This is a genomic window from Pseudomonas sp. R84, from assembly GCF_009834515.1.
Classification (GTDB): Bacteria; Pseudomonadota; Gammaproteobacteria; order Pseudomonadales; family Pseudomonadaceae; genus Aquipseudomonas.
The window spans coordinates 575209-632879 of record NZ_CP019426.1 but is presented as its reverse complement, the minus strand read 5'-3'; the positions used below and the strand labels follow the sequence as shown (position 1 = coordinate 632879).

The 57671-nt window shown below is 60.3% G+C and carries 50 protein-coding genes and 1 riboswitch (2 of these 51 only partly in view); of the genes, 13 read left to right on the top strand and 37 right to left on the bottom strand.

Translation table 11 applies throughout. The features are described 5' to 3' along the window. The 3 genes from PspR84_RS02825 to motA form a co-directional block, all read right to left on the bottom strand. A protein-coding gene (locus PspR84_RS02825; RefSeq protein WP_160055330.1) for a sterol desaturase family protein crosses the window boundary here: on the bottom strand, positions 1–280 show its 5' portion. The gene continues 884 nt to the left of window position 1, outside the view; 280 of the gene's 1164 nt are visible here — the first part of the coding sequence; its start codon is at positions 278–280; its stop codon lies beyond the left edge, outside the window. A gap of 91 nt (positions 281–371) precedes the next feature. Beyond that, positions 372–1448: a flagellar motor protein MotB gene (motB, locus tag PspR84_RS02820; protein ID WP_160055327.1), complete on the bottom strand. Its 1077-nt coding sequence runs from the start codon at positions 1446–1448 to the stop codon at positions 372–374. Positions 1449–1451: 3 nt separating this feature from the next. After that, positions 1452–2303, bottom strand: a complete 852-nt coding sequence (gene motA, locus PspR84_RS02815) for a flagellar motor stator protein MotA (RefSeq protein ID WP_007952169.1) — start codon at positions 2301–2303, stop codon at positions 1452–1454. Between the two features lie 166 nt (positions 2304–2469). On the opposite strand from motA, the gene PspR84_RS02810 reads away from it, so the two are divergent. Genes PspR84_RS02810 through asd form a run of 3 tightly spaced genes read left to right on the top strand, consistent with a single transcriptional unit; the run spans position 2470 to position 5746 of the window. Beyond that, positions 2470–4008 (top strand): HDOD domain-containing protein, encoded by a 1539-nt coding sequence (locus PspR84_RS02810; RefSeq protein ID WP_160055324.1) that lies wholly within the window; start codon positions 2470–2472, stop codon positions 4006–4008. Between the two features lie 42 nt (positions 4009–4050). Then, entirely contained in the window at positions 4051–4866 is an 816-nt protein-coding gene (gene rhdA / locus PspR84_RS02805) for a thiosulfate sulfurtransferase (RefSeq protein ID WP_160055321.1), read from the top strand. Between the two features lie 19 nt (positions 4867–4885). Next, entirely contained in the window at positions 4886–5746 is an 861-nt protein-coding gene (gene asd, locus PspR84_RS02800) for an archaetidylserine decarboxylase (RefSeq protein WP_077570589.1), read from the top strand. A 67-nt stretch (positions 5747–5813) separates the two neighbouring features. Here the strand turns inward: asd and PspR84_RS02795 are convergent, their stop codons facing one another. Next, the gene (locus PspR84_RS02795; RefSeq protein WP_016985694.1) at positions 5814–6215 is read right to left on the bottom strand and encodes a hypothetical protein; all 402 of its coding nucleotides are present in this window, start codon (positions 6213–6215) and stop codon (positions 5814–5816) included. A gap of 220 nt (positions 6216–6435) precedes the next feature. Between PspR84_RS02795 and PspR84_RS02790 the strand changes: the two genes are divergently transcribed. Next, positions 6436–8190, top strand: coding sequence for a molecular chaperone (locus PspR84_RS02790; RefSeq protein WP_160055318.1), 1755 nt, complete (start codon positions 6436–6438; stop codon positions 8188–8190). 90 nt (positions 8191–8280) lie between these two features. On the opposite strand, the gene serB is transcribed toward PspR84_RS02790, so the two are convergent. Next, entirely contained in the window at positions 8281–9495 is a 1215-nt protein-coding gene (gene serB / locus PspR84_RS02785) for a phosphoserine phosphatase SerB (RefSeq protein WP_008079219.1), read from the bottom strand. 134 nt (positions 9496–9629) lie between these two features. Between serB and PspR84_RS02780 the strand changes: the two genes are divergently transcribed. Continuing rightward, complete coding sequence (locus PspR84_RS02780; RefSeq protein ID WP_160055315.1) at positions 9630–11135, top strand: AhpA/YtjB family protein; 1506 nt, start codon at positions 9630–9632, stop codon at positions 11133–11135. A gap of 357 nt (positions 11136–11492) precedes the next feature. On the opposite strand, the gene PspR84_RS02775 is transcribed toward PspR84_RS02780, so the two are convergent. The 9 genes from PspR84_RS02775 to PspR84_RS02735 form a co-directional block, all read right to left on the bottom strand. After that, positions 11493–12203 (bottom strand): ABC-type transport auxiliary lipoprotein family protein, encoded by a 711-nt coding sequence (locus tag PspR84_RS02775; protein ID WP_007915780.1) that lies wholly within the window; start codon positions 12201–12203, stop codon positions 11493–11495. A 177-nt stretch (positions 12204–12380) separates the two neighbouring features. Then, positions 12381–14645 (bottom strand): DNA topoisomerase IV subunit A, encoded by a 2265-nt coding sequence (gene parC / locus PspR84_RS02770; protein WP_160055312.1) that lies wholly within the window; start codon positions 14643–14645, stop codon positions 12381–12383. A 7-nt stretch (positions 14646–14652) separates the two neighbouring features. Then, on the bottom strand, positions 14653–15177 hold the full coding sequence (locus tag PspR84_RS02765; protein ID WP_160055309.1) for a TIGR02281 family clan AA aspartic protease: 525 nt from the start codon (positions 15175–15177) through the stop codon (positions 14653–14655). Next, the gene (locus PspR84_RS02760; RefSeq protein ID WP_160055306.1) at positions 15174–16163 is read right to left on the bottom strand and encodes an esterase-like activity of phytase family protein; all 990 of its coding nucleotides are present in this window, start codon (positions 16161–16163) and stop codon (positions 15174–15176) included. The genes PspR84_RS02765 and PspR84_RS02760 overlap by 4 nt, the downstream gene beginning before the upstream one ends. After that, positions 16163–18070: a DNA topoisomerase IV subunit B gene (parE, locus tag PspR84_RS02755; protein ID WP_160055303.1), complete on the bottom strand. Its 1908-nt coding sequence runs from the start codon at positions 18068–18070 to the stop codon at positions 16163–16165. The genes PspR84_RS02760 and parE overlap by 1 nt, the downstream gene beginning before the upstream one ends. A gap of 41 nt (positions 18071–18111) precedes the next feature. Further along, on the bottom strand, positions 18112–18720 hold the full coding sequence (locus tag PspR84_RS02750; protein WP_077570573.1) for a YqiA/YcfP family alpha/beta fold hydrolase: 609 nt from the start codon (positions 18718–18720) through the stop codon (positions 18112–18114). A 287-nt stretch (positions 18721–19007) separates the two neighbouring features. After that, positions 19008–19823 (bottom strand): 3',5'-cyclic-AMP phosphodiesterase, encoded by an 816-nt coding sequence (gene cpdA, locus PspR84_RS02745; protein ID WP_160055300.1) that lies wholly within the window; start codon positions 19821–19823, stop codon positions 19008–19010. A gap of 99 nt (positions 19824–19922) precedes the next feature. Further along, entirely contained in the window at positions 19923–20375 is a 453-nt protein-coding gene (locus tag PspR84_RS02740; RefSeq protein WP_160055298.1) for a DUF1249 domain-containing protein, read from the bottom strand. Continuing rightward, positions 20366–20983, bottom strand: coding sequence for an NUDIX domain-containing protein (locus tag PspR84_RS02735; protein WP_077570568.1), 618 nt, complete (start codon positions 20981–20983; stop codon positions 20366–20368). Before PspR84_RS02735 ends, PspR84_RS02740 begins: the two co-directional genes overlap by 10 nt. A 228-nt stretch (positions 20984–21211) precedes the next feature. Here PspR84_RS02735 and PspR84_RS02730 point away from each other — a divergent pair, with 228 nt between their 5' ends. Continuing rightward, positions 21212–21958 (top strand): RsiV family protein, encoded by a 747-nt coding sequence (locus tag PspR84_RS02730; RefSeq protein WP_160055295.1) that lies wholly within the window; start codon positions 21212–21214, stop codon positions 21956–21958. Here PspR84_RS02730 and cytX read toward each other — a convergent pair. Next, positions 21927–23219: a putative hydroxymethylpyrimidine transporter CytX gene (cytX, locus tag PspR84_RS02725; RefSeq protein WP_160055292.1), complete on the bottom strand. Its 1293-nt coding sequence runs from the start codon at positions 23217–23219 to the stop codon at positions 21927–21929. The two genes, PspR84_RS02730 and cytX, sit on opposite strands and share 32 nt — an antisense overlap. A gap of 104 nt (positions 23220–23323) precedes the next feature. Then, on the bottom strand, positions 23324–25213 hold the full coding sequence (thiC, locus tag PspR84_RS02720; protein WP_160055289.1) for a phosphomethylpyrimidine synthase ThiC: 1890 nt from the start codon (positions 25211–25213) through the stop codon (positions 23324–23326). Between the two features lie 146 nt (positions 25214–25359). Then, a riboswitch (TPP riboswitch) is annotated at positions 25360–25465 on the bottom strand. Positions 25466–25671: 206 nt separating this feature from the next. Between thiC and PspR84_RS02715 the strand changes: the two genes are divergently transcribed. Further along, complete coding sequence (locus PspR84_RS02715) at positions 25672–27105, top strand: TolC family outer membrane protein (RefSeq protein ID WP_160055286.1); 1434 nt, start codon at positions 25672–25674, stop codon at positions 27103–27105. A gap of 91 nt (positions 27106–27196) precedes the next feature. Here the strand turns inward: PspR84_RS02715 and waaA are convergent, their stop codons facing one another. Continuing rightward, positions 27197–28471 (bottom strand): lipid IV(A) 3-deoxy-D-manno-octulosonic acid transferase, encoded by a 1275-nt coding sequence (gene waaA / locus PspR84_RS02710; protein WP_160055283.1) that lies wholly within the window; start codon positions 28469–28471, stop codon positions 27197–27199. An 11-nt stretch (positions 28472–28482) separates the two neighbouring features. Next, a complete protein-coding gene (locus PspR84_RS02705) occupies positions 28483–29379 on the bottom strand; it encodes a LysR family transcriptional regulator (protein ID WP_160055280.1) in 897 nt (298 codons plus the stop codon). Positions 29380–29488: 109 nt separating this feature from the next. Here PspR84_RS02705 and PspR84_RS02700 point away from each other — a divergent pair, with 109 nt between their 5' ends. The 4 genes from PspR84_RS02700 (at position 29489) to PspR84_RS02685 (ending at position 32997) form a co-directional block, all read left to right on the top strand. Beyond that, positions 29489–29821 (top strand): SMR family transporter, encoded by a 333-nt coding sequence (locus PspR84_RS02700; protein WP_099757821.1) that lies wholly within the window; start codon positions 29489–29491, stop codon positions 29819–29821. Between the two features lie 197 nt (positions 29822–30018). Continuing rightward, on the top strand, positions 30019–31194 hold the full coding sequence (locus tag PspR84_RS02695) for an FAD-dependent oxidoreductase (RefSeq protein WP_160055278.1): 1176 nt from the start codon (positions 30019–30021) through the stop codon (positions 31192–31194). Further along, entirely contained in the window at positions 31191–32003 is an 813-nt protein-coding gene (locus tag PspR84_RS02690) for an aldo/keto reductase (protein WP_160055275.1), read from the top strand. The genes PspR84_RS02695 and PspR84_RS02690 overlap by 4 nt, the downstream gene beginning before the upstream one ends. Before the next feature lie 31 nt (positions 32004–32034). After that, a complete protein-coding gene (locus PspR84_RS02685; protein WP_160055272.1) occupies positions 32035–32997 on the top strand; it encodes a metal ABC transporter ATPase in 963 nt (320 codons plus the stop codon). Between the two features lie 4 nt (positions 32998–33001). Here the strand turns inward: PspR84_RS02685 and PspR84_RS02680 are convergent, their stop codons facing one another. From PspR84_RS02680 to msbA, 7 genes are all read right to left on the bottom strand, one after another. After that, positions 33002–33802 carry a hypothetical protein gene (locus PspR84_RS02680; protein ID WP_160055269.1) on the bottom strand — a complete coding sequence of 267 codons (801 nt, stop codon included), beginning with the start codon at positions 33800–33802 and terminating at the stop codon, positions 33002–33004. 58 nt (positions 33803–33860) lie between these two features. Continuing rightward, positions 33861–34547 carry a hypothetical protein gene (locus tag PspR84_RS02675; RefSeq protein WP_160055266.1) on the bottom strand — a complete coding sequence of 229 codons (687 nt, stop codon included), beginning with the start codon at positions 34545–34547 and terminating at the stop codon, positions 33861–33863. After that, entirely contained in the window at positions 34548–35522 is a 975-nt protein-coding gene (locus tag PspR84_RS02670; RefSeq protein ID WP_160055264.1) for a glycosyltransferase, read from the bottom strand. Between the two features lie 130 nt (positions 35523–35652). Continuing rightward, the gene (gene hldE / locus PspR84_RS02665; RefSeq protein ID WP_160055261.1) at positions 35653–37074 is read right to left on the bottom strand and encodes a bifunctional D-glycero-beta-D-manno-heptose-7-phosphate kinase/D-glycero-beta-D-manno-heptose 1-phosphate adenylyltransferase HldE; all 1422 of its coding nucleotides are present in this window, start codon (positions 37072–37074) and stop codon (positions 35653–35655) included. Between the two features lie 64 nt (positions 37075–37138). Next, positions 37139–38539 (bottom strand): PIG-L family deacetylase, encoded by a 1401-nt coding sequence (locus PspR84_RS02660; protein WP_160055258.1) that lies wholly within the window; start codon positions 38537–38539, stop codon positions 37139–37141. Positions 38540–38543: 4 nt separating this feature from the next. Beyond that, the gene (locus tag PspR84_RS02655) at positions 38544–39440 is read right to left on the bottom strand and encodes a GNAT family N-acetyltransferase (protein ID WP_160055255.1); all 897 of its coding nucleotides are present in this window, start codon (positions 39438–39440) and stop codon (positions 38544–38546) included. Continuing rightward, entirely contained in the window at positions 39434–41260 is a 1827-nt protein-coding gene (gene msbA / locus PspR84_RS02650; protein WP_160055252.1) for a lipid A export permease/ATP-binding protein MsbA, read from the bottom strand. Before msbA ends, PspR84_RS02655 begins: the two co-directional genes overlap by 7 nt. A 125-nt stretch (positions 41261–41385) precedes the next feature. Here msbA and PspR84_RS02645 point away from each other — a divergent pair, with 125 nt between their 5' ends. After that, positions 41386–42039, top strand: coding sequence for a toluene tolerance protein (locus PspR84_RS02645; protein WP_160055249.1), 654 nt, complete (start codon positions 41386–41388; stop codon positions 42037–42039). 3 nt (positions 42040–42042) lie between these two features. Here the strand turns inward: PspR84_RS02645 and PspR84_RS02640 are convergent, their stop codons facing one another. The 12 genes from PspR84_RS02640 to glnE form a co-directional block, all read right to left on the bottom strand. After that, complete coding sequence (locus PspR84_RS02640; RefSeq protein WP_238785199.1) at positions 42043–43482, bottom strand: hypothetical protein; 1440 nt, start codon at positions 43480–43482, stop codon at positions 42043–42045. A gap of 74 nt (positions 43483–43556) precedes the next feature. After that, complete coding sequence (locus PspR84_RS02635) at positions 43557–44465, bottom strand: glycosyltransferase family A protein (protein WP_160055244.1); 909 nt, start codon at positions 44463–44465, stop codon at positions 43557–43559. Further along, positions 44458–46212, bottom strand: coding sequence for a carbamoyltransferase (locus PspR84_RS02630; RefSeq protein WP_123448351.1), 1755 nt, complete (start codon positions 46210–46212; stop codon positions 44458–44460). The genes PspR84_RS02635 and PspR84_RS02630 overlap by 8 nt, the downstream gene beginning before the upstream one ends. Before the next feature lie 171 nt (positions 46213–46383). Next, positions 46384–46716 (bottom strand): YceK/YidQ family lipoprotein, encoded by a 333-nt coding sequence (locus PspR84_RS02625; RefSeq protein ID WP_160055241.1) that lies wholly within the window; start codon positions 46714–46716, stop codon positions 46384–46386. A gap of 127 nt (positions 46717–46843) precedes the next feature. After that, positions 46844–48295: a lipopolysaccharide kinase InaA family protein gene (locus PspR84_RS02620; RefSeq protein WP_160055239.1), complete on the bottom strand. Its 1452-nt coding sequence runs from the start codon at positions 48293–48295 to the stop codon at positions 46844–46846. Next, positions 48295–49047: a lipopolysaccharide kinase InaA family protein gene (locus PspR84_RS02615; protein ID WP_160055237.1), complete on the bottom strand. Its 753-nt coding sequence runs from the start codon at positions 49045–49047 to the stop codon at positions 48295–48297. Before PspR84_RS02615 ends, PspR84_RS02620 begins: the two co-directional genes overlap by 1 nt. Beyond that, positions 49044–49778, bottom strand: a complete 735-nt coding sequence (locus PspR84_RS02610; protein WP_160055234.1) for a lipopolysaccharide kinase InaA family protein — start codon at positions 49776–49778, stop codon at positions 49044–49046. The genes PspR84_RS02615 and PspR84_RS02610 overlap by 4 nt, the downstream gene beginning before the upstream one ends. Continuing rightward, on the bottom strand, positions 49778–50584 hold the full coding sequence (gene rfaP / locus PspR84_RS02605; protein WP_160055231.1) for a lipopolysaccharide core heptose(I) kinase RfaP: 807 nt from the start codon (positions 50582–50584) through the stop codon (positions 49778–49780). The genes PspR84_RS02610 and rfaP overlap by 1 nt, the downstream gene beginning before the upstream one ends. After that, positions 50584–51705: a glycosyltransferase family 4 protein gene (locus PspR84_RS02600; RefSeq protein WP_160055228.1), complete on the bottom strand. Its 1122-nt coding sequence runs from the start codon at positions 51703–51705 to the stop codon at positions 50584–50586. Before PspR84_RS02600 ends, rfaP begins: the two co-directional genes overlap by 1 nt. Continuing rightward, complete coding sequence (gene waaC / locus PspR84_RS02595; RefSeq protein WP_016985658.1) at positions 51705–52766, bottom strand: lipopolysaccharide heptosyltransferase I; 1062 nt, start codon at positions 52764–52766, stop codon at positions 51705–51707. Before waaC ends, PspR84_RS02600 begins: the two co-directional genes overlap by 1 nt. A 1-nt stretch (position 52767) precedes the next feature. Continuing rightward, entirely contained in the window at positions 52768–53802 is a 1035-nt protein-coding gene (waaF, locus tag PspR84_RS02590; protein ID WP_160055225.1) for a lipopolysaccharide heptosyltransferase II, read from the bottom strand. Between the two features lie 177 nt (positions 53803–53979). Further along, on the bottom strand, positions 53980–56919 hold the full coding sequence (gene glnE / locus PspR84_RS02585; protein WP_160055223.1) for a bifunctional [glutamate--ammonia ligase]-adenylyl-L-tyrosine phosphorylase/[glutamate--ammonia-ligase] adenylyltransferase: 2940 nt from the start codon (positions 56917–56919) through the stop codon (positions 53980–53982). 384 nt (positions 56920–57303) lie between these two features. Between glnE and aceE the strand changes: the two genes are divergently transcribed. Then, on the top strand, positions 57304–57671 hold the beginning of the coding sequence (gene aceE / locus PspR84_RS02580; RefSeq protein WP_007915682.1) for a pyruvate dehydrogenase (acetyl-transferring), homodimeric type. 2278 nt of this gene lie beyond the right edge of the window; 368 of the gene's 2646 nt are visible here — the first part of the coding sequence; its start codon is at positions 57304–57306; the stop codon falls past the right edge of the window.

The following is a 57671-nucleotide window of genomic DNA, read 5'->3' as shown; positions in this document are numbered from 1 at the left end:
GACCGGTGATTCCTAGGCGTTTACGCTTGTTAAGGAGGATATTCAGGGTGCCGAGGCTGAATGACAGCACCAGACCAAGCAACAGCGTGGTGCGCGCAAACTGCTCGTCATAGACCTTGCGCAGTTCGGCCGTGGTCAGCCATTCCGGGAAGAGAAAACAAAACACCGCCAACAGGCTCAACAGCCCGAGGGTGGCTGATATATAGCCACTGACCCGCCCCTCGCCAAATTTGAAGGGTGCGTTGCCATGCCGTTGAAAATAGGCTTTGAGTCTTTCCATTTACTGATCTTCCGTGATTGCGAAAACTGCGACTGGTCATTGCGACGCAGGCAGATACAAAAAAGCCACGGTAACCGTGGCTTTTTGTCGGTCACTGTTTCGGCGTGGGGGCCGGCACAGTGGCTGGAGGGGCAGCAGGCGCGGGCGCCGCACTCCCCGGCTCAGGCGGTTTCGGCGCAGCGTCGTCGAACAGGTTCAAGCGTTCGCGCAGCTCGTGTGCAGGCACCGGTTGCTGATCCGCCGGCAGTGCATTCGGGTCAACCGGTGTTGCCGGAGCGGCGCCGTTCTGACCTTGATCTGCAGGTTTCGCTGGATCGGCACCTTGCGCACCTTCGATGGCCGCCTGGGCTTTCTTGGTCAGTACGACAATATCGATGCGGCGGTTGACCGGGTTGAACGGGTTTTCCTTGTCGAACAGCGCCGACGAGGCATAACCGACGACCCGCGCCACTTGCGCATCCGGATAGCTGCCGGCGATCAAGGCACGACGAGCGGCGTTGGCACGGTTGGCCGACAATTCCCAGTTACCGAAATCACCGGTGCCGGTGTACGGCTTGGCGTCGGTGTGGCCGCTGATGCTGATCTTGTTCGGCACCGCTTTGATGGTGTCGGCCATGGCCAGCAGGATGTCTTCGAAGTACGGCTTCAGGCGAGCAGAACCGGAGTCGAACATCGGCCGGTTCTCGGCGTCCATGATCTGGATGCGCAAGCCGTTCGGCGTGATCTCGAAGAGGATCTGGTCCTTGAACTTCTGCAGTTGCGGGTTCTCGTCGACCTTGTTCTGCAGTTCTTGCAGGAGCAGCTCCAGACGTTCCTTCTCGACCTGCTCGGCCATGCCTTCAACCTGTTCGGTGTCGACCGTGACCTTGTCGGGTTGCGGCTGCGATTTCACTTCCGGGTTAAGGGTGTTTTCCGGCGCCAGGGTCGGCGTGCCGCCCAGATCGATGATGTACGGCGTACCGCTTTCGGAGAAGCCGACCGGGTCTTTGAAGTAACCGGCGATGGCGATCTTCTGCTCCGGCGTTGCCGTGGACAACAGCCACAACACCAGGAAGAACGCCATCATCGCCGTGGCGAAGTCGGCGAAAGCGATTTTCCACGCCCCGCCGTGATGCCCGCCGGCTATGCGCTTGACGCGCTTGATGATAATCGGCTGATTATTTTCCATTTCTTAGCGACCGCGAACGGCTTGTTCCAGCTCGGCAAAGCTTGGACGGTGGGCCGGGTACAGCACCTTGCGACCGAACTCGACCGCCAGCGACGGCGGCATGCCGGAAGCAGAAGCCACCAGCGAGGCCTTGATGGCTTCGTAGACGTTCAGCTCTTCCTTGGCATCGTGGGCCAGCGAGTGCGCCAGCGGGCCGAAAAAACCGTACGCCGCGAGAATACCGAAGAAGGTACCGACCAGTGCCGCACCGACGTGCAGACCGATCGACTTCTGATCGCCCTCACCCAGCGAGGCCATGGTCACCACGATACCGAGTACCGCCGCGACGATACCGAAACCGGGCATGGCATCGGCGATGCCGTTCACCGCATGAGATGGATGCTCAAGGTCTTCTTTGAGGCTGTACAGTTCCATGTCGAACAAGCCTTCCAGCTCGTGCGGCGCCATGTTGCCGGACGACATGATGCGCAGGTAATCGCAGATGAACGCGGTCATGCGTTCGTCTTTGAGCACTGCCGGGTACTTGGCGAAGATCGGGCTCGCGGCGGCATCTTCGATGTCGCCTTCGATGGCCATCATGCCTTCGCGGCGGCTCTTGTTGAGGATCTCGTAGATCAGCCCGAGCACTTCCAGATAGAACGTGTGGCTGAAGCGTGAACTGAACATGCTCAGGGATTTCTTGAGCACGTGCATCGTCATGTAGCCGGGGTTGGCCTGCAGGAATGCACCGAGTGCAGCACCACCGATGATCATCACCTCGAAAGGCTGGATCAGGGCGGCAATCTTGCCGTGGGAGAGCACGTATCCGCCGAGCACGCTCGCGAATACGACGATGATGCCGATAATTTTAGCCATAGGTAGAAAGTACTTATTTAAGTCGGGTTCAAGGTCATATTCGGAAGTTAAAAAATCTCTTCTTCTACTTATCGGCAAAACTGCGCCAGACTATAGCCAGTTCAGGCGAAAAGCCAATTTAGCCCATGCCGGGCGCGTCTACAGTCAGTGAAGATCCCGTCCAGACATGGCTAATGAAACGAACGTCCCACACGCAAAACCGACCACCATTGACGGCTGGGTAAAGTTGCTCGACAGCGTCCGGCTGCCCGTACCGCAAGACGCTCACGACAAGGTCTGCCGAGCGATCCGTGACAATCGCAGTTCGTTGCGCGACATCGCCGACCTGATGCAGGACAGCCCGGCGCTGGCCTTGAGCATCATCCGTGAGGCGAATCGTCACACCCACGGGACCATGGCCACCCCAGCGGAAAACCTTGAGGTGGCGATCAATCGCCTTGGCCTCGCCCGCACCGAAGAATTGCTGGCGCGCCTGCCCGCCGAACCGCTGATGCAAATCCCCAAGGCGCTGCGCCAATTGCAGATGATCAGCCAGCACGCGACGCAACAGGCCAACGGTTTTTTCGCCAGTCGCCTGGCGCGGCTGTGGCAGGACATTCACTGGGGCAGCCTGCTGTTTCTGTCGCCGCTGTGGCCGATGGCGCTGACGTATCCGCAATTGCTCGAAGAGTGGGAACTGCGGGTTATTCACAAGGGCGAATCGGCCCGCGTAGTCGAAAAACAATTGTTTGGTGTACGCCTGCTGAAAATCGCAGAAGCGTTGGTGCAGGCCTGGCACCTGCCGATCTGGGTGCAGCAGGGTTATAAACTGCTGCTCAGTGAACAACGCGAGCTGGTGAAGGTGCTGCGCATTGCCCGCGACAGCGAACATCCGCTGCGCCAGCAAAATCGCCTTGACGATGACCCGACGTTGCGCCGCTGGCTCAACCAGCCAGCCAACACCGTGCTGCTTGCCAATGGTCTGGCGCTGTCGGCGCAACAAGCCTGGGACAGTCCGCACAGCGAACGCTGGCAGTACCTGACCAGCCTTTATCTGCAAATCTCGATGGACGAGGTGCAGCAGCAACTGCACCAGCAGGCTGCCAACAGTGCACGCCAGCATGCAATGCCCGATCTGTGGCACCCGGCGGTTTCGCTACTGTGGCCATGGGGCACGCACCGTTTGCCGGCAGGCATGTTGCCGGCTGCTGCGCCGAGCGCTGAAGACCTTGGCCAATGGCGCCGCCAATGCGCCGAACTGCTCGCCGAACCGAGCCGCTTCACCAATGCGATGAGCCTGACCGTCGCCGCTCGCGATGCGCTGGTCGCCAGCGGCATGCGCCGGGTGATGATCCTGATGGCCGATCGCACGCAGTCGAATCTGCGCGTGAATCAAACCGCCGGGCTACCGAAAGAAGCAGCGGCGCTGAATTTTGTCGTCAGCCAGAGCAGCGTGCTGCAACGGCTGCTGGCGCAACAGGCACAGGTGCGGATTACCCCGGACAACAACGCGCAGTTCTCCGCGCTGCTGCCGCCGGGCCTGCGCACACTGTTTCGCGGCGAGCATCTGTTCCTGCGCTCACTGGTGAATAACGGCCGGGTAATCATGATTGTGGTCGCCGATCAGGGCGGCGGGCCGTTTGCCGACATCACCGTGCAAGCTTTTGGCAAAACCGCGCAGTGCATCGAAAAAGCCCTGCACAGCTTTAGCAGCCGTGGCCGATGAGGCTGCGCTACAATTCCCCCCTTTGTGCCCTGGAGACCTCACATGTCTGACTTCTCTGGCTTGCCGCTCGTCATCGAGCCGAGCGACCTGCTCCCGCGCCTCGATTCCCCTGAACTGATTCTGGTGGATCTGACCAGCGCTGCCCGCTACACCGAAGGTCATCTGCCCGGCGCACGCTTTGTCGACCCGAAACGCACCCAGCTCGGTCAACCGCCGGCGCCGGGCCTGCTGCCGGCGAAAGCTGATCTGGAGGCGTTGTTCGGTGAACTGGGCCATCGCAAAGACGCGGTCTACGTGGTCTATGACGACGAAGGCGGCGGCTGGGCCGGGCGCTTCATCTGGCTGCTCGACGTCATCGGTCACGACAAGTACCACTATATAGACGGTGGTCTGCCGGCGTGGCTGGCGGATGGTATGCCGATGTCGATCCAGGTTCCGCCGATTGTCGGTGGGCCGCTGGCATTGACCCTGGACGAAGCACCGACTGCCACACGCGAATACCTGCAAAGCCGTCTCGGCGCTGCCGATCTGGCGATCTGGGATGCGCGCGGGCCGCTGGAGTATTCCGGCGAGAAAGTGCTGGCCGCCAAGGCCGGGCACATTCCCGGCGCGGTCAATTTCGAATGGACTGCCGGCATGGACAAGGCGCGTCAGCTGCGCATCCGTACGGACATGCCGCAGATTCTCGAAGACCTCGGGATCACCAAGGACAAAGAAATCATTACCCACTGCCAGACCCACCACCGGTCGGGCTTCACTTATCTGGTGGCCAAGTCCCTCGGTTATCCGCGGGTCAAGGGCTACGCCGGTTCCTGGGGCGAATGGGGCAACCACCCTGACACGCCAGTCGAGATTTAAGGTTTTTTAAGGACAACCAATGAAAGAGCGTCTGTTTATCCTCAGCCAGTACCTGCTGCCTCATCACCTGCTGTCCCGCCTGGCTGGCTGCATTGCCGAGTGCCGCGTGCGCTGGTTCAAGAATGCCTTTACCCAATGGTTCGCCAAGCGTTATCAGGTGGACATGTCGCAAGCGCTGGTCGAAGACCTGACCGCTTACGAGCACTTCAACGCCTTCTTCACCCGCGCCCTGAAAGACGGCGCGCGTCCACTGGACGAAACTCCGGGTGCGATCCTCAGCCCGGCCGACGGTGCGGTCAGCCAGCTCGGCCCGATCGAGCACGGTCGCGTGTTCCAGGCCAAGGGCCACAGCTTCAGCGTGCTGGAACTGCTCGGCGGAGATGCGGCCAACGCAGCGCCGTTCATGGGCGGCGACTTCGCCACCATCTACCTGTCGCCGAAAGACTACCACCGCGTGCACATGCCGCTGGCCGGCACCCTGCGCGAAATGGTCTACATCCCGGGCCGGATCTTCTCGGTGAATCAGACCACCGCTGAAAACGTACCGGAACTGTTCGCTCGCAACGAGCGCGTGGCGTGCATCTTCGACACCGAGCGCGGCCCGATGGCTGTAGTGCTGGTCGGCGCGATGATCGTCGCTTCGATCGAAACCGTATGGGCCGGTCTGGTCACGCCGCCGAAGCGTGAACTGAAAACCTTCCGCTACGACGAAGCCGCCCGTGCCCCGATCCATCTGGAAAAAGGTGCCGAACTGGGCCGCTTCAAACTGGGTTCGACCGCGATCGTGCTGTTCGGGCCGGATCAGGTCAAATGGGCTGAAGAACTGGTCGCCGGTTCGCCAGTGCAGATGGGCCAAGGCCTGGCGCTGCCAAACGCCTGAATGCTGTGAGCCACTGATCCGCCCGTTCGCACGTCTGCGAAAGGGCGGATACGACTCGGTGGTGCCGTTACTCTATCTGCCCACGGAAGCCGATCGGGCCTTCATTGACATAGGTATTGGTGCCACTGAGGTTTTTCCCACCGTCACTGGACGTGACGCTCAACGCGATAACGTTCTGATTGTCCCGGCCGCCAATTACCCACTTGCCGCCCGGATGCCATGGGGCATCATTGCCACCCCACTGATTCTCGACGTTGTACTGGTTCTGACCGGTGCGTTGCGCTTTGAAGCCAATGGGACCTTCCCCGGCATAGGTCATGGTGCCGGTGAACGTTTTGCCGTCATCGTGCGACTTGATGTCGATAGCGACGACATTCTGGTTGTCCCGCCCACCCAACACCCAGGTTCCACCCGGATGCCACGGCGCCGAACTGCCACCCCATTGATTTGCCACTGCATATTTAGACATGAACCTCATCTCCTTGAAGTTTCGGGAGACCTGCCCGAGGTTGACGGCAGGCCGTGCAACCGTGCGTTTCCGATCGCACGCCTGAGAGACTAGTAGGGCTTGTGAAATGGCATCCGGCCAGCAGACCAGCGGTCAAAAACCCTGACGCCATCCGGCGAAACAAGCCACAGCTGCTAGAGTTTTGGGCATTGCCCATTTCGCCGCCGGAGCCATTTACGGCATGAGTGAGTCTCGCCCCCAAGCCTTCCTGAGCGCGCCAACCCCGTCGCAAACGCGCCTGTCGTTTTGCGAAGCGACTCCACGCGACCTCAAGCGCTGGATTGCCGACCTGCCAAAAGCCAACATCGGCGAAACCGCCCGCCTGCTTTATCAAGCCTTGGGCGAACTCAATCTGTTGCTCACGCCCAGCGACAACCGCCTCAACCTGCTGGAGCTGTTGCGACCCGAGGTGTATTTCGTCTGCCAGCATCTGGAGCGGCATTTCCTGCATCAGGCGATCATGCTCGACGAGCGTTCGCGCAAGATCAGCAATCTCTGTCAGGCACTGCAAAGCCATCTGGCCGTCGGCTACAAACAGATCGTGCTGCGCATTGCCCCGAAGTACAGCAAGGATCGCGCAGCATTGGTCAGCATGGCCCTGCAACGGGCAGCCCATGCGCTCAAAGGCCAGTTGCTGCGCGCCACGCAGTTATACAGCTCGCCGCCGGAACATCTGTGGTTCGAACTGCATCAGCTGTATCGCAGCGCCGCTGAATTACAACTGCAACACCGCCGCGTGCACGACGATCTGGCCAGCCTGACGACAGAGCTGAGCCTGGAACAGACTTACATCGCCGCAATATTGCTGGGCAGCGCCCGCTGCAATCAATTGCGCCAGAACCAGATCGCCCGCCTGGCCGAAGTGCTGGAACCGTGGAGTGCACTGCTCAAACTGCATCCCGCAAACCCGGACGCTGGCCTGTTGGCAATCAGCGCAGAGCTCGATGCCGGGCCGCGCTACCGCAACATGTTTCGCAGCGAGCAACAGCGTGGATTGCTTGGTTTCGATCCACAGCCGTTGGTGAATGCCATCGAAGCGCATTTGCTGCATCAGGACACTTCGACGCCGCTGCCCGTCCCGGCCGGGCTGAGCTTCGATACCCTGCAGCACCTGCATGCCGCCTGGGGTCAGGCTGCAGAACGCAGTTTTCAACGCACGGTCGGCCAAGGCGATCTGACCGTGTGCGTCGGCATGAGCGCCCTGCACTTCTACCTCGGCGGCGAGCGCAGTTTCAGCGAACTGCTCAAGCATCCCGGTGCGCGCTCGGCGAATTTCAGCCGTGCCGTCGCTGAAGGTGAAAAGGACAGTTGGAGTCAGGCATTCGATGCAGCACCGCAGAGCAAGGCTGATGAGTTTTTGCCCTACGAGGAAATTCAGTACGACCATTTGCTCGAGGATGAAAGCGCCACCGACAGCACACCGCATTACCCGACCCACGCCCTGCCGGTGATCAATCACAGCCCCGGCGGTTACTGTCTGGCGTGGCCAAATGAAGTGCCCGCCGAGTTACAGGCCGGAGAAATGCTCGGGATTCAGGACAGTGTCGGTCTGGGCTGGAGCATTGCGGTGATCCGCTGGATCCGCCAGGTGCGAGGTGGTGGCACGCAGATGGGCATTGAACTGGTGGCACCGCACGCCCAGCCCTGCGGTTTGCAACTGGTGCGCTCGCGGGACGATCACAGTCAGTATTTGCGCGGACTATTGTTACCGGAGATCAGTGCGATCGATGTGCCGGCAACCTTGCTGGCGCCGCGCCTGCCGTTTCAGGAAGGCAGCAAGGTGCTGATCAACACCCAGGGCGAGGAGCACCGCGCCGGGCTGGATCGCCGGGTGGCGAGTACGCACAGTTTCAATCAGTTTGCCTATCGCTCACTGGAGGCCACGCAGAATGGCGGGAGCGAGGAGGATTTTGATTCGCTGTGGAAATCGCTTTAAAGCAAAAGATCGCAGCCTGCGGCAGCTCCTACAGAGAAATGCATATCCCCCTGTAGGAGCTGCCGCAGGCTGCGATCTTTTGATTTTTAATTACAACTGTCCGTCACGATCACGGAAACCCAGCAGATACAGCACGCCATCCAGACCCAACGTAGAGATCGCCTGCTTCGCCGACTGCTTGACCAGTGGTTTGGCGCGGAACGCCACGCCCAACCCGGCAATCGCCAGCATCGGCAGGTCGTTCGCGCCGTCGCCGACCGCGATGGTCTGCTCAAGACGCAAACCTTCCTTGTGTGCCAGCTCTTTCAACAGATCAGCCTTGCGCTGCGCATCGACAATCGGCTCGATCGCCACGCCGGTGCACTTGCCGTCGACCACTTCCAGTTCGTTGGCAAACACATAGTCAATTCCGAGCTTGGCCTGCAACTGCTTGGCGAAGTAGGTGAAGCCACCGGACAGGATCGCGGTCTTGTAGCCCAGACGCTTGAGTTCGGCGAACAAGGTTTCAGCACCTTCGGTCAGACGCAGCGAAGCGCCGATCGAGTCCAGCACGCTGACATCCAGACCTTTAAGCAAGGCCAGACGCTCTTTGAAGCTGGCGCGGAAATCCAGCTCACCGGCCATGGCGCGTTCGGTGATTTCAGATACCTGTTCGCCCACACCGGCAGCCTTGGCCAGTTCGTCGATGACCTCGGCCTCGATCAGGGTCGAGTCCATGTCGAACACCGCCAGGCGACGGTTGCGGCGGAACAGCGAGTCTTCCTGAAAGGCGATGTCGACATTCAGCTCTTGGGCGACGCTGAGGAATTCGGCGCGCAAGGCCTGCGGATCAGCCGCTTCGCCACGCACGGAAAACTCGATACAGCCCTTGCCCTTGTCGGCTGGCGTGTCAAGCGGCATGCGACCCGACAGACGGTCGATATGGTCGATGTTCAAACCGTATTTGGCGGTGATCGAGCTGACCGCCTGCAATTGGCCGGCGGTCACTTTGCGAGTCAACAGGGTAACGATGTGACGCTTCTTGCCCTGATTGCCCACCCACTGCTGGTAATCCTCTTCGGACACCGGGGTGAAACGCACCTGCTGGTCGAGCTCGTAGCCCTTGAACAGGATGTCCTTGAGCACGGATTTACCCTGTTCCGAATCGGGGATTTCAACCAGGATGCCGAACGACAGGGTGTCGTGGATCACCGCCTGACCGATGTCGAGAATGTTCACACCACCCTGTGCCAGAACACCGGTAATGGCTGCCGTCAGACCCGGACGGTCGACTCCCGTGATGTTAATCAGGACGATTTCGCGCAACGCGCACCCCCGCAACTGGAAAAAAACCGCATTCTACCCACTTTCAGTGACCATCGGGCACCGCGAGCGCTTTGCCGGTCTAGGGCCTGTCGCTATACTGCGCGTCAACTTCACGGACAAAAGAGCCGAGCTCAGTGAACCGGCCCACGCCAGTTAAAACCGATAACTTCTTCCTGCTGATCTTCCGTGCACTGCGCCACCGCCGTGTACCGATTGCATTGCGCATTGCCAGCCATAACGTGATCCTGGTCGCTCTGGCCCTGGTGATCTATGCCGGCGTGATGGGTTTGCAATTCAAGCAGGCCATGCACCAGCAGGCCGATGCGCTGGGCGAAAGCCTGACCACGCAGACCGCGACCTCTGCCACCGAGCTGTTGGTGTCCAACGACATCCTCAGCCTTAACGTGCTGCTCAACAACCTGACCAAGAACAAACTGGTGGCCCACGCGGCGATCTACAGCGTGGATAACCGTATCCTCGCCGAGTCCGGTCAGCGCCCCAAGCACAGCCTGCTGGGCGAAGCCGAAGGCATGTACGAGAGCAAGATCACCTTCCAGGACGTGACCGCCGGGCAACTGCGCATCAGCCTGGACATGGATCAGTTCCAGCAGCCGATGACCATCAGCCTGCAAAGCATGGGTATTCTCAGCGGGATTCTGTTGGCGCTGTCGCTGGCCCTGAGCCTGCGCATGGGCCGCTATCTGTCGACGCCGCTGCTGCAATTGCGCGTCTGGTTGCGCCGCATCGACGAACACACGCCGGGCATCGATCGTCAGGATGAAATCGGCGATCTGGCGCGTCAGCTGCACGCCAACTACGCGCCGGAGCCTGCACCTGAACCGGAGCCGGAATTCGAGGACGAAGGAGACGAGCCGGAATTCGAGGTGCGCAACTTGCGTGATCCGAGTTTCGACGAAACCCGTCCGATGGCCGCGCAGAAACCTGCCCCGCGACATCTGGTCAGCACCGTCGAAGACGATGATGACGATGACGCGTTCGCCGACCTGCGCGACGAATCGCTCAATGGCGCGCCGCAACCCGTCGTCCGCCAGCCGTCGCCAAGCGTGCCGCAGCACACCGCCGTGCTGGCCGTGCAACTGGGCTCGCAGGAACAACTGCGGCGCTTGCCACGGGCACGCCTGGAAGAGTTGCAGGAGCGCTATCGCGATTGCCTCGATCAGGCCGCTTCGTTGTATCAGGGCGAAATTGAAACCCTGAACGACGGCAGCACGCTGATGCTGTTCCACACCGAAGACAGCGGCGATGACTACCTGACCAATGCGATCTGCTGCGGCGAACTGCTGCGGGCGCTGGGTCATCAGTTGCAGATTGAAGTCGCGGATAGCGGCATCACCCTGCAATTGCAATTGGGTCTGACCTTGGGTGATGAGCTGTTTGGTCTGAGCCAGATTGATCTGTTGCTGACCGACTCGGCGCAGGATGCCCTGGCCTTGTCGCAGCACAGCCGCAACCTGCTGCTGGTTGAGCGCAAGATCAGTGACGATGCGCTGATCCGTCAGCGTGCACGGATCCGTCCGATCGCCAGCCCTGAGGGTGCTTGCTGTGTGGAGCGGTTGATGGAGCCTTATCCGTCGATGCTCGAGCGGCAGCTGGCGCGGATGCATGAGCGTCGGGCGTAAGCCTTAGACCTTAGGCCTGAAACACAGAAGCCCGCCGACGAGTGATTGTCTGCGGGCTTTTTTGTGGCTGACTGAAAAGCCCCTCATCGGAACGCCGCCCGCCTACCCCTCTCCCAGAGGGAGAGGGGACTGATCGGGGGATATTGCCGAAATACACGGACCTGCACGTCCTGCTGTCCATAATCGCCAAGCTCTTTCAGGTCGATGTATGACGCCAGACACCTCGGTCGGTCCCCTCTCCCTCCGGGAGAGGGTTAGGCGGGCGGCGTTCCGATGAGGGGCTTTTGATCTTTCACGCAGAACCCCAGACACAACAAAGCCCGCACAAGGCGGGCTCTGTTCTGACTCGGTTCAGGCTTAGAAGCGGAACACTTCCATATCCGTACGAATTGGCGAAGCCATCGGTATCTTCGGCTGCTTCTCGGCTTCCGCCGCCGGTGCTGCCGGTTTCGGTGCCGACTTACGCGGCGCCTCAGCCACCGGAGGCTGGTTGGCCAATGGCTTGAGCGCTACCGACAATTGCTCGGCCAGACGCTGCAGCAAAATGCCCTGGGCCTGAACCTGCGAAGCGGTACTGCCGGCATGCAGCTCTTGCAGATGCACGATGCGGTTATCGCGCACTTGACCACGGCGGTCGATCAGACGCCATTGCGCATCGAGGATCGCCGGTTGTTTCTGACCGGAGTCCAGACGCGTAATGGTTAGCAGCACCTGCACATCCGGAGTAAATCCGGTTGTGGCCGGTGCCAGCACCACACGCTGGCTGTCCAGATGGCCCGCGACCTGGCGCATCAACAACTGATCGATATCCGACGAAAGGCTACCCGCCCAACGACCGTCGGTCGCCGCTTGCAGACTGCCGTCCGGTTGACGTTGCAGCAAGGTCTCACGTTGCAGGTAATCGGCTACGACTACCGGACCCAATAAAACCGCCATGCCCGCGCTTTGCGCAGGCTGAACCGGACTTCCGCTGTCCAGTTGATACAGCGACACCGGCTGGTGAACGCTGCAACCCGCCAGGCCCAAAACGCCGGCGAGCAGGAAAATAAGGGGGCGCAGAGCAGTCATCATCCCGTCCAGGTGGCCGCCACAAGGCTGACCACAGTGAAAATACTCAATAAATATGAAGAACGCTCGGCCACGCCGGCGCTTGGAAAGGCCATATCATCCGTGAATATGCGTTCCGACTCCAGCGCCAAAGCGTCGATCTACGCGTTAAATCGTGGATCGACGCGTCTAGCGCGCTTAATTGAGGTTTTCGACGAGCAGCGCATCCACTCTCTGGAAGCCCCTTGGAAGCTTATTGCCACGACGTCCACGCTCACCTTTGTAGTGTTCGAGGTCGTCGGCCTTCAGCGAGAGGGTCCGTTTTCCGGCCTGCAGCACCAAGGTGGCGCCTTCCGGAATGACGGCGATGTCCGTGACATATTCTTCGCGACTGGCCACACGTTCACCGGAAATACCGATGATCTTGTTGCCTTTGCCCTTCCCTAATTGTGGCAGATCGCTGATTTTGAAGATCAGCAGGCGACCTTCGGTCGTCACCGAGGCCAGCCAGTTGTGCTCGCGGTCAGCCACTGGTCGCGGCGCGATCACTTTGGCGTTGTTCGGCAGGCTCAACAGGGCTTTACCAGCCTTGTTCTTGGCTTGCAGGTCTTCGCCTTTCACCACGAAGCCGTAACCGGCGTCCGAGGCGATCACATACAACGCGTCGTCTTCCGGCATCAGCACGCATTCGAAGGTTGCGCCCGGCGGCGGCGTTAGACGACCGGTCAACGGCTCGCCCTGGCCTCGCGCCGACGGCAGCGTATGCGCAGCAACCGAATAGCTGCGGCCGGTGGAGTCAATCACCACGGCAGACTGGTTGGAACGTCCCGCCGCCGAGGTTTTGAAGCCGTCGCCGGCCTTGTACGACAGGCCAGTGGCGTCGATGTCGTGACCTTTGGCCGAACGGATCCAGCCTTTTTCCGAGAGGACGACGGTGACTTTCTCGTTCGGCAGCAGATCGTGTTCGGTCAACGCTTTGGCTTCGGTGCGCTCGACGATTGGCGAACGGCGGTCGTCGCCATAGGTTTCGGCGTCCTTGATCAGCTCGGTGCGCACCAGCTTCTTCAACTTGGCTTCGCTGCCCAGCAGGGCTTGCAGCTTGGCTTGTTCCTTGAGCAGTTCGTCCTGCTCGTCGCGCAGCTTCATCTCTTCCAGCCGCGCCAACTGACGCAGACGGGTATCGAGGATATAGTCGGCCTGAATCTCGCTGAGGGCGAAACGCTCGATCAGCTTGGCTTTCGGATGTTCCTCAGTACGGATGATGTGGATCACTTCATCGAGGTTGAGGTAAGCAATCAACAAACCGTCCAACAGGTGCAGACGACGCTCGACCTTGTCGAGGCGGAATTGCAGGCGGCGACGCACGGTCTGCACGCGGAACTCCAGCCATTCGACCAGCAGCGTGCGCAGGTTTTTCAGCTGAGGTTTGCCGTCCAGACCGATGATGTTGACGTTGACCCGGTAGGTCGACTCCAGCTCGGTGCTGGCGAACAGGTGCTGCATCAGCGCTTCGTGATCAACGCGGCTGTTGACCGGAATGATCACGATGCGGCACGGGTTCTCGTGGTCGGATTCGTCACGCAGGTCAGCGATCTGCGGCGCTTTCGACGGTTTCGCCTGCATCAGCGCAGCGATCTGCTCCAATACCTTGGCCCCGGAGACCTGATGCGGCAGCGCGGTGACGATGATGTCGCCGTCCTCGACATGGTACACGGCGCGCATGCGCACCGAGCCCTTGCCGGTTTCGTACATTTTCAGCAGGTCGGCGCGCGGCGTGATGATTTCCGCTTCGGTCGGATAGTCCGGACCCTGAATGTGTTCGCAGAGCTGCTCGACCGTGGCTTTCGGCTCATCGAGCAAACGCACGCAAGCGGTGGCAACTTCGCGCAGGTTGTGCGGCGGCACGTCGGTGGCCATGCCCACGGCAATACCCGTGGTGCCATTGAGCAGAATGTTCGGCAGGCGCGCCGGCAGCACCAGCGGCTCCTGCAAGGTGCCGTCGAAGTTCGGGCCCCAGTCCGCAGTGCCCTGGCCCAGTTCGCTGAGCAGCACTTCGGAATAACGCGACAACCGCGCTTCGGTGTAACGCATGGCGGCGAAGGACTTCGGATCGTCCGGCGCCCCCCAGTTACCCTGGCCGTCGACCAGCGTGTAGCGATAGCTGAACGGCTGGGCCATCAGCACCATCGCTTCGTAGCACGCCGAGTCGCCGTGCGGGTGGAATTTACCGAGCACGTCACCGACGGTACGCGCCGATTTCTTGTGCTTGGAATCGGCGTCCAGGCCCAACTCGCTCATCGCATAAATAATGCGACGCTGTACCGGTTTCAGGCCGTCGCCGATATGCGGCAGGGCACGGTCCATGATCACGTACATGGAGTAGTTGAGGTAGGCACTTTCGGTGAAGTCGGCCAGCGAGCGGCGTTCTACACCGTCCAGGCTGAGATCAAGGGGGTTGCTCATGCAGGCCTCATCGGTTCGTTGTCTGGCGCAGCAGCATGGTGCCACCGCGCTGAGTAAATTCAAGTTTGTTCAGGGCGCTCATGCCGAGCTGCACCTGATCGCCATGCAGCCCCGGCGCCACCAGTGCACGGACATCCCGCAGCACAATGTCACCCAGTTGCAGGCGGTTGATTTTGGTCCGATAGCCCTGGCTCAGGCCGTTAGCCGTGCTCAGGGTCACTCCGAAACCTTCTTCCAGCTTCAAACGTTTGGCCAGATCCGCCGGGATCGCCACATCGGTCGCGCCGGTGTCGAGCATGAACTCCACCGGCTCACCGTTGATCTGACCGCTGGCGACAAAATGCCCTTGGGCGTTGCCGGCCAGTTTCACCTCGATAAAACCTTGGCCCTGCTCCGACGTGACCACCACGTTCGGATTTTGCTGGCGCTGCTCCCACTGGCCGAAAAACCGCGTGGCCAGAAACAGTGCCGCGCACCACGCCAGAATCATCAGCACCCGACCGGCGCGCTTGCCCGGCGGTTGCTGGCTCATGGTTTGGCACTCCAGCCACCGTCAGGTGCGGCGAAGCGCCAGACGATCGGCCGAACCTCACCGTCCGCGCGCGGGCCGAAATTATTGTCGACGCCGACCCATGCACCATCAGCGTCAACGATCAGCGCCTCTTCCAACCCGAAGTTCTGCGAGTAACGGCGGTTGGCCTGCAACAGTTCAGCGGCGTACGACCAGCAACGCTCGACCTTGGCGGTCTGCGCATCGCGCCGACAAATCTGGAAGGCGTTGCGCTCAAGGGTAAACAATTTGCCGTTAAACAACGAAAGGTCGGAAAAGTCTCGGTCGACCGCTCTGGCCTTGGGGAACTGCGGCGGCTGCATTTCCTTGCCGCCCTCGCTGAGCAGCACGCAACGACCGTCGCAATCCCACACCGTCTGCTGGCGCTTGATCAGCAGCAAACCACGGCTTTGCCGCTCGGCGGCCAGCCACATCTGATCACCCGCCGGGCTGATCGCCAGGCCTTCGAAGATCGCATTGAAATGCAGGAGCATGCCGCTGGCCCGCGCTTCGCGAACCATCATCGGCGAGATCTTCAGCCAGTTGACCGCGCCGCTGACAGGCACCTGCAAGACCGCCGCATGACCCTCGCTGACAATGTAGCGATTACCGGCGCTGTCGCAGCTGATGCCCTCGAAATCCAGATCGCCACCGCGCACGAACGACGCGGCCCAATTGCGCGAACGCAACCCCCACGGCAAACCGGTCTCGGGCACCAGGGGTACGTCGATGTGCAAGGCTTCGGCCTGCCAGACCTGATCGGCGGTATTGAGCCGATAGATCTGATCGTCATCGCGGTCCGACACCGTCCACAACTCGCCGCCACACATGGCCAGCCCCGACAGGTTACCGCCGCGCATGCCGTCGACCGGGTGCCCGGAGAGCACGCGCAACTCCTGCAACGGCTCGGCCGACACATTCATTGCACTCAGCAGCAAGACACCCGCCAAGGCCCAGCCAAACCGCATCAGGCCAGCACCTCGGCGAGGTTACCTTTGGATTCCAGCCAGGTTTTGCGGTCACCGGCGCGTTTCTTCGCCAGCAGCATGTCCATCATTTCCGAGGTTTGCGCAAAATCTTCGCCCAGCGTCAGTTGCACCAGACGCCGAGTGTTCGGGTCCATGGTGGTTTCACGCAGCTGCGGCGGGTTCATTTCACCCAGACCTTTGAATCGGGTGACCTGGGGTTTGCCACGCTTCTTCTCGGCGACCAGACGATCGAGAATGCCGTCACGCTCGGCTTCGTCGAGGGCGTAGTAGATCTCTTTGCCCAGGTCGATGCGGTACAGCGGCGGCATGGCCACGTAGACGTGACCGGCATCCACCAGCGGGCGGAAATGCTGGACGAACAGCGCGCACAACAGGGTTGCGATGTGCAGTCCGTCGGAGTCGGCGTCGGCGAGGATGCAGATCTTGCCGTAACGCAGTTGACTCATGTCCGCCGCGCCCGGGTCGACACCGATAGCCACGGCGATGTTGTGCACTTCCTGGCTGGCCAGCACTTCGCTGCCGTCGACTTCCCAGGTGTTGAGGATCTTGCCGCGCAACGGCAGGATCGCCTGGAATTCCTTGTCCCGCGCTTGCTTGGCGGAACCGCCGGCGGAATCACCTTCGACCAGGAACAGTTCGGAACGCATCGGGTCTTGCCCGGCGCAGTCGGCCAGTTTGCCCGGCAGCGCCGGGCCCTGAGTCACACGTTTACGCTCGACTTTCTTGCTCGCTTTCAGGCGGCGACCGGCGTTGTTGATCGCCAGTTCGGCCAGCGCCAGACCGGTTTCCGGGTTGGCGTTGAGCCACAGGCTGAAGGCGTCCTTGACCACACCGGAGACGAACGCTGCCGCTTCACGCGATGACAGACGCTCTTTGGTCTGGCCAGAGAATTGCGGCTCCTGCATTTTCATCGACAGGACGAACGCGATGCGCTCCCAGACGTCTTCCGGCGCCAGCTTCACGCCGCGCGGCAGCAGGCTGCGGAATTCGCAGAACTCGCGCATCGCATCGAGCAGGCCCTGACGCAAACCGTTGACGTGGGTACCGCCCTGCGCCGTCGGGATCAGGTTGACGTAGCTTTCCTGCACCGCGTCGCCACCTTCCGGCAGCCACAGCAACGCCCAGTCGACCGCTTCTTTGTTACCGGCGAACGCGCCGCAGAAGGGCTCGTCCGGCAGGCGTTCGAATTCGCTGACGGCATCGACCAGATAGGAGCGCAGGCCGTCTTCGTAATGCCACTCGACTTTCTCGCCGGTGCCTTTGTCTTCGAAGCTGACCAGCAGACCCGGGCACAACACCGCCTTGGCCTTGAGCACGTGCTTGAGACGGCTGATGGAGAATTTCGGTGAATCGAAATACTTCGGATCCGGCGCGAAGTACACGCTGGTGCCGGTGTTGCGCTTGCCGACGGTGCCGACGATTTCCAGTTCCGAGGCTTTGAAACCGTCGTTGAACGTCATCTGGTATTCGTTGCCGTCACGCTTGACGCGCACACGGACTTCGGTCGACAAGGCGTTGACCACGGAAATACCCACGCCGTGCAGACCGCCGGAGAACTGGTAGTTCTTGTTCGAGAACTTACCGCCCGCATGGAGCTTGGTGAGGATCAGCTCGACGCCCGAAACACCCTCTTCCGGGTGAATGTCGACCGGCATGCCGCGACCGTCGTCGCTGACTTCCAGCGAATGGTCGGCGTGCAGGATGACCTGCACCGACTTGGCATGCCCCGCCAGAGCTTCGTCGACACTGTTGTCGATGACTTCCTGGGCGAGGTGGTTCGGCCGACTGGTGTCGGTGTACATGCCGGGGCGTTTGCGCACCGGGTCGAGGCCCGAGAGGACTTCGATGGCGTCGGCGTTATAAGAGCTAGCGCTGGGAGTGGCCATAGGGTCTCGTCGTCAGTCATTCATGAAATAGGGGCAAGACTTCACAGTGCGGTGAAATCGATTGCCTGATACACATCGGCGCCAATGCCGGCAAAACTCAGCAACGCCGGCAATTGCCCGGCAAAGCCTTGGAAACTGTGGTCGCCGCCGGCCTGAATACGCAAGGCGCAGGCGCGGTAATACTGCTGGGCGAGGCGATAATCCAGTGTTTCATCGCCGGTCTGCAACCAGACCTGATAGCGCTGGGCATCCTGAGGCGCCGGCACTTCCAGTTCGGCCAGGGCCGTGACGTGGTCGTGGGTCAATTCCCAGGTTTCATCCGTATACAGGTTTTTCTGCGTGCCCAGATAGCCGTCGAACATTCGGTGCGGGCTGACCGCCGGGTTGACCAGCAGGGCTTTCAGGCCATGGCGCTCGGCCAGGTGAGTCGCATAGTAGCCGCCGAGGGAGCTTCCCACCAGCAGCGGGCTGCCCAGCTCGGCGATTGCTTGCTCCAACTGACCGATGGCTTCGCGCGGATGGTGATGCAGGGCCGGAACACGCAGTTTGTCGCTCAAACCCAGTTGCTCCATCACCGTTACCAGCTGACAGGCCTTTTTCGAGGCTGGGGCGCTGTTGAAACCGTGGATATAGAGGATCGAACCGGACATTTGAGCTCCCTGGGTGTCGGTTTGGGTTTGCGGAGTTTACAGGGAGAGAAGATTGGATTGGGGGTGGTTTCAAGAAATTGGTCATTCAGCAAGGGCGGCCCTCACCCTAGCCCTCTCCCAAAGGGAGAGGGGACTGATTGGGGGATATTAAAGAGATACACCGACCTGAAAGTGATTGGGCGAATCCATAATCAACTCAGTATTTCAGGTCGGCGCATGACGCAATACACCTCACCCCAGCCCTCTCCCTCCGGGAGAGGGCTGGGGTGAGGGTTTTGATTTGCCGCTCAATAGCCGTTGGAGCCGTAATCGACAGTGAAGGCGAAACCGGTGACGCGCTCCACGCCAGTCTCCAACCGCCCATCCGGCAACAACCGCAACCAGCGATACCCCGGCGCCTGCTCACCCACCTTAAAGTCCACACTCCCCGGCTCAAACTGAATGCACGTCGAAGGCGAAGCCATCAACCGCACGCCATTGCGCTCACGGTCAATCTCCTGATGCACATGCCCCCACAGCACCGCACGAACCTGTGGAAACCGATCCATCACCTCGAAAAACGCGTCAGGATTGCGCAAACCGATCGGCTCCATCCACGCACAACCGATCGACACCGGGTGATGGTGGAAGCACACCAGATGATGCCGCTCCGGCGCTTCGCTCAGCGAACGCGCCAGCAGTTGCAGTTGATCGTCCTGCAAGTACCCCGGCACCGAACCGGGTACAGCCGAATCTAAAAGAGTCACGCGCCAGTTGCCGATATCGACTACTGGCTCCAGAAAGGTGCTCTGCACGGCGGCCTGGGCCATGATCATCGGTTCGTCGTGATTACCGGGAATCCACCGCGCCGGTGCAGCGATCTGCGCGCTCATCTCGCGAAATTGCTGATACGACTCCAGCGTGCCGTCCTGGGAAATATCCCCGGTGGCCAAGATCAGATCGATCTGCGGCTGCTGCGCCAGCACCAACTCAATGACTTTTTGCAGGCTCTCGCGGGTGTTCATGCCCAACAGCGTGCCGTCCGCTTCAGCAAACAAATGGCTGTCGGACAACTGCACCAGCAACGCCGGATCGGCGGAGGTCAACATGGATACGCTCGGCAAGGCGCTCTCCCAAGGCAAAAGCACGGAATCGATCAAGTGCCGCAATTATGCTGGGGGATGACAGAAAGAGGAAACCGCCGAACCGGACACAGTTCACAACTAGCGTACGACTTCATACTCGTGCCCCAACGCCAGGCAATGACTCAGCCATTCCCCCAGGAACAGATTGAGCTGAGCCTTTTCATCCGGCTGATGCATCGCCGCATTCGGATAAGGATAGATGCCGCGAAAGCGTCGTGCATGTTCGGCGCTGACCACTTCGGCCATGCGTGCGTCGTGATAGACCTGCACTTCCAGTTGCGGCACCGGCAGCCATGGCAGGCTGTGTTCCTGGCGCACCTGCAGCGTGGTGGTGTAGGGACAGGTTTGCAGCACTTCGAGGGCAAGCACGCCAAGCATCTGCTCGCCCTGGGTCACGGCGATGCGCCGCGCCTCGGGCTCGCTGCGCATGTCCGGCAGCAGTCGCATCAGGCGCGCGTAGTTGGCCTCGCAGGCGGCTTGTAGCCCCACGAGGTCGACTCGATAACGATCGCGCAGCTTGTTTACGACCATAACCCCCTCACTTCGGCGCGGTTCAGCGCCAGCCATTGCAAGGCGATGATGCTCGCCGCGTTGGCAATGCGTCCATCACGGACGGCCTGCAAGGCATCTTCAAAGGCCCAGACCGTGACGCGGATATCTTCTGCCTCTTCTTCCAGGCCATGCAGGCCGCCAACGCCGTCAGTGCTGCAACGCCCCAGATACAAATGCACGAACTCGTTGCTGCCGCCCGGCGACGGGAAATATTTGGTCATCGGCCACAAGGCCTTGATGTCCAGCCCAGCTTCCTCCTGCGCCTCGCGGTGAGCAACTTCTTCCGGTTGTTCATCCTTGTCGATCAGACCAGCGACCAGCTCGACCAGCCATGGATTGTCGGTCTTGCCCATGGCGCCGATGCGGAACTGCTCGATCAGCACCACTTCATCGCGCTGCGGGTCGTACGGCAGCATGCACACGGCATCGTGACGGACAAAGATTTCACGGTTGATTTCGCGGCTCATGCCACCGGCGAACAATTCATGGCGCAGGTGAACACGGTCGAGCTTGTAAAAGCCCTCGTAGCATTTTTCGCGCCGCACGATATCGACAGCGGTCGGAATGGCGTTGGCAAAATCAGTCATGAGCATCCTCTTTACTGCAGATCCATTACGAGATTGCTGGTTGTTACTGGCAACCTCGACTTCGCGCCATCCTAACGCGCCCGAACGGTTTGATGCAGCCCCTTTACCGTCAGCGGGATGGACGGTGGAGGCGAAACCCACTCTAATTAGCTTAGTGGCGAACTGACTGCTTCTGCGAGAGTCGAAGCGGATATCTTTTTGCCTTCCCCTGCTTTCGAAAGGACGCCCATGTCGCTTTTCAAAATTGCCTCCGTGGCCGCCATTGCCCTGACTCTGGGCGCGTGCGCCAGCCTGTTCCAGCCCAACTACCGCACGCCGCTGGAAACCACCCGCGATGCATCGGAAACCCTGAAACCCGGCTGTTCCAACCCGGACTGCCCACTGGTGAACATCGACACCCTGCGCTTCCCGGCCGAACCTGCACTGGATGGCATCATCGAAAAACGTCTGCTGCAAATGACCCGCACCGAGAAAAACGCCCCGGTAGCGCCGACCCTGGCGGCCTACCGCGATCAGTTTCTGGCCAGCGCCGGCCCGCGCAACAGCAGCTACCTGCAAGCGAAAGTACGTGAGCAGCATGACGGCTTGGTGATCATCGAGTTGTCGAGCTACCTCGACACCGGCGGCGCGCATGGCACCCCGGGTCGCGGCTTCATCAACTATTCGCGCCAGCAGCACAAAGTGCTGAACCTGTCCGACATGCTTGTGCCGGGTCAGGAAGAGGCGTTCTGGAAGGCGGCGCAGGTCGCGCACAATAGCTGGCTGATCAGCACCAAGCTCGATCAGGAGCCGGAGTTCGTGGCGAACTGGCCGTTCGTGAAAACCGCGAACGTGGCGCTGACCTATGGCGGCGTGATCCTCAAGTACGACGTGACCACTATTGCGCCTTACGCGCTGGGCCACGTCGAACTGAAGATTCCCTATCCGCGTCTGAACGGCATTCTCAAGCCTGAGCTGTTTCCCGGCCGTAACTGAAGGCCCGACCGAGCACTAGCTGTAACAGCCCTGCCAGCACCAGCGCCGGCAGGGTTGCGCCGACATCCGGATACAGATTCGCCAGCAAATGGTAGGTGCTCACGCCACCCAGCCACGCCAACAACGCCGGCCAGCGCAATGCGGCTGACGCGACCTGAGCGCTGCGCTTGCGCAGGATGAAGTGATCCACCAGCACCACGCCGAACAGCGGCGCAAACACCGAACCGATCAACAGCAGGAAATTCTGGTACTGCGCCAACGGCGCCAGCAGGGCGATCAGCGTGCAGATCACGCCGATGGCCAAGGCCAGATGCTCGACTTTCAGGCGCAACAGAATCCCGCTGGACACCGCCGCCGAATGAATATCGGCGAAAGCGTTTTCCGACTCATCCAGCAGAATCAGCAACAGCGGAATGCCCAAACCGGCGCCGGCCAGTGCCAGCAGCAGCGCATTGACTTCACCGCTTGGCGCGAAGGCCAGGGTGTAGGCGACGCCGAGGCTCATCAGCCAGAAGTTGCCGATGAAGAAACCGACGGCAGTACCGCCGAAAACATTCTTTGCGCGTTTGCCGAAACGCGAGTAGTCGGCGATCAGCGGCAGCCACGACAGCGGCATTGCGATGGCAATGTCGAAGCCCACGGCGAACGGCAGCGAACCGTCACCGGCACGCGACCAGAGATCGGCCAGATCGGCTTTGGCGAACAGGTTCCAGGTCAGCCAGAGGCACGCCGCCAGCAGCAGCCAGATGCCCCACTTGCGCAGAATCTGCCGCACAAAGGTCAGCGGCCCGCTCACCGCGAGCAAGGTGGCCAGCGCACCGAAAAACAGCGTCCACAACACCGGGTTCGACCACAGCGAGCCTTCGCTGAACGCGCGGGTACCGAGCTGGCTGGCGGCGTCGCGCATGACGATGATTTCGAACGAGCCCCAACCGATCAGTTGCAGCAGATTAAGCAGCGCCGGCAGGCTCGCGCCTTTGCTGCCGAGGCTGAGCTTCAGCGCAGCCATCGACGACAGGCCGGTGTCACTGCCGATCACGCCAACGGCGGCCAGGAGCAGCACGCCCACCAGCGTGCCGAGGAAGATTGCCAGCAGCGAACCGGACAGGCCCAGACCTGGCGCGAGCAATGCGCCGGTCTGCAGAACCATCAGGCCGATGCCGAGGGAGAACCACAGGGAAAACAGATCGCGACCGCCGAACACACGCTTGTCAGCGGGCACGGCGAGGTCGGGAGAATAGGTGCTGGGTTGAATGCTCAAGGGTGCTGATCTCACAGGAGTGATAGCTACAAGTTGCAAGCCACAAGCTGCAAGAAAAAGCAGGTTTCGCATGTGCTTATATCTTGCAGCTTGCAGCTTGCCGCTTACACTTTTTTATAAAGCTGACTGCCTTCCTTTTTGAACCGCTCGGCCTGTTCCGCCAGGCCTTTGGCGACGTCCACGTCGACCGCGTCGATCCGCTGGTTGGCCGCGTATTCGCGGACTTCCTGAGTGATCTTCATCGAGCAGAATTTCGGCCCGCACATCGAACAGAAGTGCGCGACCTTGGCCGAGTCCTTCGGCAGGGTTTCATCGTGATACGAACGCGCGGTGTCCGGATCCAGACCGAGGTTGAACTGGTCTTCCCAACGGAATTCGAAACGCGCCTTGCTCAAGGCGTTGTCGCGAATCTGTGCGCCCGGATGCCCTTTGGCCAAGTCCGCTGCGTGCGCGGCGATCTTGTAAGTGATGATCCCGGTCTTCACGTCATCCTTGTTCGGCAGACCCAAGTGTTCCTTCGGCGTCACATAGCAGAGCATCGCGCAACCGAACCAGCCGATCATCGCCGCACCGATACCCGAGGTGATGTGGTCGTAGCCCGGCGCAATGTCGGTGGTCAGCGGGCCGAGGGTGTAGAACGGCGCCTCATCGCAGCACTCCAGCTGCTTGTCCATGTTCTCTTTGATCAACTGCATCGGCACGTGGCCCGGGCCTTCGATCATGGTTTGCACGTCGTGCTTCCAGGCGATCTTGGTCAGTTCGCCGAGGGTTTCCAGTTCGCCGAACTGGGCAGCGTCGTTGGCGTCGGCAATCGAACCCGGACGCAAGCCATCGCCCAGCGAGAAGCTGACGTCATAGGCTTTCATGATTTCGCAGATTTCTTCGAAATGCGTGTAGGCGAAGTTTTCCTTGTGATGCGCCAGGCACCACTTGGCCATGATCGAACCGCCACGGGACACGATACCGGTCACGCGTTTGGCGGTCAGCGGCACGTAACGCAGCAGCACACCGGCGTGAATGGTGAAATAGTCGACGCCCTGCTCGGCCTGCTCGATCAGCGTGTCGCGGAACAGCTCCCAGGTCAGGTCTTCGGCCGCGCCGCCGACTTTTTCCAGCGCCTGATAGATCGGCACCGTGCCGATCGGCACCGGCGAGTTGCGGATGATCCACTCGCGCGTTTCGTGAATGTGCTTGCCGGTGGACAAGTCCATGATGTTGTCCGCGCCCCAGCGAATACCCCAGGTCAGTTTCGCCACTTCTTCTTCGATGGACGAACCCAAAGCACTGTTGCCGATGTTGCCGTTGATCTTCACCAGGAAGTTACGGCCGATGATCATCGGTTCCAGTTCGGTGTGGTTGATGTTGGCCGGAATGATTGCGCGGCCACGGGCGATCTCGTCACGCACGAATTCCGGGGTGATGATTTTCGGCACGCTGGCGCCGAAGCTGTGGCCCGGGTGTTGCTGATCCAGCAGGCCAGCGGCGCGGGCCACTTCAAGTTTCATGTTTTCGCGGATGGCAACGAATTCCATCTCGGGCGTGATGATGCCCTGACGCGCGTAGTGCATCTGCGTGACATTGCCACCGGCCTTGGCGCGGCGCGGATTGTTGACGTGGGCAAAGCGCAGCTTGGTCAGTTCCGGATCGGCAAGGCGTTCGCGGCCGAAGTTGGAACTCAGGCCCGCCAGGCGCTCAGTGTCGCCACGGTCGTCGATCCACGCCGAACGCACATCGGCGAGGCCTTTGCGCACGTCGATCACCACGTTCGGATCGGTGTACGGGCCCGAGGTGTCGTAGACGGTCACCGGCGCGTTGATTTCGCCGCCGAAATCGGTCGGCGTCACGTCGAGGGTGATTTCGCGCATCGGCACGAGGATGTCCGGGCGCGAGCCCTGAACGTAGACTTTTTGCGAACGGGTGAACGGCTTGACCGATTGCTCATCGACCTTGGCCGAGTCACTCAGGTTGATCGCGTTTTTTGATTTTGTAGTCATCACGGGCTCTCCAGACAGCATCCAGGCAGTGGATTGTCGGAGCAGAACCTGAAAGGCACGGACGCACCAGGACCGGTGCTGTGCATCGTCGTCGAGCGTTCGATTGTCGAACAATTTCCCGGACGAAGCACAAGAGGACTCGCCGGGTGACGAGAAATCTTGTTCCCTACGCAGGCGCTAACCTGATCAGGTTCAACGGGATCCGAAATTATTCGATCTCAGCCTCATAGCAAGGCACCCCGACAAGAACCCGGCCAGTCTAGACACAACCGGCAAAGAACGCCAACACCGCAGCAAACACCATGATGAATGGCATAAATACAGGGGCTTGGCCGATTGTTGTGAGGCAAATGCACAACTACACTCGCTTTGCCCCGCCACGCCTTGACGCTGCGGGGCCTGCGCCTTAACGTTGGCGCCCGGATTACTTCCATAATATTAATGCTAGGGATCGCCTCATGCTGCGCAAACTCTCACTGGCTGTTGCCGTGTCTTGTGCGTCCAACGCAATGGCCTGGGCAGCAGAAGCGCCCTTGTCGACCAAAACCGATCTGGTCAGCGTCTACCAGGAAGCTGTCGACAACAACGCCGATCTGGCCGCCGCCCGCGCTCAGTACGGCGCACAGAAAGAAGTGGTGCCGCAGGCCCGCGCCGGGCTGCTGCCAAACCTGTCGGGCGGCGCCGAAGTGGCCAATGTGCGTACGTCGATCGATCAGCCTTCGGCCACCGCCAATCGCAGCGCTCACTCGTATCAGGCGACTCTGGCCCAACCATTGTTCCGCGCCGATCGCTGGTTCCAGTACCAGGCCGCGAAAGACGTCAACGAGCAAGCCGCGCTGCAACTGTCGGCGACCGAACAGAACCTGATCCTGCAATCGGCCGAAAGCTATTTCAACGTGCTGCGCAGTCAGGACAACCTCGCCTCGACCAAGGCGGAAGAAGCGGCGTTCAAGCGCCAGCTCGACCAGTCCAACGAACGTTTCGATGTCGGCCTTTCGGACAAGACCGACGTGCTGCAATCGCAAGCCAGTTACGACACCGCCCGGGCTAACCGTATCGTTGCGCAGCGTCAGGTCGATGATGCGTTCGAAGCGCTGATCACCCTGACCAACCGTCAGTACAATTCGATTCAGGGCATCGTCCACACGTTGCCGATCCTGCCGCCGGCGCCGAACGATGCGAAATCCTGGGTCGACACGGCGGCGCGGCAGAACCTCAATCTGCTCGCCAGCAACTACGCGGTCAGCTCTGCCGAGCAAACGCTCAAGCAACGCAAGGCCGGCCACTTGCCGACCCTCGACGCGGTAGCGAAATACGAGAAAGGCGACAACGACGCCCTCGGTTTCGCCAACCCGAACTCGTTCGGTGCGCCCTACGGTGGCAACGTCGAACAGAGCACGGTCGGCCTGCAACTGAATATCCCGATCTACAGCGGCGGACTGACCAGCTCGCAAGTGCGCCAGTCGTATGAGCAACTGAATCAGAGCGAACAACAGCGCGAATCGCTGCGTCGGCAAATCGTCGAGAACACCCGCAACCTGCACCGCGCAGTGAACACCGATGTCGAGCAAGTGCAGGCGCGCCGCCAGTCGATCATCTCCAACCAGAGCGCTGTGGAAGCCACGGAAATCGGTTATCAGGTCGGCACGCGCAACATCGTTGACGTGCTCGATGCGCAGCGTCAGCTGTACACCTCGGTGCGCAACTACAACAACACCCGCTACGACTACATCCTCGACAACCTGCGCTTGAAGCAGGCGGCGGGGACGTTGAACCCGGGGGATCTGGAAGATCTGCGGCGGTATTTGAAGGCTGACTACAACCCGGACAAGGACTTCCTGCCACCGGATCTGGCCAAGGCGGCCGAGGCGCAGCTCAAGGCCCGGCCTTAAGCCTTAAAAACAAAAGATCGCAGCCTTCGGCAGCTCCTACATCGGAATACGTTTCCCTGTAGGAGCTGCGGCACGCTGCGATCTTTTTGCTTTACTTGATCAATCTGCCCAAACCATCGAGCAAACGCTGCAACGCGCCCTGATTGCGGCGCATCACCGCCAGCCCGGCCTCCGCCATGCGCTGCGCATCACGCGGCAGTTCAAACAGGCGCTGTACTTCCACCGCCAGCCCTTCGGCATCATCGACTTCGGCCAACGCTCCGGCTTCGCGCAATTGCGCGGCGATGTCGAGGAAGTTGAACAGGTGCGGGCCGCTGATCACCGGTTTGGCCAGTGCTGCCGGCTCCAGCAGGTTGTGCCCGCCGTTAGGCACCAGACTGCCGCCAACAAACGCGCTGTCTGCCAGTGCATAAAGAAACAGCAATTCACCCATGGTGTCGCCGAGCAGCACCGACGTCTGCGCATCGACATTGGCGGCAGTCGAACGCCGCACCGTGGCAAAGCCTTCGCGCTGGCACAACTCGAACACTGAGTTGAAGCGTTCCGGATGCCGCGGCACCAGGATCAGCAGCGCATCCGGGTGATTGGCCAACAAGCGGCGGTGGGCATCGAGCACCACTTCGTCCTCGCCTTCGTGGGTGCTGGCGGCGATCCACACTGGGCGCTCCAGCGCCTGCCACTGCCCGCGCAGTTCGACGGCGCGTTGCAACAGTTGCGGGTCGATGGTCAGGTCGAACTTGATCGAACCGGTGACTTCGACTGTCTCCGCACGCGCGCCCAGATCACGGAAGCGCTGGGCTTCGGTTTCGGTCTGTACAGCGAACAGACTCATTTCGGCGAGCATCGGCTCGGTCAGTTTGCTGAAGCGGCCATAGCCGCGTGCCGAACGCTCGGACAAACGTCCATTGGCCAGCGCCACCGGAATCCCGCGCTTGGCGCACTGGTGAATGTGATTGGGCCACAGTTCGGTTTCCATGATCACCGCAAGCTTGGGCTGAGCGCGATCAAGAAAGCGCGCCGCCGCACACGGCAAATCGTAGGGCAGATAGCAATGCTGGATGCGCGGCTCGTTGGCGAACAGCGCCTGAATCCGCTCCGATCCGGTCGGGGTCATGCAGGTCACGGTGATCGGAAGCGTCGGATAACGTTGCAGCAAGGCGCGGATCATCGGTGCCGCAGCAATGCTTTCGCCCACCGACACCGCGTGCACCCAGATGCCGCCGGGTTGCAGTTTCGGCATGCCGTAGGAGAAGCGTTCGCCGATCCGCTTGGCATACGCCGGCGCCTTGCGTGCGCGCAGCCACAGCCGAATCGCCACCAATGGCAGCCCCAGGTAAAACAGCGCGGTGTAGAGAGTTCTATTCATGGCGGCGGAGTTTATCGACTTTTGTCGCCGATCGCGCGCAAGTGCACGGCAAAACGTTCGGCCAGCCAGCGCGCGGCCGGGCCGAGGGGTTCGTCGCGGCGCCAGACCAGTTCCACCACCAGCGCCGGTGGCGTCCATTCGCTGTCGAGTTCGACCATCAAGCCCTGATACGCCGAGTACTGCACCACATGGCGCGGCAACCAGGCCCAGCCGAGATCGCGCACCAGCCATTCGGACATGACGTAGAAACTGTCGGCGCGCCACACCTGTGGGCTGGCCGGCTCGTTGCCGGGATAAACGCTGGTTTGCGTCGACATCAGCAATTGCCGGTGCTGCGCCAGTTGCTGGCAGGTCACGTAGGACTGTGCCGCCAACGGATGATTGATCCCGCAGACCGTGACCATCTCCACGCTGCCGAGCACGCGGCGCTCCAGCGCTTCGGGGATTTCATCGTGATAGAACAACAGGCCAAGATCGGCGCGGCGCTCGACCAGTTTGCGTGCAACCTCACCTTGAGCGGCGCTGGTCAGTTGCACTTCCAGGCTGGGGAACTGCTCGGCCAGTTCACCGAAACTTTCCACCAGCGCCTGATAGGGCATCGCCTCGTCTTGCGCCACGCGCAACTGTGCTTCCTGTCCCCGCATCATTGCCATCGCCCGGCCATTAAGGCGTTCACATTGACGCAGAACTTCCCGCGCTTCTTCGAGCAAAGCTTCGCCCGCTTCGGTGAGCGTTGGCTGACGGCCACTGCTACGCTCGAACAGGCTGACGCCCAAGTCATCTTCGAGCATGGCAATCGCACTGCTGATCGCCGACTGCGCTTTGCGCTGCTGGCGCGCCACGGCGGAAAACGAGCGGTGCTCGGCGACGTCGACAAACACCCGAAGTTGATCCAGATTCCACTGCATGCTGACTCACCGACCCATCTCTGTAACAGATAGGTAATGACTTTACCCCATCTGGCGAATCACTAGAATGCCGCCTCAGCAAGCAACGTTTCACATTGAGGATTTGAACATGAACGCCTACGCCTACCTGGCCATTGCCATCTGCGCCGAAGTGATCGCCACCGTTTCGATGAAAGCGGTCAAAGGCTTGAGTACGCCGCTGCCATTGGTGCTGGTCATCGTCGGCTACGCGATTGCGTTCTGGATGCTGACGCTGGTGGTGCGTACCGTACCGGTCGGCGTGGCCTACGCGGTCTGGGCGGGCATGGGCATTGTCATGGTCAGCGTAGCGGCGCTGTTCATCTACGGGCAGAAACTGGATATCCCGGCGATGCTGGGGATGGCGTTGATCGTGCTCGGCGTCGTCGTGATCCAGCTGTTCTCCAAGACCGCCGGCCACTAAATCCAACCACATCCCCTGTAGGAGTGAGCCTGCTCGCGATAGCTATGTATCAGACAACATAACTGTTGAATGAAAGACCGTTATCGCGAGCAGGCTCACTCCTACAGGTTTTGTATTCCACGTGTTGATCATCGACAAATCCGCCCCTTTCCCGAGTCTGTATACTGCGCCCTCGTCTTGAACACTGAGGTCGCTGCATGCCATCCGTTATTTCCACCGACGTTCTGATTGTCGGCGCTGGTGTCGCCGGCCTCTGGTTGAACGCGCGTCTGCGCCGCCAGGGTTTTTCGACCGTACTGGTGGAAAGTGCCAGTCTCGGCGGCGGGCAGAGCGTGAAGTCCCAGGGCATCATCCACGGCGGCGCCAAGTACGCGCTGCACGGTGCCCTGACCGGCGCTTCGGAAGCCATCGCCGACATGCCGCGGCGCTGGCGTGAAGCGCTGGCCGGCAATGGCGAACTGGATCTTTCCGGTGTGCGCCTGCTGTCCGAAGCTCACTATTTGTGGTCGCCGGGCACTCTGGCCGGCAACCTCACCAGTTTCTTCGCCAGCAAAGCCGTGCGCGGCCGCGTCGATCAGGTCAAGGGCGAGCAACTGCCGCCGGCCCTGCAAGACAAACGCTTCAAGGGCAAAGTCTATCGCCTCGCCGAACTGGTGGTCGACGTGCCGAGCCTGATTCAGCGTCTGGCCGATCTGGCCGGCGATGGCCTGCTCGCCGGGCAAACCATCGAGCCACTGCTGGAAGCGGGTGTACTGGTCGGCTTGAGAGTCGACGGTCGCGAGATTCACGCACAGCGTATTGTCCTCAGCGCCGGCGCTGGTACGGCCCAACTGCTCGAAGACCTTGGCCTGACTCAGCCGGCCATGCAACGCCGCCCGCTGCACATGATCATCGCCAAAGGGCCGGGGCTGAAACCGCTATACGCCCACTGCCTGGGTGGCGGCACCAAACCGCGCATCACCGTGACCACGCACCCGGCCGCTGACGGCCAGTGGGTCTGGTACATGGGCGGCGACATCGCCGAAAGCGAAGGCGTGCACCGCGAGCCAGCCGAGCAGATCGCCACCGCGCAGAAAGAGATTGCGCAGTTGTTACCGTGGATCGACCTCAGCACCACGCAATGGGCGACCTTGCGTGTCGACCGTGCCGAACCGCTGCAAACCGGCCTCACGCGTCCGGACAACGCCTTCCTCGCCGAACAGGGCCGTTTGCTGGTCGGCTGGCCGACCAAACTGGCGCTGGCGCCGGACTTCGCCGATCGCGTGATCGCCTCTCTTGAGCGCGACGGCATCCAGCCGCAAGCCGCCGAACCTTTGCCGGCGCTGCCAAAACCACCGATGGGCGTTCCCGCCTGGGAGCAGTTGCTGCCATGACCATTGCCACCCTGCATGACCTGCATCGTCCTTTGGGCAGCACCGGTCTGACGGTTTCGCCACTGGGCCTGGGCACGGTCAAACTCGGCCGTGACCAAGGGGTGAAATACCCCAACGGTTTTCAGATTCCCGGCGACGACGAAGCGCGCATGCTGCTGCGTCAGGCGCGCGATCTGGGCATCAATCTGATCGACACCGCTCCGGCTTATGGTCGCAGCGAAGAACGCCTTGGCCCGTTGCTACGCGGCCAGCGGCAAGACTGGGTAATCGTCAGCAAGGTCGGCGAGGAGTTTGCCGATGGCCTGTCGCGCCACGATTTCAGTGCAGCACACACACGGATGTCGGTGGAACGCAGTCTGCAACGTCTTGAAACCGATTTTATCGACCTGGTGCTGGTGCACTCCGACGGCAACGACATGGCCATCCTCGAGCATGAAGATGTTTACGCGACACTCGCAGCGCTCAAGGCCGAAGGCAAGATTCGCGGCTTCGGCTTCTCCGGCAAAACCGTCGAAGGTGGCTTGAAAGCACTGGAGCAAGGCGACTGCGCGATGGTCACCTACAATCTGAACGAACAAAACGAGAAAGCTGTCATTGACTATGCTGCTGCCCACGGCAAAGCCATTCTGGTGAAAAAAGCCTTGGCCAGCGGTCATGTTTGCCTGAGCCCGGGCGTCGATCCGGTGCGCGCCAGCTTCGAATTGCTGTTCGCGCAACCTGGCGTAGCCAGTGCTATTGTCGGCACGATCAATCCGCTGCACCTCGCCCACAACGTTGCGACCGTTGCCCAGGTCCTACGTGGTCACTGACGCCGCTTCGCGGCCTTAAGCAGGAGCCGATATGCCGCGCACGCTCATCAGAAAGAACCCGAGCAACTTCAAGACCCTGCCGCTGTTCGTCGAAGCTACCCCCGAAGGCCTGACCTATCAGAGCGTCGGCATGCCGCTGAACTTTGCGCAGACCTTGCAGCGACGCAAACCGGTGAGCGTGGCCGACACTGAGCGTTTCTCGCTGGAGTTGGCCAATCTCGGCGTTTCGGTACGTCTGACCCTGCATTGGCAGAATCGCGATTATTGGGTGCTGGTGCGCCAGCGCCGACAGGACCGTGGCGACGTCGTGCTCAAATTGATTTCCGGTTACGTGCCGGCGCATGAGCTGAATATTCCGCTGCACACGGCGATTCAGGAAATTGCCGAAGAGTGCTTGCTCGAGACACCGGAAGGCTGGCTCGGCGGGCGTTTCAACGACACCTGGCTGCCAGCACCCTACTCTGCGGCCCTGCATTATCGCGAAGCCCTGCCGTTTCGCCTGACGCCATTGTCCGGCTCCGCGCGCCCCATACGCAGCGCCAATCTGCAATTGCTCGAACGGCCCCGGGCCTATGTGCACCTTCCAACCGCCTCGCTGCAATTGATTTACGACTTGCGCCTGGATGTGCCCAAGGAAGCCAAGTCCCTGAGCCTGTTCCACGTCGACGAGCGTCTGGAGGGTGATCAACTAGTGGCCCGACTCGACCGCAAGCGCCCCGACCTGTACTTGATGCCACTCAAGGACGGCGCACCACTGGCCGAGTTGTACACGCTCAAGCGCGACAAACTCGTTGCCGCCAGCACCCGAGGTCTGTATTTGGCCGAAAGCTTTGCGACACAAACCGGCTGGGTCGTGCGCGAGGAGCGGATTCGCTGGAAGGACTGGCTGGTGCAACAGGGCCTGCAACCGGCAAAAGCCCCGCGTCAGGGGCTCAAGCAGTTGAGTATCAAGGCGCTGCGATTAGTCGGGCTAGGCAAAAAAACCGCCAAATAGCGGTTTAGCGGCGGCGATCCCACCACGTGCGCAACCCGGCGAAGAAATGGAAGTAGCGGTTTTCGCGCTTGCCCATGCCGCGCTTGGGCGAGAACGATTCATCGGCAAATACACCGGTAATGCGCACCCGTGATGCCTGGGTCGGCAGCGTGCAGATTTTGGCATCCACCTGCTGCAGTGCATATTTGAGCAAGCGTTCTGAATGCAGCTTGCGACCTGTCACCTTGCAGAATTCGAAAATGCGCTCGATGCGCTTGCCGTACGCGACATAGGTATCGCGCCCACACACGGCAAAACGGTCGTTCAAACCGCCCCACCACTGCCAGTCCGGAATATAAGCGTTGTGCTTGCGAGCCTCAGGGTGAGCGAAGACATAGGCAGGCAATGCGCTGTGAAAGAAATTGTCCGGGCGCACGAACACGACGAAATCCGGATTGAACGGCTCGATCATGCTGGTCACGGTGTGCAGTGAGTTGAGCTGATAGATCAGGTTGCGCAATGACGCATAGTCATCGGCCCAAGTGTCGCCCTGTGCCTTGACCTGCTCGAAGTCCCAGCGATCCAGCACGCCTTCGGTCGAGGTGAGCGTGCCGATCATCGACTCGAAGGGCTGATAATTGTCAGCCTTCAATTCGCCTTTTTCGCCGGAACGCGTGTTCTGCACCTCATCGATCTTGTACAGATGGTAGAAGCATTTTACGTCGCTGCCCGCAGGCAGCTGCGCCAGCACGTTCTGTTCGATGGAAGGGAAACAGATCGGCGAATTTCTCGGGATCCCGAAAAAAGCCACGGCAATTTTCAACACTCGACAGCACCTTTTGAAAGTAGGTCGGGCCTGCTGGCAACCGGATAGACGATATCGCTTACTTCTGCCGAAACAGCTTCTGCCACCAGCGAAGGGGTTGCAGAGGCACCACAATGATGTCCGACTTCTGCAGCCAGTCACGCTCATAGTCCCAGGCATGGCCGCCCCAGAGTTTTCCGGCTTCGTTGGAAAACCCCAGGGTCATGAGCTGATAGTTATAACCGGCATGAGCGCGCAACCAGTCGAACAACACCAGCGTGTTGAAACCGGTAGAAGGCCCAACGTAGCGCTTGCCACCCGGGCGATCGACCGGGTAGTTCCACAGCGGCGGCAATGGAATGCGATCCCAATACATGGCCACACGTGGCAGTGGACACATCGGCGCGGCGCAGCCCACCAGCATGCTGAAACAGCGCTCACTCGCCTGTTCAAACATCCGCTGTACCGGGGGCGCGTAAGGCAGACCAAAAAAATACGCGTCCGGCGCGTTGTAGCCATGTACGAAGACATTGACGCTGTGCTCGTTGAGCAGCCCCGCCTTGATGCAGGTATTGAAGCTGACGACGACGTCATCAACGCCAATGTTCAGTGCCTGAAAATCTGCCGCCGTGATAGCCGGATTGTTGGCAATCAACACGACCCGGGGCGTACGGCCCAGACAGTCGAGAAGCTCAGCAGGCAAAGCCTCCAGAACGGATTGATCACCACCGGGCAGCGCATCCAGCGCCATGTAATCGTCCTTCATTCAGACCGGCACCTTCATTCCGTAACGCAGCTTCACCCAGAACCGTGTAAACGCTGAAGGCGGCTGCCATGGGCGCATCTCACGCTGGATTTCCGTGGCCAGCGCCTGACCGACACGGGCAAAGGAATAACGACTTTGCGCAAACTCCTGGCCGTTGCGGGCAATACGCTCTGCCAGTTCCGGATCGCTTTGCAGCAGTTTGATCTTCTCCACCGCCTCTTCTTCGCTGCGGTAGAACACGGTGTTGTGCATGTCTTCAAAGCCGAGCAAGCGGTCTTCTTCGCCCTGGCTCCAGGCCAGCAGCACACAGCCGCAAGCCATGGCTTCGTAGTTCTTGATCATGAACTCGTTCATGCCGATGTCGGCGCTGACGAAAATCCTGATGCGATTGAGTGTCTGCAGGTATTCCTCACCCGACTTGGTGCGGGTCACCAGCATCCCGGTACGTTGCGAAAGCGACTCGAGCATGGCTTTGCGCTCGGCGTACTCGGTGCTTTTCAGGCTGCCAAGAAAGCCGACGGGAATGTCCCGCTCAACACCGGTGTTGTGCAGCATCTGCTCGTCGTAACCTTTGGAGACGAACACCGTGTCGATGCCTTCGGCCAACATCTTGCGCGCGACCACGGCACCGGACACCAACGCCCGACAGCTCGGCAGGCGGCTGTACAGACGGGAATACACGCCACGGTACTTACTCGCCGGCATGTAGTTCTGATAGGCATCGTGCTCAAGGAAAACCAGCCCGGGTATGCATTTGAGCACTTGCAGTTGCGTCGCCAGACGCTTGACCCGGGAGAAAATCACCACGCGATCAAAGGTCTGGTAATCGACCGAGGCCAGAAACGTCCCCAGATGCAACTGCTGCTGTTTGCTCAAACGATAGATGAAACATTCATCACAGTTCTGCTGCACGATGTCGTAGAGCCGGTCGAGAATGACCCGCTGCTCGTCCATCACCAGGAGCATGACTTTCATAGGTTAATTGACCACGCGACGTAGACAGGCAAGCGCATCGGATTCAAAGCTGCCTACATCAACGGAAACGGCAAAATCCCCAAGGCAAAATCCGTTCACACGCAGTACACAACGGTAAAAATTCATCTGATCAACGACTGCGAATCTTCTCGACAATCGCAGTTGTCGAGCTGTTTTCCACAAGCCCCAAGACCTTCACGGTGCCGCCATAAGCGGTAACGATATCAGCGCCGACCACCTGATCGATGCCGTAATCGCCGCCCTTGACCAGCACATCCGGCTTGACCTCGCGCAACAGGTTTTCCGGGGTGCCTTCAGGGAAGCTGATCACCCAGTCCACAGCGCCGAGGCCGGCGAGAACCGCCATGCGTCGATCAACGCTGTTGATCGGACGGCCCGGGCCTTTGAGGCGGCTGACCGAAGCATCATCGTTGACCGCGACAATCAGACGATCGCCCTGTGCTCGCGCCTGCTCCAGGTAGGTGACATGCCCGGCATGCAGGATGTCGAAGCAGCCGTTGGTGAAGACGATCCTTTCGTTGTGCGCGCGGGCATCGGCCACGGCGAGCAGCAACTGCTCAAGACCGAGCACACCACGCTCGGAACCCTCTTCACGCTGAATGGCGCGACGCAGTTCCGGGGCGCTGATGGCCGCCGTACCCAGCTTGCCGACGACGATGCCTGCGGCCAGATTGGCCAGCGCAACAGCGTGGGGCAGGTCTTCACCGGCGGCAATCGCTGCGGCCAGGGTCGAAATTACCGTGTCACCGGCACCAGTGACGTCGAACACTTCACGGGCACGGGCTGGCAGGTGCAGTGCCGGCTGGTCGGGACGCAGCAGGGTCATGCCGTGTTCGCCGCGTGTCACCAGCAGCGCGCCGAGTTCGAGGTCGTGCATGAGGCCGGCGCCCTTGCTCACCAGCTCATGCTCATCGACGCAACCGCCGACGATGGCTTCGAATTCGCTGAGGTTCGGGGTAATCAGGCTGGCGCCACGATAGATCGAGAAATCCTTGCCCTTCGGGTCGGCCAGCACCGGGATGTTCTTCGCGCGGGCGGCCTGGATCAACGCCTGATGGTTTTTCAGAGCGCCTTTGCCGTAGTCGGAAAGTACCAGCACCTTGATGCCTTCGAGCAGGTCGTCGACCTGCGAACCGAGGGCCAGGGCGTCGGTGGCGAACGGTTCTTCAAAGTCGATACGCAGCAGTTGCTGGTGCCGGCTCATGACCCGCAGCTTGACGATGGTTGGCTGGTGCGCGATGCGCTGGAACAGGGCACGAACGCCCGCGCCTTTGAGACTGTTGCTCAGGCTGTCGGCAGCTTCGTCGTCGCCGGTCACACCGACCAGCGACGCCGGCGCACCCAGCGCGGCAATGTTCAAGGCAACGTTCGCGGCGCCACCTGGACGGTCTTCGATCTGCTCGACCTTAACGACCGGCACCGGCGCCTCAGGGGAAATCCGTGAGGTTCCGCCATGCCAGTAACGGTCGAGCATGACATCGCCGACTACCAAGACCGGGGCTTGATCGAAACGCGGCATGGACAACTTCATGGAGCAACCCACATACAAAATGAACAGGGGCGCGATATTAACACAGGGTAAAGCGCCGTCCGCCTCAATCTGAAAGGTCGCGCACCCAGAACAACTCGTGACGCCGGACCGCCTTGCGGAAAAACTCGTTACTGCCCGTTTCAGGCCAGCGACGGCCGGCCAGAGCCTGCTGGATCCAGCGGCGCAATTGCCGTTTGAACACTTGCCCGCCCTGCAGATCGTGTTCCATGGCCAGTGCCATGGCTTTGTCCAGTTGCACATCCGCTGACAACAGCGGACTCCACAGCCGGTCAGCCGGCAATGGCTCGATGGCCGGCGGCAGCGCAATACCGGCACCGGCAGGCCCCATCGGCCAGCGATCGTTGTCGTGCAGGTGATTGGCGTACATCAGCAGGGTTGTCGGTTTCCAGTGACTCAACTCGATAGCCTCAAGCAACGCCCGGGTAGAGGCCACATGATCGCTGTGAGGATCAAGCTCAGGATGCGGTGTGACAATCACGTCTGGACGATAGTGCTCAAGCAGTGCAGTCAGGTCGCCCAGCAGATTTTGCCAGGTGGGCTGCCCATCGACGTCTGCAGGCAAGGTCAACGGGTTGTGCCGGCGCACACTGCGGATGTCGTTTTCCTGCGATTCCCGGGAGCCGAACGCCTGGGTCGGTTTTTCGGCCATCGAGGGCAGTTGCAGGCAGTAATAACCCAGTTGCACGCAACGCTCGGCGGGCACTCCGCCCCACAGCGGAATCGTCAGGCTGTCCCAACTGCGCAAACGCCCCTTTAACCGCGCGGCTGCGGCTTGGTCCAGACCCAGTCGCTGGAAGTTTTCAGCTTCGATCTCGCCTTGGGTCAGCGTGACGATGCTGACGTCTTCGCAGCGGCTGTAAAGACCGAATGCCGCAAGCTCGGCATCATCGGCATGAGGAGCGATGACCATCACTCGCTGGTGGGCATAGTCAGCGTTGAGCATGACCCACAGCGTGCCCGTGGCACTCGGCGCACAATAGCGGCCGCGCAACGTCAACGAACCTTGCGCCAGCGCAGCGGCCTGCCCGGAAAGATTGAGGAAACGCCGGCCGTTGACCCCGCGCTCGAAGTCCTGGCGATCCGCGCCCACTTCAATATAGGGGTCTAGCCAGCGCCCCAGCCAAGTGGATTTCACTTCAAGCTCGAGCACCAATGTCTCGCCTTGCGCCAGCGGCTCACCCAGGCGCACCAGGCCGCCCTCAAGGCTCACGGCCTGCCGGGCCGTGCGTGACGGAAAGTCGTATTGATAGTCGTCAGAAGGCCGATAGAACAGATGATCGGCGAACCAGGCCTCGTGCGCGACCCAGGCCAGCACCAGCAACACTGGCACCAGCCACCACGCAACCAGCCATCCGATCAGCAACAACCCCACCAGGAAGGCAATCAGGAACAGACGCTTGTTGCGCCGATGGGCCTTGAGAAGCTGTTGCTTGCGAGCGCTCATGAATTCAGACCTTGTAGACCGGCACCGTGTGGCACCAGCGATCCTTGTACTCACGGTCGGCACGACCGAATGAATAGCGCAAAGGCTTGTCCAGAGCTTGCGCGTGCGCCCAGGCCTCTTGGGTGTTGACGAAGCTCAGCACACTGCCGGGACTGAACTCGCGGCTCTGCGGGTCAACGCCACCGTTGATGTATTCCAGCGAAACCCATTGCGGGGCCTCGACGCGGTACAGCACCTGAATGGCCACGGGTGCCGAATCGAGCATCGCCACCGAACCGGTCATGAACTCGCGCAGCAAGGTAAATACGTCAACCAGCCCGGCCTTGCCCGGCACCTCGAAGCCCCAGCGACGCTGGAACAAATCACCGTAAGCGGCAGCCTGTTCCTGCGGGGTAAAGTCGGACATCGGCACCAGCGATCCGCCCGCCTCTTCCAGCAGGCGCTGCTCACGACGCTGGTTGTAGCGGAATTTCTTCGAATACTCTTCCGGGAGCCGAGCCAGAGCCAAACCCTCAGGCTGTGGCTTCAATGTGCTGATCTGATCGGCATTGAGCTGGGAGACATAAGCCATACGCTGGCGCACCGGTACGCTGACATCTGGCGCGATCGGCAGAATGATTTCCGCATTGCCCATGTCCAGCAATCCACGCTTGCCCTCGCGCTTGAGCACTTCCTTGGACAAGGCGACATGCCGGCCCCAGCAGGGAACGGCGGCAAGCACTTCACCGCCAATCACCCAGCCCAGGTAGCGCAACTCGATGCCCAGGAATGTCGACAAACGCTCGACGACTTCGGGGTGCGTGGCAAAGCTGCCACCGAAACGCTGCCAGGCCCGGGCGTAGCTGTCGCGGTCGATTTCGCTCCAGCCACGCTCGCGAAAGCTGCGAAACATCGTCAGCATACGTTGGTCGCGTGTGCCGGCTGAGGCTCGTCACCCTCTTCAAACTCTTTGGCATGCAGACGGGCGTAATAGCCGTTCTGCTCGAGCAATTGCGCGTGAGAGCCGCGCTCGACGATACGGCCTTCGTCCATGACCAGAATCAGGTCGGCCTTTTCAATCGTGCTCAAGCGGTGAGCGATCACCAGGGTCGTGCGGTTTTTCACCACATGATCCAGTGCAGCCTGAATATGCCGCTCCGACTCGGTATCGAGAGCAGAAGTGGCCTCGTCGAGAATCAGCAGCGGCGCATCCTTGAGCAGCGCCCGGGCGATGGCGATGCGCTGACGCTGGCCGCCGGACAGCAGCACGCCGTTTTCGCCGACCATGGTTTCATAACCTTGCGGCATCTTGATGATGAACTCGTCGGCATAGGCCTCTGTAGCCGCGCGCTTTACTTCATCGAACGGCGCGCCGGCCAGATCGCCGTAAGCGATGTTGTTGGTCACCGTATCGTTGAACAGGGTCACCTGCTGGGTCACCAGAGCAATCTGCCGACGCAGGCTGCGCAGGGTGAAGTCCTGCACCTGCACGCCATCGAGCAGAATCTGGCCCTGCGCATGATCATGCTGATAAAAGCGCGGAATCAGACTGGCCAGGGTCGATTTGCCACTGCCTGAGCGGCCAACCAGCGCGACCATTTGCCCCGGTTCGACAACAAAACTGATGTCGTTGAGCACCGCTTTGTCGGTGTCGGGGTAGTGGAAGCTGAGATTGCGCACTTCCAGACGACCTTCGAGACGATCCTGCTCGACCGTGCCCCGATCCACCTCCGCCGGCTCATCCAGTTGCTCGAAAATACTCTCGGCACCGGCCACACCCTTCTGGATGGTCGAGCTGACTTCCGACAACTGACGGATCGGTTTCGGCAGCAGGCCGGCCATGGTGATGTAAGCCACCAGATCGCCCGGCGAAGCATCGCCGCGCAGATACAGCACGAGGAACATGACCACGGCCATGGCGCTGTAAGTCACCAGTTGCAGCATCGGCGTGTAAACCGCGCCGGTCTTGGTCATCGTCAACTGCTTGTCGGTGTTGCTCTGGCTGGCATCGCGAAAGCGATCCTTTTCGTACTGCTCGCCACCGAAGCTGCGCACAACGCGGTAGCCATGAATGGTCTCGGAGGCGACGTGCGTGACGTTGCCCATAGAGACTTGAATCTTCTTGCTTTGCTTGCGGAATTTCTTGCTGGTGCTGTTCACCATCAAACCGATCAACGGCAGGATGGCGACCATCACCAGAGTCAGCTTCCAGTTCATCCACAACAGCGTGCAGAACAGGAAAATCACGGTCATACCTTCACGGATGACGACTTTGATCGCATCCGTTGCTGCACCGGTGACCATCGTCACGTTGAAGGTGATTCGGGAAATCAGATGGCCGGAATTGTTCTTGTCGAAGAAGCGATTGGGCAACTCCAGCAACTTGTTGAACAGCACCACCCGCAGGTCATGCACCAGCCCCAGCGAAACCCGCGCCAGAAAGAAGTTACCCAGGTACGACCCCACGCCCTGCCACAGCGCGATGAAGACAATCATCAATGGCACGGTTTCGAGCAACTGCAGCTTGCCCAGATATGGGTTGCCCGGGAACAGACTGGCTTCAGGATTGGCCAGACCGTCGACAAAGTATTTGAGGATGTAAGCGAGCATCGGTTGAGTCGATGCGAAGATCAGAAACCCGACGATGCTGAGAAGGAAAAGGCCGGCATAAGGCCGCACGTAAGCCAAAAGGCGGAAATAGATCGCCAGCGTGGACTGGGCTTTCGGTTCAGGACTGCTCATGGTGATCCGCGCAATTCAGTGAGGTGCCGATGATATCACACGCGTTTTTGCCCCGATAAACATGACTTCAAGCCAGCCTTCGACCAAGTCGGTTAAGATACCCCGCTAATGATGGGGAGCCCGATATGCAATCGATTGATCACAGCACTTACGAGGCACTGCGCAAAGGTGCACACGTACTGGAGGCCGACGGTTCCGGCGACAAGGTGCTCAGATTGGCCGATGGACGCATGCTCAAGCTGTTCCGCCGCAAGCGGTTGCTCAGTTCGGCGCTGTTCTACCCCTATGCACAACGCTTTGCCGACAACACCCGGGCACTCGAACAGCGTGGCATCCTCTGCCCGAAAGTGATCGCGGTGTACCGCATTCCGAGCATCGAACGCGACGCTGTGTATTACAGCCCGCTGCAAGGCAATACAGTGCGTCAGTTACAAAGCACTGGCGAAGAAGCTGACTCACTGCGATTCCAGCTGGGCGGCTACTTCGCTCTGCTACACGAAAAAGGTGTGTACTTTCGGTCGCTGCACTTCGGCAACGTCGTGCAGACCCCGGACAAGCATTTGGGCCTGATCGATATCGCCGACTTGCGCTGCCAGAAGCACGCACTCAGTGACAGTAAACGGCTGCGCAACTTCGCTCACTTGCTGCGCTACAAGGAGGACCGCCAATGGTTGCTCGGTCAGGACGCCGGCGAAACTTTTGTCGAAGGCTATCGCCAGGCGTTGCCGAGCCACCGACAAGCGCCGCTGATCTCACGCCTGCGTCCGCTGCTCGGTTAAGCCTTAGCGACCTATAATCACCACGGTGGCACCTTTGCGATTGGCGAAATGCTCGATGATGCGCAGCTTGTGCGCCACCAGCCAATCATTCAACCAAGGCTCGTCACCTTTGGCCTCGATGAGGAAGTACTGATAGTCGCCAGCGTGAGCTGCCGACATCGCTTCCTCAGCGGTCAGTACCGGCATCACGTAGCCGCGACCGGCGTAATAGCTGATCCGCCCATCCTCGAAATACGTCTTCGCACCCGGCTCGACATGCGCGGACAACCAGCGACCGGCCTCGACGTAATGCGTTTTACCCGCACCGGTGGAAATGACGTTCGACAGCATAACCAACAACCCCAGCACCACCAGCCACTTGCCCCAGCGCGGGAAATCGCGAACAAACGCCGCCAGCCCCATCGCCAGCACGGGCACAAACAACAGATTCAGAAAGCTCAGGTAGCGCGCGTTCATGAACTGTTGTTTGATGAAAAACAGCACCAGCACGATCAGATACAACAACGCCGTCCAGGCGAAGGGACGGTACTCGCGCCAGTAAACACCCAGAAATCCCCAGTTACGTCGCAGCACGAAAGGGACGGCGAAAGGCCCCATCAACTTCACGAAGCTGATCGCCATGGTCGCCAGGATGCCAAAGAAAATGATCCGACCGGCTTCATCCTGGGAATACTTGTTGATGAGCGAGTTGGCAAACTGCTCGCACAGCATCTGAAAGGATGCAAACACACCGTGCGGCTCGATCATGTCCAGATACAGCATCACGCGCGCCGACATGAGCACACCGGTAACTGAAACAGCCACCAATCCCAAAACCGGTAGCAGCGAAAACTGAGCGAATTGCATCCGTCGGCTCGACGACCACAGATTAGGCAACTGCCACAGCGCCAAGGCCGGCACCAGGAGCAGGGCTTCCAGTCGAAACAAGGCAGCCGCAACAATGGCGAGATGGATGAGTGCAGCCCGCAGCCAACCGCCACGGGCTTGCCAGCGCAGCGCGAGCCAGAGTGTCAGGGTGCAGAAGAACCAGAAACCGCATTCACGGATGATGTCGTTTCGGAAGGCATTCACCGCCGGCATTGCCAATACCACCAGACACGCCCAACCGGCGAGTTGCGCAGACCGTTGACGTACGCAGTCCACCATCAGCGCGCTGGTGCCGGCAAAAAACAGCGCGCACCAAAGATAGGCGCTCAGCTCGAGCGGCAAATGCAGGACGGTATGCGTACCGGCCAGAAGAAAGGAAAACCATGGCCAGTCGAAAGTGACCCAGGCCACATTAGGCCCGTGCTCGGTGACCTGTTGCGCGATATCGATATACAGCGCGGCATCACGCCCCACTGTCGCGGTGCCCAGAACCGCAATCAGCGATAACAGCGCACTGCCCAGAAACGCCAGCCAAACCGGGTATTCGTCGATGACTCTGGAGACTCGAGTTGCCACGCTACCGCCCGTACCTTTCACCCAGCCACCTCACCGACATCCGTTACAAGGCCCGCGTAGTCTCCGCGACCCGTTTACCGAAACAGCAACCGCAACGCCTTACGCGTGTAGGACCAGCGCGAAAACGTCCGCCAGTCCGCACGCAAGGCCTGAAAATAGAATGCCTTGGCCAGCTTGTACTCGCCATGGGAATAACAGTCACGAAACAACGACAAGCAGCGCTGCGCAAGAAAGGCCTGGCGTAAATCACTCATTTCGTCGGGCATTCGTCGACTGGAAAAGACTTCGCTGACGACCTGCTCCGTACCGGCGGCAAGGCTTTGCCGCAAATCATGGCGCATGCTGTCGGCATGCTTGTAGATCAACGCCAAAGGCTTGTCCAGAACGGTGCAGGGATAGCGCGCCAGCACCTGGGCAAACACTGGCAAATCCTCGACGTTGCGCAAGTGTTCCGGGTAATTACCCATAACGAACACATCGCGATGCATCGCGCAGGCACCGTTGGAAATCGATACCGTCTTGCTCAACAGGTAACCCTGCAAGCGCTGCCGCGGCGTCACAGGCAACGGCTTGGCCGCCTGCAAGCTGCGTCGCCCGTCGGCGAACACCGACCAATGTGCACCGATCACCATCAGGCTGTGCGGATGACTGGCGATATGCTCAGAAAGCGCAGCCAGTGCGCCGGGAGCCATTTCGTCATCGGAGTCGAGGAATACCAGATACCGCCCGGTCGTCTCCTCAAGCCCACGATTGCGCACCGACGACAAGCCGCCATTGGCTTTGCGCAGCGCACGGAAGCGCCCGCCATGCTTGAGCAGGAGGTTTTCGACTACCTCGGGGGTATCGTCCGTTGACCCGTCGTCGATGACCAGCAGATCCGCGGTCGCCTCATCCAACTGCGCCAACACCGATTCCACTGCACGTGGAAGCGTTCGCGCATAGTTGTAAACCGGAATGACGACGCTGATCAGTGTTTCAGTCAAGTTCGTATCCTTTTACACCCTCTTTTACGACCAGAATATCTTCCATGATCAGGTATTCCAGATCAGAGCCGAAAAACATGTTCAGTGCGTCAGTCGGCGAGCAGATCATCGGTTCGCCACGACGGTTGAGCGAGGTGTTCAGCGATACGCCGTTGCCGGTCAGGTTTTCCAGCGCCTTCATCATGTCGTAGTAGCGTGGGTTGTATTCACGCTTGAGCACCTGGGCACGGGAGGTGCCATCTTCGTGGACAACTTCCGGTACGCGGGTCTTCCACTCTTCCGCCACTTCGAACGTGAAGGTCATGAACGGTGCCGGGTGATCGATCTTGATCATCTGTGGCGCAACGGTGTCGAGCATCGACGGGCAGAAAGGCCTCCAGCGCTCGCGGAACTTGATCTGGTGGTTGATGCGGTCAGCCACACCAGCCACGCTCGGGCAACCGATGATCGAGCGGCCGCCGAGTGCGCGTGGACCGAACTCCATACGTCCCTGGAACCAGGCCACCGGGTTGCCATCGACCATGATCTTGGCGATCTGCTCAGGCATGTTGTCGAGCTTGCGCCAGGTCGGCTTGTTCTCGTGACGCGCGCAGGCGGCAATCACGTCTTCGTTGCTGTACGACGGGCCGAGATAGACGTGCTCCATCTTCTCGACCGGTACGCCACGAGCGTGCGACACGTAGGCAGCGGCGCCGACTGCAGTGCCGGCATCGCCGGACGCCGGCTGAACGAACAGCTCTTTGATGTCGTCGCGAGCGATGATTTTCTGGTTCAGTTTGACGTTCAACGCACAGCCACCGGCGAATGCCAGCTTGCCGGTTTCCTTGAGCACATCGCCCAGGTAGTGGTCGATCATCTGCAACGCCAGTTTCTCGAACAGCGCTTGCATGCTCGCGGCGTAGTGGATGTATGGCTCGTCAGCGATGTCGCCTTCGCGTTTCGGACCCAGCCACTCGATCAGCTTCGGCGAGAAGTAGAAACCTTTGCCCTTCTCTTTGTAGCGACGCAGGCCGATCACGTTGGCGTAGTCGGTGTTGATCACCAACTCGCCGTTCTCGAACGAGGCCAGACGCGAGAAGTCGTATTTGCTGGCGTCGCCGTACGGCGCCATGCCCATGACCTTGAACTCACCATCAAGCATCTCGAAACCGAGGAACTCGGTGATCGCGCCATACAGGCCGCCGAGGGAGTCAGGATCGAAGAATTCCTTGATCTTGTGGATCTTGCCGTTTTCGCCATAGCCGAAAAAGGTTGTGGCGTACTCGCCCTTGCCGTCAATACCGAGGATCGCGGTTTTTTCTTTGAAACCCGAGCAGTGGTAGGCGCTGGAGGCGTGAGCCAGGTGGTGCTCGACCGGCTCGATCTTGATTTTTTTCGGATCGAAACCCAGTTGTTCCAGGCACCAGACAATCTTGTTGCGATAGCGCTTGTAACGGCGATTGCCCATCAGGATCGCATCAAGCGCGCGGTCCGGCGCATACCAATAACGCTTGGCGTAGTGCCAGCGCGCCTTGCCGAACAGGCTGATCGGGGCAAATGGAATCGCGACCACGTCAACATCGGACGGCTTGATGCCGGCCTGTTCCAGACAGAACTTCGCCGATTCGTAGGGCATGCGGTTCTTTGCATGTTTATCGCGTACGAAGCGCTCTTCTTCAGCCGCCGCCACCAGCTTGCCGTCGATGTACAAGGCCGCTGAAGGATCATGGCTAAGGGCGCCGGACAGGCCAAGAATCGTCAATGCCACAGGGGTCTAGCCTCTTTAGTCTGCGTGCAGGCGCGATGCGCCTTGAAAATTGATGTGCCCTCGCACAGGGCGAGTGACAGCTAAAGGGCGGGATTATAGCGTAAACGAGAGGGGAATTACCCTGCGCGATTGCCCCAGGGTGAATGGATTGGAGAAACCTTGCCCTGTACCTCAATAACCGCCCTTGCGCCAGTAAATACCGAGGTTGCCGTCGGTGACCTGACGAAAAACCGTATAAGGCAACGCTACTGTATCGAATACACCGGACAATGGCAGATCCAGCAGCACGAACGGCACCAGAAATCCGCTGGGATCAGGGGGCGCGTTAAGCACGCAGAAATCGAATGCCAGCCCGCTGTAAATCCGCGGAATCGATTGGCAGTAGGTGTTTTGTTTGCGCATGTCCCGGGCGACGTCGGCATCGTCCTGCAATACGGTCATGACGCTGCCACAGCCGGCCAGAACCCATGAAAATGCACTCACTGTTACAGCCTGTCTGATCATTAAAATTCGCCCTCCAAGGTCGTTGGGCAAATTAGCATCGGGGCTGAACGGGGCACAGTTCATGGCTTCTGGAGAGGCTGTAGGACAAGTCGCTGAATCTTGTCCTCCACTGCTGTAGTGGTTTGACTCAGGCCGCGCTGGAAATGTCCTTGGGCAAACGATGATCAATAATCTGATACAGCGCGCTGCTTTCAGGCCAGTTACGCATGAATCGCGCACGGTCACGGGCATAGGCCGGCGCGAAACTGCCGATAGTTCCATGCTGACACATCGAATCCAGATCGATCAGTGCCCAGCGATCCTGCTGCCAGAACAGGTTGTGCCCCTTGAAGTCGCCATGGCTGATGCGCTCGTCAATCAATCGCGCGAACAACAGGTCCAGCGCCTGCAATTCTGCCTCCGGTGCTTCGCCACTTTCAACATAGGGCGCAAAGCGCTCGATGATATCCGGCCCCGGCAGGAACTCGGTCACCAGATACGCACGGCTGCGCAGCCAAAAAAAGCGCTTCTCCAGCACCGCCAGCGGCTTGGGCGTAGCGATGCCGAGGAACGCCAGGCGATTGCCTTCACGCCACGAATGCCAGGCGCGACTCGGACGCCAGAAACGCTTGAGCCAATGCGCAAAGCCCTTGATGTTGTAGCGTTTGATCACCAGAGTGCGCACACCGGCCTGAACCTTGCCGACGCTCGCCGCACCACCGGTCTTGTACATATGGCCCTGATCAAGCAGCGCATCCGCCTGCGCAAGCACCGGCAGCATGGCCGGCTCTTCTTCACGACGAATTGCGCGCAGACCGAACGCTCCACGCTGCACACTGAACAGCGTGCACTCGCGACCGACCTTGAGCAGAAAGTCTTTCAGACGCCACCGGCGTACTTTGTCGATCTGTTTCTGCAAGGCTTCCAGCGGGAGCGCGTGCTCGCTGTTGCTCAACAGGTAATACACCAGCAATTCTTCAGTGAACGGCTCAAGCGCCTTGGGTAACTGGGCGAAAAATACCCCGAGATTTTCCAGGACTTTTTGTCGCGACAACGGCTGACCAGCGGTCTCTGCGCATACTCCGGCGCCGTCAATCAAGTACAACTGGCCGCCGTGACGCAGCAGATTATCCAGGTGCAGATCCTCCTGCCAGAGGCCTTTGCCGTGCAATTGGCCAATGGCGCCGAGCGCCTCGGCCAATACCGCCGACTGTTCATCTGCGAGCAACGGCAGCGACTCGACCTTTGCCCAGGCATCGCCAAGGCTTTCGGCGCCTTCAAGGAAATCGAACAGCAGCCAGCCACCTTCGTCACTGTTCAAACCGTCGGCCAGCAACAACGGTGTCGTCATGCCTTGCGCGGCCAACAAGCGCACGCCTTCCAGCTCACGCTGAAAATGCCGGGCAGCCTTGCCGCCGACCAGCAATTTGGCCAGTACCGGACGGCCACGCCAGACACCGGCGCCGACGTAGCGTTGCCCTGGCAGAACCCGCAGCAAACTAAGCAATTGCAGATCCGCATTTCCGGCGGCATCGGCCAGGGTCACGGTCAGCGGCAGTTGCGGGGTTCGCCCGACACCGGCCAGCTCGGACAATTGCATCAGCGCGTCTCCTTGTGACTGCGGCGCGCGGTCAGCCGGGCCAGCCAGCTGTCGAGCAGCGAGCTATCGGTGGGCTGATCGAGATAAGCCGCGAGCAATTCACGCAGTTGCGCCTCGTTCCATTCCGGCGCGCGGCGTTGCAGCGGCTCCAGATCCTTGATCCGGTCACGCATGCCGAACAATAAAGGACGGGTTTTTTCCAGGTCGATCAATTGCGCCTGATACCCGTCACCGCTGGCTCGCAGAAAAATATGTTTGGGATAGAAGCAGCCGTGCACCTGACGCACACCGTGCAGATGTCGAGCCAGCAATCCGCAAGCCTTGAGGATGGCCGACTGTTGCGCGGCACTGAGCTGCGCCCAACGCTGCAACAGCGATTCCAGATCGCTCCAGCCGTCCAGAGCGCGGGTCAGCAGGATCGCGCGAACTTCGCCATTGACCTTGCGTTCACCGAAGAACGCCGCCTGCAGCGCGGGTATGCCGAGCTTGCGATAGCGACTGATATTGCGAAACTCACGGGCAAAACTGGGTTCACCGAAAGGCGCGTGCAAAGTGCGCGTCAGGTAATTGCTCTGGCGCTTGAGGTAATAGCCCTGCCCTTCCAGGTCCAGACGGAAGACGCTACTCCAGCCACCACGGGCGGTATTGGGTTCATCCACAGCTTCAAGCTGCTTGGCCCACAATGCGTCGAAACTGCCGAGACCATGGCGCTCAAGCAGCGCGCGGTCTTCAGCGGCGAGAAAATCAGTCATTCGCGTCCCTCGAAAAATCTCACCACGTGCCGAATCCGTTTCTTGTCGGCGCTATCAAGCCGATCGCACTGGCGGTATTGCTTATAGAAGCGCAGGCGTTGGGTATTGGACAGGTGGTATTTGGCGAGTTTATCGAGACAGGCCAGATCCTTGGTGATCCGATACTTGAGCCAGAAGCCGCGCCAGAACTCGCCGTTAGGGCAATCGATCAGAAATATACGCGCCTGGTCATCGATCAACAGGTTGCGCCATTTCAGATCGTTATGGGTAAATCGGTGATCATGCATCGTCCGGGTATAACCGGCCAGTTGCCGACTGACAGCGTCGACCCAGACGCGATCCTTGAGCTTCGGATCCTTGCGCTCGGCGAGCGCCGAGAGGTCTTCGGTGTGCGGCAGTTCGCGGGTGATCATCGCGCCACGGTCATACGCCGCGCCACGTCGTTCCAGCCCCCAAGCGACCACTTCAGCGGTGGGAATGCCCCACTTGGCGAAGCGCTTGAGGTTCTGCCATTCCATCTTTACCCGCGGCTTGCCGAGGTAGCGGCGTAGACCTTTACCGGCGCCGACATAGCGTTTGACGTAATAGTTGACGCCGTTGCGCTGCACGCGAATCACTTCCGACAGCGGGTCACGGGTCAGGCGTTCGCCCTGCAACGCAAATACCGCTTCGAGGCTGCCGAAGTCTTCGGCGAGCTCGCCGTATTGCGGCTCGAGAGTCCAACCCGCCATCAGAGCGCATCCCCGTAACGCTGCTTGCGTGCGTAGAGTTTATTGGCTTTGCCTTCCAGCCAGTTCAGCAGCGGCGCTTCTTGCGCCAGGATCTGGCGCAGCGGCTGCTGGAAATAGCCCTTGAGAAAGCGCAGCTTGTCGCGGCGGGTCAGGCCGATGTCCAGCGCGGAAAAGTACAGTGCGGCCAGATCCTTGTTGCGCCAGCGCTGAGTAATCTTCGCGCGAGTCTGGGCGCGGTGCAGGTCGATCACCGAGAGTTTGAAGTCTTGCGGCGTCACCGGTTTATCGGTGTGCAGCAGGAAATGGCAGATGTAGCAGTCGCGATGGTTGACGCCGGCGCGATGCATCATGCCAGTCATGCGCGCGACTTCGGCAATCAGCGCGCGCTTGAGTTTCGGCTCGGGCGGCTGCTTGCCCCAGTCGATGCTGAAGTCTTCGAGGCTGATGGTCGGCGCCAGCTCTTCGGTGACGATGAACGAGTGCTGATCCGCCGGATTGCTGCCCTTCTCGCCGTAAGCGACGGCGGTCATGGTCGGCACGCCGACTTCCTGCAGACGCTGAATGGCTGTCCACTCCTGACCTGCGCCGAGTACCGGCAGCTTGGCGGTCAGCAGGTTCTTGAAGATCTCGCCCCAACCAATGCCACGGTGGATCTTCACGAAGAATCCGTTACCGTCGACTTCCGTGCGCAGTGTCCGGCGTGCTTCCAGCTCGCGGTATACCTCGCCCTGCAAGCCTTCGACTTCGGCGAACGGGTCGCGTCCGGCCCAAAGGCTTTTGAACGGTTCAGCCAGCATCAACTTCATTAAGCGTGCTCCGCCAGAATCACATCCGCCGCGTGCTGCGGCATGCTGTAGAGGTCGGCCGTGTCGGCGAAGGCCAGACCATTGCGGCTCCAGGCCGCCCGTGCAGCGTCGTCATTCAACATGTCGGTCAGGTATTGCGTCAGCTGTGCCTGATCGAATGGCTCGTCCAGCACTCGCCCGGCGTCTGCCTCGGCAATGTAATGGGCGTAACCGCAGACCGCGCTGACCAGCACCGGCAAACCGGCGACCAGCGCTTCCAGCAACACCGTACCGGTGTTCTCGTTGTACGCCGGGTGGATCAACAGGTCGGCGCCGAGCAGGAAACGCGGGATATCGCTGCGCCCCTTGAGGAACGTAACGTTATCGCCCAGACCCAAAGTCGCGCTCTGCATCTGGAACAATTTGGGGTCATCCTGGCCGATTACAAACAGCCGGGTACGCGTCTTCAGCTCAGCGGGCAATGCCGCCAGCGCTTTCAGGCTGCGATCAACGCCCTTGGTCTTGAACCCGGAGCCGATCTGCACCAGCAGCAGCTCGTCGTCCTTCAGATTGAATTCAGCACGGAAACCGGCGCGAATCTCATCGGCATCCGCCGGGCGGCGACGATCCTGGGCGATGCCTGGCGGCAGCAGATGGAAACGCTCAAGCGGCGTGTCGTAATGTTTGATGAACAGCGGCTGCTGCACTTCGGAAATCATCAGCACTTCGGTCTTCGCATCCTTGGCGAACACTGCGCGCTCGTACTCGGCAAAGTGGCGATAACGGCCCCAGCGGCGGTACAGCGAATTGCGCAAGTTCTGCGCCTTGTCTTCGAAGCAGCCATCGGCGGCGTAGTAGACGTCCAGCCCCGGCATCTTGTTGAACCCGATCAGGCGATCGACCGGGCGCTTGGCCAGGTCCGCTGCCATCCACGCGCTGAGTTTTTCGTTGCGACGGTGGTTGAAGAACGCCTTGACCGGCGCCACCAGTACTTCGAAGCCGGGCGGCACGTCGCCTTCCCAGATCAGCGTATAAACGCGAATCTGATGACCGCGCTTCTGGCATTCGAGGGCGATGCGCATGAAGTCGCGCTGCAAGCCACCGAACGGGAAATATTTGTACAGGACGAATGCCAATTGCATCAGCGCAGCTCCTCAGCCATTAACAACGTGCTCAGTCGGCTGGCGACACGCTCGGGGTTCAGACGCGTGAAGCACAGAGGCTGTTCACGCTTCAGGTCAAACTGACGGGCATCTTGCGCGGTCGGTTGATAGGTACATTTCTTTTGCAGGCACGGCGCGCACGGGAAGTCGCTGGCCAGGTGAATCTGCAGTTTGCCGTAGGCGCCGGTCAGGCCCGGGTTGGTCGGGCCGAACAGCGAGATGGTCGGCACGTCCAGTGCAGCGGCCAAATGGCCGAGACCGGTGTCCACCGCGACGCACGCTTGCGCACCGGCAAGGACTTTGCCGACGCCGGCCAGATTCAGCTTCGGCAGCACTTCGGCGTGCTTGAAACCGGCAGCGATGCGTTCGGCACGAGCCTTTTCCTGCGGGTTGCCCCACGGCAACTTGACGCCGACGCCGAGGTAACCGACGCGTTCGGTCAGTTCGCGCCAGTAGCTTTCCGGCCAGTGTTTGGTGTCCCACGTGGTGCCGTGCAGGAACACCACAAAAGCATTTTTGCGCGGTAACTCGACCAGACGTTCGACGTTGAGGCCGTAGTCGCCCAAACCTTTGGGCAAGTCGTAACCGAGGGCGATGGCGAACAACTGCCGCACACGCTCGACAGCGTGCTGACCACGGGCCACGGCCAACTTGCGATCGTAGAACCGCGACGCCATCGGTTCGCGGGCCGAACCTTTATCGAGGCCCGCCACCGGCGCTTTGACGTAACGGGTCAGCCAGGCACTTTTCAGCAGGCCTTGGGCGTCGATCACCAAATCGTATTTATTCGCGCGCACGCTTTGCTTGAAGCGTTTCCACTCACCGCTGGTGATGGTCTTCCAGATGTTCTTGCGCCAGCGGCGGATCGCCACCGGAATCACTTTGCCAACGGCCGGGTGCCAGGTCGGAATCTCGGCGAAGCCTTCCTCGACGACCCAGTCGAATTTGATCCCGGGGATGGCCCGGGCGGCGTCGGTCAGCGCCGGCAACGCATGAATCACGTCGCCCAGCGATGAAGTCTTGATCAGCAGTACCCGCAACTTAATGAACCTCGACCACAGAGCCCTGCAACTTCTGCAAGGCATCGTTGACCGCGTCCGGCATCAGCTGGCGCAGGCAGTTGTAATGGCCGAAGCGGCAGGTACGGTCGAAGCACGGGCTGCAATCGAGGCCCAGACGCACCACTTCGACGTGTTCGGCCAACGGCGGGGTGAAGCCCGGCGAGGTCGAGCCGTAGACTGCCACCAATGGGCGGTTCAGCGCAGCGGCGACGTGCATCAGACCGGAATCGTTGGAGACCACCGAGTCGGCACAGGACATCAGGTCGATGGCTTCAGCCAGCGACGTGCCGCCGCTGAGGTTGACCGATTCTTCTCGCAGGCCCGGGATCAGCCGTGCGCGAATGTCTTCACCGACCGAGTGATCGTTTTTCGAACCGAACAACCACACCTGCCAGCCTTCGCGGATACATGCTTCGGCGACTTTCGCGTAGTGCTCGGACGGCCAGCGCTTCGATTCGCCGAACTCGGCGCCGGGGCACAAGGCCAACACTGGGCGGTCGAGCGTCAGGCCAAACTTGGCCAGTGCGGCGTCGCGGGTCACCGGGTCGATTTGCAGACTCGGACGTGGATAGGGTTTCGGCAGCTCGGCACTCGCTTCATAGGCCAACGCCATGAAACGCTCGATCATCAGTGGATAGCGTTGTTTATCGAGGGCGCGCACATCATTGAGCAAGCCGTAGCGGAACTCACCACGCCAGCCGGTGCGCTTCGGGATGCCGGCGAAAAACGGCACCAGCGCCGACTTCAATGAGTTGGGCAGTAGGATCGCCTGGTCGTACTGGCCGCGCAGGGACTTACCGATGCGCCGACGCGTTGCCAATTCCAGCGCGCCGTGACCGAGCGGAAAGCTCAAGGCCTTGCGCACTTCAGGCATGCGTTCAAGGATCGGCCGGCTCCACTCGGGGGCCAGCACGTCGATTTCGCATTGCGGGTGGCGCTGCTTGAGACACTGAAACAGTGTCTGCGCCATCACCATGTCACCGACCCAACTGGGCCCAACGATCAGAATATTCATGTGGTTTCCATAAACGAACCGGGGAGGCATTTACGCCTCCCCGCCTCGATAATCACTGTGGGAGCGGCATTGCTGGCGATGGGTCATTACCTTCAACATGACTGTCGACTGTCACTCCGCTATCGCGAGCAGGCTCGCTCCCACCTTTTGAATCTCATTGCCTTCATCGGCGCGCTATCAGCTTAGCCCCATCTCTTTCCATATCCGCAAAACCTGTCGCCGCTCTTCAACAAACTGGTCTCCTGCAATCACCCCGGCGTCCTTCTGCAAGGCCTGCCGGTGGGCGGCGGAGCGGTAGGCTTTATAGGCCTCGCGCAGCAGGCTGGCATCTTCGGCAGGCATCAGCCCTTCGTGCTCCAGCTCTTCCAGAATGCGGATGTTATCGGTCCAGCGCAGCAGTGGCGGGTGGCTTTGCGACCACGCCAGAGCCGCGTATTGCACCATAAATTCAATATCGACGATACCACCGGCGTCCTGCTTGAGGTCGAACGGCGCAGTGGCATCGAAGGCATTTGCTGCCGTACCAGCTGCGGTGCTCTTGGTGCCGAGGTTATCGCGCATCTTCGCGCGCATCTCGCTGACTTCCTGTTGCAACTTCGCCAGATCACGTGCCTTGCCCAGCACCTGGGCGCGAACCTTCTCGAACGCGTGACCGACATCCTGACTGCCGACCAGCACTCGCGCACGCACCAAGGCCTGATGTTCCCACGTCCAGGCTTCATTTTCCTGATAGCGGGCAAACGCACCCAGCGAGCTGACCAACAGCCCCGAGGCCCCGGATGGCCGCAGACGCATGTCCACTTCATAGAGCTGACCGGAGTTGGTCTGCGCCGTTAGCAGGTGAATGATCCGTTGCCCGAGCCGCGTGAAGAACTGCGCGCCATCGATCGACTTCGGTCCGTCGGTTTCCGCCTGCGGATCGCCGTCATGGATAAACACCAGATCCAGATCCGAACCATGCCCCAGTTCCAGGCCGCCGACTTTGCCATAACCGACAATGATGAAACCGGGATCGCACAAGGTGCCGTCGGTACGCAGTGGCGTGCCGTACTTGGCCACAGTCTGGCGCCAGGCCAGGGCCAGCACTTGCTCGAGAATCGCCTCGGCCAGCCAGGTCAGGTAATCGCTGACTTTCATCAGCGGCAGGCTGCCGGCAATTTCCGAGGCGGCGACGCGCAAGCGGTGCGCCAGTTTGAAATGGCGCAAGGCTTCCATTTGTTGTTCGAGGTCATCTTCGGGAATCCGCGTCAGCCGCTCGCGCAATTCAGCCGCCAGTTCCGGCGCCAAGGGCGGTTTGAACAAACGCCCTTCGTTAAGCAATTCATCCATCAGCAGCGGGAAGCGCGTGATCTGCTCTGCGATCCACGGGCTCGCCGCGCACAGCGTCAGCAAGCGTCGCAGCGCACCGGGGTTTTCCGTCAGCAAGACCAGATAAGCCGAACGCCGAGCGACCGCTTCGACCAGCGGCAACACCCGCTCAAGCACCAGATCCGGATTGGCATGCTCGACGGCCTGCGCCAACAGGCGCGGAATAAACGCATCAAGACGCTCACGCCCCAGCCGCTGCATCGCGCGCAACTGCGGACTGCTGCGCAATCCGGCCAGCGCCTTCAGAGCTTTGCTGGCATCGGCAAAACCGCCCTCCTCCAACTGCCGGCACGCCGCCTCTTCGTCCTGCGCCTCTTCCCACAGCGGCAGCCATTCACCGCCGACCATCACTTCGCTTTCGGTGCCTTCTTCCTCGTCGGGATCGGCAATCACCTGGGCGAAGTGCCAGGCGACGCGGCCACGCCAGAACATCAGTTTTTCGTGGAAGGCGTCCCAGTCGGCGAAACCGAGCATGAAGGCAATGCGCGCCTGATCCTGTGCGCCATCCGGCAGCATCTGGGTCTGGCGGTCGGCAATCGCCTGAATCGCGTGTTCGGTGTAGCGCAGAAACTCGTAGCCCTCGCGCAACTCGCTGATCACTGCCGGCGGCAGATAGCCCTGCCCCTCCAGCGTGCTCAATACCTTTAATAGAGGACGCTGCTGCAGGCTCAAGTCGCGGCCACCGTGGATCAGCTGAAAGGCCTGAGCAATAAACTCGACCTCACGAATCCCGCCGGAGCCCAGCTTGATGTTGTCGGCCATGCCCTTGCGCCGCACTTCCTGCTGGATCAGCTGCTTCATGGTGCGCAGCGCTTCGATTGCCGAGAAGTCCAGATAACGCCGATAAACGAACGGCCGCAGCATGTCGAGCAACTGCGCGCCCGCGACCTGATCGCCAGCGACCACCCGCGCCTTGATCATCGCGTAGCGTTCCCAGTCACGGCCCTGATCCTGGTAATACTGCTCCAGCGCGTTGAAGCTCAGCACCAGCGCGCCGGACGAACCGTACGGACGCAGGCGCATGTCGACGCGAAATACAAAGCCGTCAACGGTCATCGGATCCAGCGCCTTGATCAGGCGCTGGCCGAGGCGAATGAAAAATTCCTGATTATCCAGCGAGCGCTTCACGCCCACCGTTTCACCGCCCTCGGGGTAGGCGAAGATCAGATCGATATCCGAAGACAGGTTCAACTCGACGGCGCCGAGCTTGCCCATGCCGAGGATGACCATTTGCTGCGGCTCACCGCTGCGGCGGCCGGTCGGCGTACCGAACTGTTCGCAATGGCGGCTGTACAACCATTGATAAGCCTGGTCGATGGTGGCGTCGGCCATGTCCGAGAGATCGCGGCAGGTTTGCACCAGATCTGCCTGACGGGTGAGATCGCGCCAGATGATCCGCACTTGATGGCGAGCGCGCTGACGACGCAGGGCGCGACCGAGTTCATCTTCAGTCTGGGCAGCGTTCACCGCGGCGGCAATCTGCGCACACAATTCACCCGGCGCGAAAGCCCGGTCGAGTTCGCCAGACTGCGCCAGCGCAAGCAACATCAAAGGGTCACGAACGCTCTGTTCAATGACGAATTCGCTGGCAGCGGTGACGCGGGCGAACTGCGCCCAGCGCTCTGGCGTCCAGCTCGCGAAGCCGTGATCGTCCTCCAGCGTGGCGACGGCCGTACGGAACGACTGCTCGGATCGAGTGACCAACGGCAGGAGAATGGCGGGCAGTTCGGCAAGCACGGGCAGGGTCATGGTCTATCCTTGATCGGCGTGTAAATGGCCGCTTGTAGTGATTGGTGAAAACCCGCTACCCGGAGGACTGTCGAACAAAAGTTAGAAATAGCTGAAATTTCTTTCTCTTTGGCAGCGAACATCAAAGTTTCACCTTTTTCGGATGGCAAAAGACCAACCTTAACGATTATTCTCACAACGCAGCCGGAGGCCACAAGCCATTCTTCTGTAGTTTTACTACTCGTCTATACATTCGAAAGGCTGAAATGCCGGATGATTTGTAGTAAAACTACACGCCGCCGGAACAACCTATCGGCAATCCAAGAATTTTAAATCGTCTGCCCACAAGGCCAGTCGCAAACTCAGGCAACCGATTCTGGAAGCCTTTCCGCCCTGGAGCAAGCCATGCAAGACCTCGATCCCGTCGAAACCCAGGAATGGCTGGACGCCCTGGAATCGGTTCTCGACAAAGAAGGCGAAGACCGTGCTCACTATCTGATGACCCGTATGGGCGAACTCGCGACCCGCAGTGGCTCGCAGCTCCCTTACGCCATCACCACGCCTTACCGCAACACCATCCCGGTAACCCACGAAGCACGCATGCCTGGCGACCTGTTCATGGAACGCCGCATTCGCTCGCTGGTGCGCTGGAACGCGATGGCCATGGTAATGCGTACGAACCTGAAAGATTCTGACCTGGGTGGTCACATCTCCAGCTTCGCTTCCAGTGCGACCCTGTATGACATCGGCTTCAACTACTTCTTCCAGGCCCC

Excerpts from the sequence above, each read along its gene's own strand:
- motB (WP_160055327.1), bottom strand. The coding sequence starts at position 1,448 with ATGGAAAATAATCAGCCGATTATCATCAAGCGCGTCAAGCGCATAGCC.
- motA (WP_007952169.1), bottom strand. The coding sequence starts at position 2,303 with ATGGCTAAAATTATCGGCATCATCGTCGTATTCGCGAGCGTGCTCGGC.
- PspR84_RS02810 (WP_160055324.1), top strand. The coding sequence starts at position 2,470 with ATGGCTAATGAAACGAACGTCCCACACGCAAAACCGACCACCATTGAC.
- rhdA (WP_160055321.1), top strand. The coding sequence starts at position 4,051 with ATGTCTGACTTCTCTGGCTTGCCGCTCGTCATCGAGCCGAGCGACCTG.
- asd (WP_077570589.1), top strand. The coding sequence starts at position 4,886 with ATGAAAGAGCGTCTGTTTATCCTCAGCCAGTACCTGCTGCCTCATCAC.
- PspR84_RS02795 (WP_016985694.1), bottom strand. The coding sequence starts at position 6,215 with ATGTCTAAATATGCAGTGGCAAATCAATGGGGTGGCAGTTCGGCGCCG.
- PspR84_RS02790 (WP_160055318.1), top strand. The coding sequence starts at position 6,436 with ATGAGTGAGTCTCGCCCCCAAGCCTTCCTGAGCGCGCCAACCCCGTCG.
- PspR84_RS02775 (WP_007915780.1), bottom strand. The coding sequence starts at position 12,203 with ATGACTGCTCTGCGCCCCCTTATTTTCCTGCTCGCCGGCGTTTTGGGC.
- parC (WP_160055312.1), bottom strand. The coding sequence starts at position 14,645 with ATGAGCAACCCCCTTGATCTCAGCCTGGACGGTGTAGAACGCCGCTCG.
- PspR84_RS02765 (WP_160055309.1), bottom strand. The coding sequence starts at position 15,177 with ATGAGCCAGCAACCGCCGGGCAAGCGCGCCGGTCGGGTGCTGATGATT.
- PspR84_RS02760 (WP_160055306.1), bottom strand. The coding sequence starts at position 16,163 with ATGCGGTTTGGCTGGGCCTTGGCGGGTGTCTTGCTGCTGAGTGCAATG.
- parE (WP_160055303.1), bottom strand. The coding sequence starts at position 18,070 with ATGGCCACTCCCAGCGCTAGCTCTTATAACGCCGACGCCATCGAAGTC.
- PspR84_RS02750 (WP_077570573.1), bottom strand. The coding sequence starts at position 18,720 with ATGTCCGGTTCGATCCTCTATATCCACGGTTTCAACAGCGCCCCAGCC.
- PspR84_RS02740 (WP_160055298.1), bottom strand. The coding sequence starts at position 20,375 with ATGGTCGTAAACAAGCTGCGCGATCGTTATCGAGTCGACCTCGTGGGG.
- PspR84_RS02735 (WP_077570568.1), bottom strand. The coding sequence starts at position 20,983 with ATGACTGATTTTGCCAACGCCATTCCGACCGCTGTCGATATCGTGCGG.
- PspR84_RS02730 (WP_160055295.1), top strand. The coding sequence starts at position 21,212 with ATGTCGCTTTTCAAAATTGCCTCCGTGGCCGCCATTGCCCTGACTCTG.
- thiC (WP_160055289.1), bottom strand. The coding sequence starts at position 25,213 with ATGACTACAAAATCAAAAAACGCGATCAACCTGAGTGACTCGGCCAAG.
- PspR84_RS02715 (WP_160055286.1), top strand. The coding sequence starts at position 25,672 with ATGCTGCGCAAACTCTCACTGGCTGTTGCCGTGTCTTGTGCGTCCAAC.
- waaA (WP_160055283.1), bottom strand. The coding sequence starts at position 28,471 with ATGAATAGAACTCTCTACACCGCGCTGTTTTACCTGGGGCTGCCATTG.
- PspR84_RS02705 (WP_160055280.1), bottom strand. The coding sequence starts at position 29,379 with ATGCAGTGGAATCTGGATCAACTTCGGGTGTTTGTCGACGTCGCCGAG.
- PspR84_RS02700 (WP_099757821.1), top strand. The coding sequence starts at position 29,489 with ATGAACGCCTACGCCTACCTGGCCATTGCCATCTGCGCCGAAGTGATC.
- PspR84_RS02695 (WP_160055278.1), top strand. The coding sequence starts at position 30,019 with ATGCCATCCGTTATTTCCACCGACGTTCTGATTGTCGGCGCTGGTGTC.
- PspR84_RS02690 (WP_160055275.1), top strand. The coding sequence starts at position 31,191 with ATGACCATTGCCACCCTGCATGACCTGCATCGTCCTTTGGGCAGCACC.
- PspR84_RS02685 (WP_160055272.1), top strand. The coding sequence starts at position 32,035 with ATGCCGCGCACGCTCATCAGAAAGAACCCGAGCAACTTCAAGACCCTG.
- PspR84_RS02675 (WP_160055266.1), bottom strand. The coding sequence starts at position 34,547 with ATGAAGGACGATTACATGGCGCTGGATGCGCTGCCCGGTGGTGATCAA.
- PspR84_RS02670 (WP_160055264.1), bottom strand. The coding sequence starts at position 35,522 with ATGAAAGTCATGCTCCTGGTGATGGACGAGCAGCGGGTCATTCTCGAC.
- hldE (WP_160055261.1), bottom strand. The coding sequence starts at position 37,074 with ATGAAGTTGTCCATGCCGCGTTTCGATCAAGCCCCGGTCTTGGTAGTC.
- PspR84_RS02660 (WP_160055258.1), bottom strand. The coding sequence starts at position 38,539 with ATGAGCGCTCGCAAGCAACAGCTTCTCAAGGCCCATCGGCGCAACAAG.
- PspR84_RS02655 (WP_160055255.1), bottom strand. The coding sequence starts at position 39,440 with ATGCTGACGATGTTTCGCAGCTTTCGCGAGCGTGGCTGGAGCGAAATC.
- msbA (WP_160055252.1), bottom strand. The coding sequence starts at position 41,260 with ATGAGCAGTCCTGAACCGAAAGCCCAGTCCACGCTGGCGATCTATTTC.
- PspR84_RS02645 (WP_160055249.1), top strand. The coding sequence starts at position 41,386 with ATGCAATCGATTGATCACAGCACTTACGAGGCACTGCGCAAAGGTGCA.
- PspR84_RS02625 (WP_160055241.1), bottom strand. The coding sequence starts at position 46,716 with ATGATCAGACAGGCTGTAACAGTGAGTGCATTTTCATGGGTTCTGGCC.
- PspR84_RS02620 (WP_160055239.1), bottom strand. The coding sequence starts at position 48,295 with ATGCAATTGTCCGAGCTGGCCGGTGTCGGGCGAACCCCGCAACTGCCG.
- PspR84_RS02615 (WP_160055237.1), bottom strand. The coding sequence starts at position 49,047 with ATGACTGATTTTCTCGCCGCTGAAGACCGCGCGCTGCTTGAGCGCCAT.
- PspR84_RS02610 (WP_160055234.1), bottom strand. The coding sequence starts at position 49,778 with ATGGCGGGTTGGACTCTCGAGCCGCAATACGGCGAGCTCGCCGAAGAC.
- rfaP (WP_160055231.1), bottom strand. The coding sequence starts at position 50,584 with ATGAAGTTGATGCTGGCTGAACCGTTCAAAAGCCTTTGGGCCGGACGC.
- PspR84_RS02600 (WP_160055228.1), bottom strand. The coding sequence starts at position 51,705 with ATGCAATTGGCATTCGTCCTGTACAAATATTTCCCGTTCGGTGGCTTG.
- waaF (WP_160055225.1), bottom strand. The coding sequence starts at position 53,802 with ATGAATATTCTGATCGTTGGGCCCAGTTGGGTCGGTGACATGGTGATG.
- glnE (WP_160055223.1), bottom strand. The coding sequence starts at position 56,919 with ATGACCCTGCCCGTGCTTGCCGAACTGCCCGCCATTCTCCTGCCGTTG.